This window comes from Mesorhizobium sp. WSM3866 (assembly GCF_002294795.1).
GTDB lineage: Bacteria > Pseudomonadota > Alphaproteobacteria > Rhizobiales > Rhizobiaceae > Mesorhizobium.
This window is the reverse complement of record NZ_NSGC01000002.1, coordinates 720452-769657: the sequence shown is the minus strand read 5'-3', so window position 1 is coordinate 769657 and position 49206 is coordinate 720452. Positions and strand designations below refer to the sequence as shown.

Here is a 49206-nt window from a genome sequence, read left to right as displayed (position 1 = left end):
CGCTTCGGGGCCCTTCGAGTGTCGCTCACGCGGCTCTCTTGAATTTCACAGAGGGCAGATTCAGAAGCGAACTTCTCAGCCGCCAGCGGCGCGCCGCCCTCGTTGGTGAGGCGTATATAGTCGGGGGTTACTCGAACCGTCAACACCGATTTCGAACTTTTTTGAATTTTTTGCGACAAATTTTTCGACGGCTATGTTTCGCCAGCCAACCGCCCCTGCGGCACGTCCGCAGCCGACCGCACCAAGCCCTATTGCCGCCGCATTGCGGTCGGACACCGGACATACAAGCAAGGCGCCCGCGTACGCGTGAGAGCCTCGACCGCAGACGACAAGAGCCGCGCTTCTAAGAGACGTGTGATTGGGGATATCGGCCCCGGCTTGCCGCTTCGTTTGACTTCACTGGCTGCGACAGGCAAATGTCATGGCCGCAACGAACAACGACAAGCCGTTTCGCCCGGGGAAGAAGCAGCCTTTCTGGATGCCAGACACGGAAGATGTCATAGCCGAACTCGGCAACGAGCCGCCGCTGATCGCCGACGGCCGCAGCGGTCCGCCTGACCGCCGCGAGGTTTCGGCACGTTGGCTTTCGGGCACGTTCCTGACCGGGGTGACCTCGAGCGTGCTGATGGGCGTGGCCTTGTTCGCGGCCCTTGATGGTCGCCAGCAGTTGGCGACACCGCCTGAAATCGCCGAGCTCATCAACCTCGCCAGCGGCGGCGACGATTCCGGCGAGCAGGCCAAGACGACCAGGCTGGTCGCGCTGCGCCAGATCGCCAGGGCCAAGGACCGCCGGCGCATGGAAGTGTCGATGGTCACCAAGGTCGGTGACCGCGACGTCATCCACACCATGCCGTTCGTGCAGATCAAGATGGCGCTCGCGGCCGGCCACACCACCAGCCGTCCTTACCCGCCATTCGACCCGATGCAGGTCTTCGGCGACGACGGCGACGACAACGCTCAGCCGGCTTCCGCCACGGCGGTCGCCGGCCAGATCTATGGCGCCAAGGTCGAAAGCGAGATGAGCCTGAAGACGGTCGACTTCCCGATCGAGACGGCATCTTTTGACGAAAAGAGCGACCTCTCCGCCGACGAGGTGGAAAAGGTAGTGCGCGCAGCCGGCAACGGCCTGAGCGACGGCGCCGTCCAGGTTGCGGCGCTTCATTATGTCGACCCGCAGCGCTTCGGCGACGCCTTCGCCGAGAGCATGGCGGGTTCCTACGACGTCAAGATCACGCCGGAGAACGTCTCGGTGGCGCCGCGCGCCACGCCGGACGACCAGACGCCGGCCTTCGCCGAGGAAATCATCCCTTTCACCGAGGACACCGATATCACCGAGGCCTTCGCTGATTCGGGCTACACCGGCGATGACGCCACCGGCATGTCGGAAGCGATCGGCAAGCTCTTGAACGCGACGGCGCTCAAGGCCGGAACGGTGCTGCGCGTCGGCCTGGAGGTGCGCGGCGACGTCGCCAAGGTAGTCCGCACCAGCGTTTACGACCGCACCACGCATATCGTGACCATCGCGCTCGACGATCGCGGACAGTTCGTGCCGGCGCAGGAGCCGGAGCCCAATCCCGAATTGCTGACGGCGTTCGATGATTCGCAGCCGGTGGTGGTGCGCGGCAACCTGCCCAACGTCTATGACGGCATCTATCGAGCCGCCTTTTCCTATGGCATGTCGAAATCGATGACCCAGAAGCTGATCAAGCTTCTTGCCTCGGACGTCGACTTCCAGTCGCGGCTTTCGCCGTCGGACCGTCTCGAGGTCCTGTTTTCGCAGCCCGACGGCGACGACCAGACCTCCGACAGTTCTGAGCTTCTCTACGTCTCAGCCACCTTCGGCGGCCAGACGCGCAATTTCTACCGCTTCCAGATGCAGGACGGCGGCACCGACTATTTCGACGAGAACGGGTCGAGCGCCGAGCAATTCCTGCTGCGCAATCCGCTGCCCGCCGGCAAGTTCCGCTCCGGTTTCGGCGCGCGCCGGCACCCGATTCTGGGATATGTGCGCATGCACACCGGCGTCGATTGGGCCGCGCCCATCGGCACGCCTATCATCGCCGCCGGCAACGGTGTTGTCGAAAAGGTCGGCTGGGCCGGCGGCTACGGCAAGCAGATCATCATCCGCCACGCCAATGGCTACGAAACTTCCTACAATCACCAGAGCGCTTTCGCCAAAGGGATCGAGCCGGGCGTGCGCGTGCGTCAGGGCCAGGTCATCGGCTATCTCGGCCAGACCGGCCTCGCCACCGGCCCGCACCTCCACTACGAGTTGATCGTCAACGGCACCAAGGTCGACCCGATGCGCGTCCGCCTGCCGGTCGGCAAGGTGCTGAAGGGCGACGATCTCGTTGCCTTCAAGCGCGAGCGCGAGCGTATCGACGACCTGCTCAAGCAGGAAGACGGAAATTCGCTGAAGGTCGCCAGCGCCAAGACCGATTCGCAGCTTCCCAACTAATCCGGCGAATCGCCCGTCTGCCGTGGCCAGGGCAGCGCCTGTCCGGGCACGGTGAGCCAGGCGAGGATCGACGATAGCAGGCAAAGCAGCGTCGTGACGGCGGCGACCGCGGCAAAGGCCGAATCGCTTGCCGCAATCCTCAACGCGTCGAGATTGGCCGCGAGCCCGGACGCCGGCAGTTCGCCGAAACCGGGCATGCCGGCAGGGCTGCCGGTCGATCGCGCATAGACGAAAGCCGCGAGCGAGCCCATCGCCGCCACCGCGATCAGGCCGCCGATGCGCGAGACGGCATTGTTGATGCCGGATGCCGCGCCCGTGTCCTTGTCCTCGACGGAGGTCATGATCGCCGTCGACAGCGGCGACACGACGAGCGCCATGCCGAGCCCCATCACCGCCATCAGCGGAAAGGTCCCGGTCCAGAAATTGTGGATCCCGGCATGGGCGAGCAGGGCCATGCCGGCAAAGGCGATGGCGACGACCAAGCTGCCGGCGGCGATCGGCAGGCGCGGGCCGATCTTGTCGGACCACTGGCCGACCGGCCCCGACAGCAGCGCGATCAATGCCGACAGCGGCAGGAAGATGAAGCCGACCTCGGCCGAACTCAGGCCCCAGCCCGCGATCAGAACCATGGGCAGGTAGAACAGGTTCGCCGACAGCGCGAAATAGAGGAAGAAGGTCGCGAGATTGGCGCCGGCGAAGGCCACGATGCGAAACAGGCCGAGATCGATCATCGGCTCGCGGTGCCAGCGCTCATAGAGAATGAAAATGAAAAGCAGGACGACGCCGGCGACGACCGCCGGCCCGGCCATTATCCCGCCGCCCTCGGCGTTCATCGCCGTCAGCCCATAGGCCAGCGCCCCGAAGGCGAGCGTGGCGAGCGCGGCGCCCCCGAGGTCGAGGCTGCGCTTTTCGGTCGGCTGGTCCGCCGGTATCTTGGCGAGCAGCAGATAGATCGAAACCAGCCCGAGCGGCAGGTTGACGGCAAAGATCGCGCGCCAGACGCCGTTGCCGAAAGTCGACAGCACGAACCCGCCGAGCACCGGCCCGAGCGCCGTCGTCAGCGCCGAGGCCGCGGCCCAGATGCCGATCGCCCGGCCACGCTCCTTTTTCGGATAGGCCTTGGCGATGATGGCGAGGCTGCCCGGCACCATGACGGCGGCGCCGACGCCTTGGATGGCGCGGAACGCGATCAGCATTGCCGGATTGGGCGCCAGCGCGCAGGCGAGCGACCCTGCGATGAAGAGCGCGATGCCGGTCACGAATGCGCGCCTGAGGCCGAATCGGTCGCCGGCGGCGCCACCGGCCAGAATCAGCGCCGAAAGCGTCAGCGCATAGGCGTTGGAGATCCATTGCGCTTGCGCCAGGCTGGCGCCGAGATCGACGCGCAAGGCCGGCATGGCGATCGCCAGGATCGAACCGTCGATGAAGCCGAGCGCCGAGGCCAGGATTGCCGCGACCAGCACGAACTTGCGCTGCGTCTGCGGGCAAAAGGTGCCGTTCGCGCGCGTCGCGGTCGAAAGCGAATCGGCTGTGGCTTCACTCGAGGAAGGCATGAAAACCTGCTTAGCTCTCCGGCCTATCGGTAACAACGAGCCAGAAGATTGCAGTTCTGAAACCAGTTTGGTCTGACGGCATGGCCAGGAAGGTAGCCATCGTAAATGCAAACGAGCCGTCGCGTGGTAGGTTCCGGCCCGTCATTCCAGAAGGGGAAGAGCCAGCCTATGCCTCATCACCCGCTGCTCAGCGCGGGTTCATCCTGGCGATGCAGCGGATCTATGCAACCGCCCTGCGCGGCTCATTGCTGCGCAAAATCATCGACTGAAGACCCGCCGACGAACTCGACCGTCACGCCCGGCGACACCAGCTTGGCGAGCTCTCGCGCATCCCAGTTGGTCAGGCGCACGCAACCGTGGCTTTCGGTCTTGCCGATCTTGGAAGGATCGGGCGTGCCGTGGATGCCGTAGGTCGGCTTGTCCAGCGCGATCCAGACCGAGCCGACCGGACCGTTCGGCCCCGGCGGGATGGTCAGGATCTTGTCGTTCTGGCCCTGCTTGAAATTGATGCTGGGATTATAGGTGTAATTGGGATCGAGCGCGATGCGCGACACGGTGTGGATGCCGGTGGGCGACGGTGTGTCGGCCGAACCGATGGTGGCCGGATAGGCCGCGACCAGCTTGCCGCCCGCGTCATAAGCGAAAACTTCCTTCTTGTCCTTGTCGGCGACGATGCGGGCAACCGGCGTCGACACCAACTGGCCGAAATTGGCGACCTTGATGATGGTCCCGGGACGGTTGAAGTCGAGGCCTTTGTTGATCGACTTCAGATAGCCTTCGTCCATGTGGAAGCGCTCGGCGAGCGCCTCGGTGACCGAGGTGTAACCCATGCGGTCGAGCTTGGCCTTCTGGCTGTAGTCTTCCGGGATCGAGGCGACATAGGGTCCGGCCACGTCCTCGGGCGTGATCGTGTAGGAGGCGAAGGCGTCGCCCCCCGACTGGGCGAGCGCCGCCTTGATGGCGGCCGAGTCGGTCGATTTCAGATTGCTGCCGGTGATCTGGTTGTAGGCGGCCAGGGCCTTGTCGACATTCGAGCCGAAGCGGCCGTCGATAACTCCCGGCGAGGCGCCGGCGCGATCGAGCAGCACTTGGAGTTCGGCCACGTCCTGGCGCACGCCGAGCGAAAGCGACGGATCGACGGTCGCCTTGCCGCTCGTGTCCGGCGGCAGCGCGGCCTGGGTCTCGGGATTGACTTGCAGCACGTCCCCCTGCCCAGGGTGCGGTTCGATCGATGCTTCGTTCAGCGGCTCGCGCTTGATGGTGTCCGACCTTGGCGCCTCCGGATAGGTTGTGGCATACCCTTCGTCGCTCGGCGCCGGCGGATAGGCCTCGACGGAATTGCCGCTGTTGGAATCGTAGTCGTCGACCGGCGGCGGGATATACCGGCCGTTCTCGTCCAGTTGCCTGCGGCGGAAGCGGGCCATGTCGTCGGGATCGTCGAGATAATAACGGTCGTCGTCCTCGACGGGCGCACGCCCGAGCTCCTGCATCCGCAGCTGACGGCGCAGCGCCCGGCGATCGAGCCTGGTCTGCGGCGGCTGGATGGCGATAACCTTTCCGGTATCGGCATCGACAAGCACCCGGTTGCCCCTGGCATCGTAGTAGATGTCGATATTGCCGTCCTGGGCGAGCAGGAGCGCGCCGTGCTGAGCGTGCCGAACCGTCTTCTGCGCGCCTTCCAGACTGGGCGCTGCGAGCGCGCCGGAAGCCGCCAGCCCGGCCGCGAGTGCCGAAAGGGAAAAGATCGTGCGCAGCATGGGGGGTCAGGCTCTCCGGTCGGCTCGGTCTTGCTGGGCGAACCCTTCGCCAGCAAACCAGTTACCAAAACTAAGGTTCCAATATGAACCGGGCATGAAGATGGCGGATTTCCGGCGTTTCACCATGGTCCCCAACCTAATGTCAGTGCAGCCCCAATTCGCTGCGCGCCAGTTTCGTCAGCTTCAGCACGACCAGGCGGTGGCTTTCGCGCAGGTAGTCCTTCAGCGCGGCATCATCCACGCTTTGGCTTGTCTGGCGCTGGATCCATTTCATGCCGCGCGACGCGAGATAGGGCGCGGGCCGGCAGCCCGGCTGTTCCTTCAGCACGTCAAACGCCATGTCGGAGCATTTGAAGGTAACGAAGACCTCGCCTTCCCGGTCATGGCCGCCGATCGCGAACACCTTGCCGCCGACCTTCCAGACGTGAGCCCCGCCCCACTGCACGACGTGGGTCGTGGCGGGCAATGTGGCGCAGAAGCCGTTATAGTCCTCGAGCTTCATTGGAATCGGCCCTCCGGGACCCGCGATCAAGCTCGGTTTTGCCGCAGGGCCCTGTCGAAAAGCAAGAGCGCGCCGCCCTGCCGGATGCGACGCGCTCCTCGTATCCTTGTTTGCGCAATTCGGACGGAAAACCGCCAAGCGCTTTTCCTGGAATGGCTCCGGTCACATGCCCCGGCTCGACTCAGGCGGCGGCTTCAGCCGCCATCACCGTCGGCTTCGAACGGAAGTTCAGGCGATCGGAACCGGCGGTGACCTTGACGGTCGAGCCGTCGAGGATTTCGCCGAGCAGGATCTTCTCCGCCAGCGGATCCTGCAGTTCCTTCTGCATCACCCGCTTCAGCGGCCTGGCGCCATAGGCCGGATCGTAGCCCTTGCCGGCCAGCCACTCGATCGCATCGTGATCGAGCGACAGCGTGATCTTGCGATCGACAAGCAGGTTCTCCAGCCGCTTGAGCTGAATCTCGACGATGCGATCCATATCCTCGCGTCGCAGCCGGTGGAACAGGATCACCTCGTCGACGCGGTTGAGGAATTCCGGACGGAACGAGGCTCTCACCACGCCCATCACCTCGTCGCGCACGGCATCGACGTCCTGGTCGTCGCGGAGATTGACCAGATATTCGGCGCCGAGATTCGACGTCATGACGATCAGCGTGTTGCGGAAGTCGACCGTGCGGCCCTGACCATCGGTCAACCGGCCGTCGTCGAGCACCTGGAGCAGCACGTTGAACACGTCCGGATGCGCCTTCTCGATCTCGTCGAACAGCACGACCTGGTAGGGCCGGCGCCGCACCGCTTCGGTGAGCGCGCCGCCCTCCTCATAGCCGACATAGCCGGGAGGCGCGCCGATCAGCCGGGCCACCGAGTGCTTCTCCATGAACTCCGACATGTCGATGCGCACCATGGCGCTCTCGTCGTCAAACAGGAAGGCGGCGAGCGCCTTGGTGAGCTCCGTCTTGCCGACGCCGGTCGGACCCAGGAACATGAACGAGCCGATCGGCCGGTTCGGATCCTGCAGACCCGCACGGGCGCGCCGCACGGCCTTGGAGACCGCCTGCACTGCCTCGCCCTGGCCGACGACGCGCTTGCCGATCTCGTCCTCCATACGCAACAGCTTCTCGCGCTGTCCCTCAAGCATCTTGTCGACCGGAATGCCGGTCCAGCGTGACACGACATGGGCGACGTGGTCAGGCGTGACCACCTCTTCCACCATGCCGGCCTTACCGTCCTGGGCTTCGGCTTCCTTGAGCTTCTTCTCCAGCTCCGGGATCTTGCCGTAGGCAAGCTCGCCGGCGCGCTGGAACTCGCCCTTGCGCTGGGCAATCGCCAGCTCGTTGCGCATCTCGTCGAGCTGCTTCTTCAGGTCGGCGGCAAGGCCGAGCTTGTGCTTTTCGGCCTGCCACTTGGCGGTCAGCTCGGTCGACTGCTCCTCGAGGTCGGCCAGATCCTTCTCCAGCTTGGTCAGCCGGTCCTTAGAGGCGTCATCCTTCTCGACCTTCAGCGCCTCGCGTTCGATCTTGAGCTGCATGATGCGGCGGTCGATCTCATCCAGCGCCTCGGGCTTGGAATCGACCTGCATCCTCAACCGCGATGCGGCTTCGTCCACCAGGTCGATCGCCTTGTCCGGCAGGAAACGGTCGGCGATGTAGCGGTTGGAAAGCGTCGCGGCCGAAACCAGCGCCGAATCGGAGATGCGCACCTTGTGGTGCTGCTCGTATTTCTCCTTCAGGCCGCGCAGGATCGAGACAGTGTCCTCGACCGTCGGCTCGTCGACGAAGACCGGCTGGAAGCGGCGGGCGAGCGCCGCGTCCTTCTCGACGTGCTTGCGATATTCGTCGAGCGTGGTCGCGCCGACGCAGTGCAGCTCGCCGCGCGCCAGCGCAGGCTTCAAAAGGTTCGAGGCGTCCATCGCGCCATCGGCCTTGCCGGCACCGACCAGTGTGTGCATCTCGTCGATGAACAGAATGATGCCGCCTGCGGCGGAAGTGACTTCCGACAGCACGGCCTTCAGCCGCTCCTCGAACTCGCCGCGATACTTGGCGCCGGCAATCAGCGCGCCCATGTCGAGCGCCATCAGCCGCTTGTCCTTCAGCGATTCCGGCACGTCGCCATTGACGATGCGCAGCGCCAGGCCTTCGGCGATCGCCGTCTTGCCGACGCCGGGCTCGCCGATCAGCACGGGATTGTTCTTGGTGCGGCGCGACAGCACCTGGATGGTGCGGCGGATCTCGTCGTCGCGGCCGATGACCGGGTCGAGCTTGCCCGCCCGCGCATCCGCGGTCAGGTCGCGGGCGTATTTCTTCAGCGCGTCGTAGCCCTGCTCGGCACTGGCCGAATCGGCGGTGCGGCCCTTGCGGACATCGTTGATAACCTGGTTCAGCGCCTGCGCGGTGACACCGGCCTTGGCCAGGATGTCGGCGGTCTTCGCCGACTTCTCCATGGCGAGCGCCTGCAGCAGCCGCTCCACGGTAACGAAGCTGTCGCCGGCCTTCTTGGCCAGTTCCTCTGCGGTCGAAAACACCTTGGCAAGCGGCTGGGCGAGATAGAGCTGGCCGTTGCCGCCTTCGACCTTGGGCATAGCCTTCAACGCCGCCTCGACGCCGAGCTTCACGTCGCGAATGCTGCCGCCGGCGCGCTCGATCAGAGACGCGGCAAGGCCCTCGTCATCATCGACGAGCACCTTGAGCATATGTTCGGGAGTGAATTGCTGGTGGTTGCGCGAGAGCGCCATGGTCTGCGCGGACTGGATGAAACCGCGCACGCGCTCGGAATATTTCTCCGTATTCATGTATGTCTCCTTCCATCACCGGCCCGCTTTGCGGCACCGGATCAGATTGCGGTGACGGACCCGCTCATTCGAGCCGAGTCCTGTTCAGCCGAGATATGGTGTATCAGCTCAGGTCTCTCAAGACGCCCTGATCTCGGTCAGCGCAGAATATTCTAGGGCCTGGTCGCCCGAAGCGCGCAGCGGTTTTGGGCGAATATTAGTCATTAAAACAAGGGCTTAAATGCTGCGGCTGCGTGACGCGCGACATCGACGGCTTCATGATCGTCCACCGCTCGCGCCCAGGGTGACGAGAAGCTCGTCCAGTTGCCCGAACGTCTCGCCCATCGCCTCCGCCGCACCGGTGCCGGCAGCGTCGAGAGCCTCCTTCGAGGGATAGAGCTCGTGCAGGACCAGCAGCGTCTTGCCACCTTTTTCCTCGAAGGTCACCGTCGTGACGGGTCCACCCTCACCGCCTTCCTCATTGGTCCAGACGAGGCGCGACTGCGGTGTCACTTCGATGTACCTGCCGAAGAACTCGTCAAGGTTTGAGCCATCGTGGCCGAACGCCAAACGGTACCTGCCCCCGACACGGACATCCATCTCGCAGGAACGCAGCACCATTCCCATCGACTTCGGCGCCCACCACTGCTTGAACAGCTCAGGCTTGGTCCACGCCTCGAACACGATGCGCGCCGGAGCGTTGAAGGTTCGCGTGACGACGAGCTCGCGGTCCGACGTCCGTTCCACAGTCGTGCGGTTCTGCATCGGTGTGGCCTCACTCGCTTTGCTTGCGTCCATCGACCTTCTCCTTTCGTTTCAGTTCCTCGACCACCTTGTCCAACCCGTCGAAGCGTGCGTCCCAGAGCTGGCTGTACCTCTCGATCCATGCCGCCTCTTGCTCCAGCCCGCGCAGGCCGAGCTTGCAGGTCCGCACACGCCCGACCTTTTCCGTGCTGACGAGCCCCGCTTGCTCCAAGACACCGACGTGCTTCTTCATGCCCGTAAGGGTCATGTGGAACTGCTCGGCCAGTTCCGTGATCGAAGCGTCCGCACGGCCGAGCTGCTCCAGCACGCCGCGTCGGGTCGCATCCGAGAGCGCGGCGAATGAAGCATCGAGGCGGGTCTTGATATACTGAACCATATGGTTCAGTATTAGCGCACAAATTACCGCCATGCAAGGAAACGAAAGCGCGTCGCGCTGAAACGGATTCAGGCGACGTGCTTTAGGCACGCACAACGAGAAACGGCGGAGAAACCTCTCCGCCGTTCGAATTGCCTGGAAATAGACCTGCGATCAGCTATCTGCGTCGGCGACTGCCGGCTCGCCGGCGCCGCCTGCCGGCTCACCGGCGCCGTTCTCGCTCGGCGCTGCATTTGCCTCTTTGGCGGCAGTCGCGCTGCCGCTGTCCGCGACGTTGCCGCCATCGGCGGCGCTGTCCGCCCGGCCGGCATTGCTTTCATCGCCATTGCCCTGCTCGGCGCTATGGCCCTGCTCGGCATTGCCGCGACCGCGACGTGGACGTCTCTGCCGACGCCCACCGCCATTGTCCGTGCCGGCTTCGTTGCGCTCGGCCTGGGCAGCAAGGCCCGCAGGCGAGAAGCTGTCGAACAGCGGAGCCTGCTCGGCCGCAACGCCGTCTTCGGCGGAGCCCTCCGGCTTGGCCTGCGCCTCATTGCGGCGGCTCTGATCGATCTGCTGGCCGCCATGTTCGCTGCGCTCTCGCTGACCATTGTCGCCGCGCTGACCATTCTGACCGTACTGGCCATAGCCGCCATTGCGGCGGTCGCGGTGCCTGTCACGACCATTATTGTCGCGCCGGTTGTTGTCGCGGCCGTTTTCCTGGTTGTAGGCGAGTTCCGCCGGCGTGCCTTCGATCACCGGCTGCGGCCCGGAACCGTTCGCGGCGGCCTGCGACTCGCCGGCATTTGCGTTGCCGACCGTGTCGAACTCGTCGCGATCCTCATCGACGTCGTCATCGAAGTCGTCGCGGTTCTGCTGGGCGTTCTGGATGGGCATCTGCGCCTGCGCGGCCGCGATGATGCGATTGTAGTGCTCGGCGTGCTGGAGATAGTTCTCCGCCATCACCCGGTCGCCGGAGCTTTGCGCGTCACGGGCGAGTGCGGCATATTTTTCGGCGATCTGCTGAGCCGATCCGCGGATCTTCACGTCCGGACCGTTGCTCTCATAGTTGCGCGTCAGGGGATTGGGCCCCTTGCGGTTGTTGTTGCCACCGCCGCCATTGTTGTTGCGACCGCGCATGCGCCTGTTCTGCTGTTGTGGCCTCATTCGACTCTCTTCATGTGAATTTTCTAAAACTCGTCGCGAACGGTGGCGCTCATGCAGCCGACCGTTTCGTTTTTTCACCGGCGTTCGCCCGCATCGATTGCGTTGGCGCCACGTGCCATCCTGTTCCGGTTACATCACTTGCCGGACGATTCCCGCACGAAGCATGGGCGTCGTTTGCGCAAGGAGGCAGCTATTTCCAAGGAAAACCGAATCGCTAAGAGCACTGCCTGCTTCGTCTCATCCGGTTAAGCCGGAACCTAGCTGCATTCCCTAATATTGCCAAGCGTTTTTTCGCACTGCATCAGAGCTTTCAACGCTCAAACACCAGAACCCTGTCGTTTCCGCCAAGATCGCGTCGCGCCTCCGACAGCCTGTAGCCGGCTGCCGCGAAGATCGCGGTCACCTCGCTTTGCTGCGTATGGCCAATCTCGACCGCTACCTTGCCCTGCGCTTCCAGAAATCCTTCCGCCTCTCCGGCGATGATCCTATAGGGGATCAGCCCGTCCACACCGCCATCGAGGGCCTGGCGTGGATCGAAATCGCGGACCTCGTCCTGCAGATTTCCAATGTCTCGACTGGGTATATAGGGTGGATTCGCGGCAATTAAATGGTATCGGCCCGAAACTTTTTCGAACCAGTTGGAATGCAAGGCCTTGAAGCGCCCGCCGAGCCCCAGATCCGCGGCGTTTCGCGTGGCGGTCGCCAGCGCGCCGGGCGAAATATCAACGCCGGTCGCGGTCGCCGCCGGAATCGCGCTGAGCAGCGCCAGCGCGATTGCGCCGGTTCCGGTGCCGAGATCGAGAAGACGGCACTGGCCAAGCCTTTCGGCCGTCGACTTGGCGAAGGGCAGGATCGCGTCGACCAGCGTCTCGGTATCGGGGCGCGGCTCCAGCGTGTCCGGCGACAGCGACAGCCGCAGCCCATAGAACTCGCGATAGCCGAGAATGCGATGCACCGGCTCACCTGCGACGCGACGCCTCAGGGCCGCCTCGATTGCCACAAGAGCCGCAGAATCCACCGTTCGGCCCGGCTCCGCGATAGCCTGGGTGCGCGTGGTTTCGGAAAAATGCTCGACGATCAGCCTGGAATCGAGCGCCGGATCGGCAATGCCGGCGGCAACGAGCCGCTCCCTCGCCGCGCGCAGCAGCGGTCGAAGTGCCGCGGGCAAAGGATCAGCCATCAATGCCCATGTCGGCGAGCAGCTTCGACTGATGGTCGGCGACCAGCGCGTCGATCACCTCGTCGAGCTCGCCCATCATCACCCGGTCGAGCTTGTAAAGGGTGAGGTTGATGCGGTGGTCGGTGACGCGTCCCTGCGGGAAATTATAAGTGCGGATGCGCTCCGAGCGGTCGCCCGAGCCGACCTGCGATTTTCGCGACGACGAGCGCTCCTCGTCCGCGCGGCTGCGTTCCAGGTCATAGAGCCGCGCCCGTAAAATCTGCATGGCCCGCGCCCGGTTCTGGTGCTGCGACTTTTCCGCCTGCACCACCATGATGCCCGTCGGCAGATGCGTGATGCGCACCGCCGAATCGGTGGTGTTGACGTGCTGCCCGCCGGAGCCGGACGCGCGCATCGTGTCGATGCGGATGTCCTCTGCCCGGATATCTATATCGACCTCCTCGGCCTCGGGCAGTACGGCGACCGTCGCCGCCGAGGTATGGATCCGCCCGCCGGCCTCGGTTTCCGGCACGCGCTGCACGCGATGCACGCCGGATTCGAATTTCAGCTGCGCGAACACGCCCTTGCCCGACACCGAGGCGATGATTTCCTTGTAGCCGCCGACTTCGCCTTCGCTTGCCGAAACGACCTCGAAACGCCAGCCGCGCGAGGCGGCGTAGCGCTCATACATGCGAAACAGATCGCCGGCGAACAGGGCCGCCTCGTCGCCGCCGGTGCCGGCGCGGATTTCGAGGATGGCGTTCCTGTCGTCGGCGGCATCCTTGGGGAGGAGCAGAATCTGGATATCCTTCTGCAGCACCTCGATGCGCGCCTTAACCTCCGGCAGGTCGGCCTCGGCCAGCGCCCGCATCTCGGCGTCGATGTTCTTGTCGGCGAGCATCGCTTCGAGGTCGGCCTGTTCCTGCTCGGCGGCGCGCAGCGCCCGGATCTTGCCCACCATCTCCTGGATATCGGCATATTCGGAAGCCATTTTGACGTAGGCATCGGCCGTCGGCCCTGCCGACATCTGCGCTTCGAGCATGTCGAAACGCTTGACGACTTGGTCCATGCGGTCGCGGGGCAGGTTGATCATGGGCTTGGGACTTCGGTGGACTTCACGTCAGGACGAGTCGAAACTGGCGAATTTCGAGAACCGGAGCGGAATGTACATTTAGGTACATGAGCACCGGAAGCGCAGAAAATCGACATTTGCAGACCGCCCTCACGTGAATCTAGAGCGGAATGGAGCGGTCGTCGGCAAAGGCTTGCAGCAGCGCCCGCATTGGCGTTCCTTGGGCGGGGGCCATCAGATTGTCGCTGAAGAAGGCTTCCAGCTCCTGCAGCGGCAGTTCGGTCAGCATCGCCTTGACCGGGCCGATCGAGGCTGGCGACATCGAGATCGAGCGGAAGCCGACGCCGATCAGCGCCATCGCCGAGATCGGCTTGCCCGCCAACTCGCCGCACAGCGTGACCGGCGTATGGTTGCGCGCGCCGGCGTCGGCGATCTGCTTCAGCACGCGCAGGAACGGCGCCGACAGCGTGTCGAAACGGTCGGCAAGCTGCGTGTTGCCGCGGTCCACCGCCATGACGAACTGGAAGAGGTCGTTGGAACCGACCGAGACGAAATCGACCGCCTTCATCAACTCGTCGAGTTGGAACAGCAGCGACGGCACCTCCAGCATCGCGCCGAGCTTGAGGCTCGTCGGCAAGTGATGCGCAAAACGCGACAGGTGCCGGACTTCGCGGTCGATGATCTCGCGCGCCTGCGCGATTTCCGACAGTTCCGTCACCATTGGCAGCATCAGCTTCAACTCACGCCCGCCGCAAGCCTTGAGCAGCGCGCGGATCTGTGTCCTGAGGAGGCCGGGGCGGTCGAGGGTGAGCCGGATCGCCCGCCAGCCGAGTGCCGGGTTTTCCTCTTGCACCGCGCCCTTGAAATAGGGCAGCACCTTGTCGCCGCCGATGTCGATGGTACGGAAGGTGACCGGCTTGCCACGCGCCGCCTCGAGCACATCGCGATAGAGCCGCTCCTGCGCCTCGGCGCGCGGAAAGGTCGAGGCCACCATGAACTGCAATTCGGTGCGGAACAGGCCGATGCCGGCCGCTCCCGATTCTGAAAGCTGCGGCAGGTCGACCGCAAGGCCGGCATTCATCAGGAGATCGACCGGGACGCCGTCCTTGGTCAGCGACGGCTTCTTGCGCAGCTCGCGATAGATTTCCTGCCGCCGAGCTCGGAAGCGGACCTTTTCGGCATAGGCGGCCTCGAGGTCGGACTGCGGCCGCAGGTGAATGGTGCCTTCCTCGCCGTCGACGATGATGGCATCGCCGTTTTCCGCCATGGAGACGGCGCCCTTGACCTGGCCTGCGACCGGAATGCCCATCGCGCGCGCGACAATGACGACATGGCTGGTGGCGGCGCCGTCCTCCAGCACCAGGCCGCGCAGCTTGTCCCTCGGATAGTCGAGCAGTTCGGCCGCACCCATCGAGCGGGCGACGATGATGGCATCCTTTGGCAGCGAGGCCGCGACATCCTCCGGACCGCGCCCCATCAGCTGGCGCAAGAGCCGGTTGGCGAGATCGTCGAAGTCGCTCATGCGCTCGCGCAGATAGGGGTCCGTCATGTGCAGCATGCGTGCGCGCATGTCGCTCTGCACCTTCTCGACGGCCGCTTCCGCAGTCAGGCCGTTGCGGATCGCCTCTTCCAGCCGGCGCACCCAGCCGCGGTCGTTGGCGAACATGCGATACGCCTCGAGCACCTCTCGATGCTCACCCTCGAAAGCGACGTCCCGGCGCTCGAGCATGTCGTCGATCGACAGCCTCAGCGAGCCGAGCGAGCGGTCGAGGCGACGCACCTCCTCCTCGCTGTCCTCGTTGAACAGATTGGTGACGACGATGCGCGGCTCGTGCAGCACGACATGGCCAAGCCCGACGCCTTCGTTGAAGGCAAGACCGGTGAAGCTTGCCGGACGGCGCAGGTCAAGTTCGAGCCCCGGCCGGGTGAGGCGGGCAAGATCGCCGGTGGCGACCATCTCGGCGATCACCATCGCCGTCGTTTCCAGCGCCTCGACCTCGTCGTCGCGATAGTGGCGCATGGTCTTGTTCTGCACCACCAGGACGCCCAGCGTGCGCCCTGCCCGCAGCACCGGCACGCCGAGGAAGGAATTGTAGATCTCTTCGCCCGTCTCCGGCAGGTAGGCGAAGGCCGGATGCTCGTGCGCGTTGGAGAGATTGAGCGGCCGCGCGCTGGCGGCGATGGTGCCGACCAGGCCTTGCCCGAGCCTCAACTGCGCCAAATGGACGGCGGTGGGGTTCAGACCTTCGGTGGCGTAGAGCTCCAGCACCGAATCGGCGCGCAGCACATAGAGCGAGCATACCTCGGCGACCATGTTGGAGGCGATGTCGCGCACGATACGGTCGAGCCGCTCCTGCGGCTCCAGCGGCTCCTGCATGAGCTCGCGGAGCCGTCTCAGCAGAACGCGCGGGCCACCGGCCATGTCACGCATCGCGGCTTCTTCTCCAATGGGCACGTTGCCCGCCGTAGCTTCCGCCACGGCCGGCGCTCACGCAATAACGGACTCAGTTCTTGCTATTGCTTATCGAGCCCGTAGACGGAATGCAAAGTACGAACTGCAAGTTCCGTATAGGGACCGTCGATGAGTATCGAGATTTTGATCTCGGAGGTGGTGATCGCCCGGATATTGATCGCTTTATCGGCCAGCGCCTTGAAGGCGGTGGCCGCGACGCCGGCATGGCTTCGCATGCCGATACCGATGACCGAGACCTTCGACATGCCGGCTTCCGACTGCACGACGTCGTAGCCAACATCGGCCTTCAGCCGCTCGAGCACTGCCAGCGCCTTGTCGATGTCGCCCGACGGTACCGTGAAGGTCATGTCGGTGAATTTGCCGTCCTCGGAGATGTTCTGGACGATCATATCGACATTGATGTTGGCCTCGGCCAGCGGGCCAAAGATGCCGGCGGCGACGCCTGGGCGGTCGCCGACGCGGCGCAGCGAGATCTGCGCTTCGTCCTTGGCATAGGCAATTCCGGTGACGACCTGCTGTTCCACGATCTCTTCCTCGTCGCAAATAAGCGTTCCGGGCGGATTGAGCAAATCCCCCATTCCGGGCGCGTCGGGATCGTCGAAGGACGACCGCACAAAGGTACGCACCCTGTGCACCATGGCAAGCTCCACCGACCGTACCTGCAGCACCTTGGCGCCGAGCGAGGCCATTTCGAGCATTTCCTCGAACGAAATCTTGGCCAACCGCCGGGCTTTCGGCTCGATGCGCGGATCAGTCGTGTAGACGCCGTCGACATCGGTGTAGATGTCGCAACGGTCGGCCTTGACCGCGGCCGCGATCGCAACGGCGCTGGTGTCGGAGCCGCCGCGGCCGAGGGTCGAGATGCGGTTGTCCGGGCCGATGCCCTGGAAACCGGCGATGACCGCCACCTGGCTCTCGCCGAAGCGCTTGATCAGGAACGCGCCGTCGATGTCGAGGATGCGCGCGGCGCCATGGGCGTTGTCGGTCTTGATCGGGATCTGCCAGCCCTGCCAGGAACGGGCATGGACACCCATGTTCTGCAGGGTTATCGCCAACAGGCCGGCCGTGACCTGCTCACCGGAGGCGACAACGGCGTCATATTCGCGCGCGTCGTGCATGGGCGAGGCCTCGCGCGTCCAGCCGACCAGCTCGTTGGTCTTGCCGGCCATGGCCGAAACCACCACGGCGACCTCATGGCCGGCATCGACCTCGCGTTTGACATGGCGCGCCACATTGCGGATGCGGGCGATGTCGGCGACCGAAGTTCCGCCGAATTTCATCACGATGCGCGCCATGGAAGCGAGATGCCTTTGACTGAAGCCGGCTTGGGGCCGGAAAATGGAAAATGCGCCCGGACCAGCCGAGCCGCGGAAATGCGCGGCCTCCTTAGCTAAAACAGCAAGGCTTCGCAAGCGAGGGCGCAGGAGAAGCGGCCTTGGCCCGATTTTTGAAGCCTCCTGGCGGATTCCTGTCGCGCAATGCGATAAACTTGGAAAATCGGATGGAGGAATTCATGACCGAGACGCTGGAGATCGTGACCTTCCGCCTCAAGCCGGATACTGCGGCTGGTTTTGTTGCCCAAAATGGCTTCGTCACCGACTGGCTGGTGCGCCAGCCCGGTTTTCTCAGCCGCCATCTTGGCGAGCGAGACGACGGGAGCTGGGTCGACGTCGTGCGCTGGCAGAGCCTCGAGCAGGCCCAGGCGGCGGCACAGCGCATCATGGCCGAGATCGGCGATTGCGAGGCCATGCGGGCGATCGAGCCGGCCAGCGTCGCCATGAGTCATGCCGCGGTCGCGCTGTCGGCCTAGGCTCGACTGTCCCTCGTCCCGTTGCGGCTGGTTGGCGGCAACGGAAAAAACCTGCCTTGACTTTCGCTGCCGGGGACCCGACTTCCTAGCGTTCCCCGACTTGCTGGCGTTCGAGGAGACCCGCCCCATGCCTGAGCCCCGCCGATCGACCATAGATGCCGGAGAAGTCGAACGCTTCTCCGCCCTTGCCGCCGAATGGTGGAACCCGAACGGCAAGTTCCGGCCGCTGCACAAGTTCAACCCTGTGCGCCTTGCCTATATCCGCGACCAGGTGGCGGCGCGCTTCGGCCGCGATCCGCGCGCGGCAAGGCCATTCGAGGGACTGCGCTTCCTCGACATCGGCTGCGGCGGCGGGCTCTTATGCGAACCGATGGCGCGGCTTGGCGCGGAAGTGGTCGGTGCCGACGCCTCGGCCACCAACATCGAGGTCGCTAAGCTGCACGCGGCCGAAGCCGGCGTAAATGTCGACTATCGCGCCACCACGGCCGAGGCGCTGGCCGACGCCGGCGAGACATTCGACGTTATCCTCAACATGGAGGTGGTCGAGCATGTCGCCGATGTCGATCTCTTCGTCGCCAAATGCAGTGAGATGGTCCGGCCCGGCGGCATCATGTTCGTCGCCACCATCAACCGCACGCTGAAGGCGCTTGGCCTTGCCATCATCGGCGCCGAGTATGTGCTGCGCTGGCTGCCGCGCGGCACGCATCAGTTCGGCAAGCTAGTGCGGCCGGAGGAGTTGGCAAAGGCGCTTGGCGCGGCGGGGCTGACCATCGTCGACCGGACCGGCGTGATCTATCATCCCTTGGCCGACCGCTGGCAGAAATCCAGGGACATGGACGTCAACTACATGGTGCTGGCCGAAAAAGCCTCGGCCTGAGGGCCAACGAAGCGTTTACGCCGCCTGGCTTTGCAGCTTCGGACTTGGCTGGCTCTGCGCCTTGGTGGTGATGAGCACGCCGGCGGTGATGATGGCCGCGCCCAGCCAGGTCAGAAGCTGATAATGCTCGCCGAGGAAGATCGTGCCGGCAAATAGCCCGACCGCCGCCGCCACATAGCCGATCTGGCTGAGATAGACCGGCCCGCCGACCGCCTGCAGCCGGAAGAAGAAGGCAAACATCGCCGAAGCCGACGCCACCTGTGCGGCGACCACCAGCGGCACGCCGCCGAGCGGAGCAAATGCCTGCCAGCCGAGTAGCGTCAGGATGCCGATGAGAAGCAAGGTTGCCGACGCCAGATGGCTGCCAACGGCAAGCTCGATCGGACCGGTGTCCTCGGGCCAGTCGATGGTGCGGTAGATGTTGCCGGCGGCGAGGCTGACGGGGATGAGAAGGCCGACCGCCACCCAGAAATATTCAGCCGGCTGGCCGGCCTCCCCACGCGTCAGCGCGACCATCACCGCGCCGATAAAACCAACGATAATGCCGATGACGCCGAGCAGGTTCGGTCGCCGCACGCCAAGCAGGATCGAGAACACCAGCGTGATGACCGGCGACAGCGTGAACATGATGCCCGTGTAACCCGCGCCGAGATGCGGGATGGCCGAGAACATCAGCAAGTTGGGAAAGGCGTAGGAAATGGCTGCGGTGATGAAGAAATAGCGCAACTTGTGCGCCGTGAGCTGGATGCGCTGACCGAGCAGCAGAAGCGTTATCAGCAACACGCCGCCGGCGCCGAACGAGATCACGAAAGCCCAGACCATTGCGGGGGCACCGGCCGCCGTTGCCAGCTTGCCGAAGGGCAGCGTCATGCCGAGCAATCCGCCGGTGACGATCAGAAGACCCAGTGCGGAGTCCCAGAGCAATTTCATCTGCGTGATCCTGTGGCTTCACGGCGAAGCTTGGCGGCCGCTCCAACTTAGGATAATATAGCGTAAAGATTCTCAATGTCAAGATACTTTACGGTGAGGCACATGGACCGTGCGGCAAGAGCTATGGAGCAATGGCGCAAGGAACGGCCGGACCTCGACGTCTCGCCGATGGGAGTGATCGGGCGGTTGAACGAAGCGTCCGCGCTGATCGCGCGCGACCGGCTCGCGCCGCTCTTTGCCCGTTTCGGCCTGCAGCAGGGCGAATTCGACGTGTTGGCCACGCTTCGCCGCTCCGGCGCGCCTCACGCGCTGACGCCGACCGAACTCTACGAGGCGACGATGGTGACCTCCGGAGCAATGACCGCCCGGCTCGACCGGCTGGAAAAGGCGGGCCTGATCCAGCGCGCGCCGCATCCCAGCGATCGCCGCGGCGTTGTGGTGCAACTCACCTCGAAAGGCCTCGAACTCATCGATGAGGCCCTTACCGCCCACGTCGCGAATGAGCATGAAATCCTCGCCGGGTTAGCGCCAGAGGACCGGAAAATGCTCGCCACACTGCTGAAAAAGCTGATCGGAATTCTTAGTTCCGGTCCTCCGGAAAGCTCGGGATCGGCATGAATTCGACGCCGTCCTCGGCGAGGCTTTTCGCCTCGTCCGGCGTAGCCTCGCCATAAATGCCGCGCGGATCGGTCTCGCCGAAATGGATCTTGCGCGCTTCCTCGGCGAACTTGTCGCCGACATAGTCGGCATTCTCCCGCACCTTGTCGGCGAGCGCCTTGAGCTGTGCCAGCGCCTGTTTCTGCGCGTCGCCCATGGCCAGCGCCATCTTCTCCTGCTTGCGTGAGGTGGAGACCGCCGGCGCCATCAGCGCCTTCTCGACCTTGTGCGAGCCGCAGATCGGGCAATCGATGAAGCCGCGTTTCTTCTGCGTGCCGAAGTCGTCATTGCTGCGGAACCAGGCTTCGAATTCGTGCTCGTGTTCACAGATGAGCGAAAAGCGGATCAAGAGGCTGCACCCCTGAGACGCGGCGCCTCGCCGGCATTGACGGTGAAATCCCGCGCGTTCTTGAGATTGGGAATCTTGCGACGCGCCGCAGCCGACTGCGCCGGGTCGATCTCGGCGACGATCACTGCGGGCTCATCATGCGCGGCCTCGGCGATGATGCGTCCCCACGGATCGACGATCAGCGAATGGCCGTAAGTCTCGCGGCCGTCCTCGTGCAGGCCGCCCTGCGCGGCCGCGATGAGATAGGCGCCGTTCTCGATCGCGCGTGCCCTGAGCAGCACGTGCCAGTGCGCCTCGCCGGTCTGGCGGGTGAAGGCCGCAGGCACCGAAAGCACCTGAGCCCCCGCCAGCGCTTCGGCACGGAATAGCTGCGGGAAGCGCAGGTCGTAGCAGACGGCGAAGCCCAGCTTCACGCCGTTGATCTCGGTGACGACGCCCTTTGTTCCCGGCTCGTAAGAGGCGGATTCGCGCCAGCTCTCGCCGTTGTCGAGGTCGACATCGAACATGTGGATCTTGTCGTAGTTGGTGATCATGGCGCCGTCGGGCGCGAACAGGAACGCCCGATTGGCGAGCTTGCCGTCGGCGCGCAGGATGGCCGTCGAGCCGACATGCAGGAAAATGCCGAGTTCCTGCGCAAGTTTCCGCGCCGTCGAAACGACGACGTCCTTGTCTTCGCTGGTGAAAGCGGCGGCACCAGCCTGTTTGTCGCGGATGAGCGCGCCGGTCATTTCCGGCGTCTGCACGTAGGTGGCGCCCTGCTGTGCGGCCTCGCGGACCAGCTTTTCCATGTCGGCCGCGTTGCGCTCCGGGCTGGTGCCCGAACGCATCTGCACCGCCGCCGCCTTGAAAACGCTCATGATCAAACCCTCGCCCCGTTGGCAAGCAACACGTCCAGCCGGCCCTCGGACTCCAATTCATGGAGGTCGTCGCAGCCGCCGACATGCGTGTCGCCGATGAAAATCTGCGGAAAAGTGGTGCGCCCATGCGCCCGCGAAATCATTTCCTGGCGCAATTCCGGCGAGAACGACGCGTCATGCTCGGTATAGGCTACACCCTTGCGCTCGAGCAACCGCTTGGCGGCGGTGCAATACCCGCACATCATCCGGGTATAGATCGTCACATCAACCATCGATCAGCAATCCTGCCTGTGCCCATCGCCTAACGGTTATGCGAAAGCGACATGCACCAAAACAACAACTTAAGCCCTATATAGTTGCAGACTCATCGGCCCGGAAGTCCCCCGGCAGGACGCGGGCAAAGGTCAGCACGTCGACCGCTCCGGCGCCGCCTTTCTTCAGCGCCTTGGCCACCGACCGCACGGTGGCGCCGGTGGTGAAGACGTCGTCGATGACGAGCACCCTTCGGCCGGCGATCTCGATTTCCGCCTCGGGCGGGACGCGGAAGGCGGCGCGCACATTCTCCTCGCGTTCGTGCCGCTCCAGCCCGACCTGCTGGCGGGTGAGTTTTACGCGCCTCACCGCAGCCGGCGCGAAAGGCAGGCCGCTCAGCTTCGAAACCGCCCGTGCCAGCTCCGCCGACTGGTTGAACTGCCGCCGGAAGAAGCGTCGCCAATGCAGCGGCACCGGGACCACGACATCGGCTTCAGCGATCAGTTCGGCGCCGGCGCGCATCATCCAGCGCGCCATCCAGGGCGCGAGATCGGTGCGATCCTGGTATTTCAGCCCTTGCACCATCTGGCGCGCGACCCCTGAATAGACGACCGCCGCCCGCGCCCGCTCGAAAGGCGGCGGATCGGCGATCGCTTCGGCGGAAAGAAAACCGTCGCCCATGTCATGCGTAAACGGCGTGCCCATCACTGGACACCAAGGCTTCTCCAGCAGTCGAAGCTTCGGCCAGCAGGCGCCGCACAGCACGCCAGGCTGCGAGACGTGGCGGCGGCAGCCGGCACAGACCGGCGGAAACAGCAGGCGCGCCGGCCAGCCCAGAGCCTGCCGCGTCATGTCCTTCATCGCAATGGTCTTGATCTTGCGCACCGGATCGGCCACGTGAAGCGAAACCCCGCGCCACCATAGCATCGGTCCGGCACGCACCGACAACAGGAATAACCCATTGCAGCCTTTGATCGACACGGAGCTCTGGCTTGCGCACAAACGCCGGGCGCTGATGCACCCCGTCGACGGAGCCGATTTCCTGATGCGGCGGGCAGCGGAGGACCTTGCCGACCGGCTGGGCGCCGTCGAGCGCAAATTCGGCAAGGCGGCGGCGCTGTTTTGCCAGACATCGGCCGCGACCAGGCTGCTCGCCGGCAGCGGCAAGGTGGCCGACACAGTGCGCGTGGAAACAGACGGTGCCTTCCTTGCCGGAGAAGCCGGCATCGTCGCCCCGGCGGAGACCGTGCCGTTCGAGGCAGAGAGCATCGATCTTGTCGTCTCGCTGCTGTCGCTGCAGGCGATGAACGACATCCCCGGCGTGCTGGCGCAGATCCGCCGCGCGCTGAAGCCCGACGGGCTGTTCCTCGGCGCTTTGGCCGGTGCCGGCACGCTTTCCGAGTTGCGCGAGAGCCTGCTTGCCGCCGAGACCGAGCTTTACGGTGGCGCGAGCCCTCGCGTCCTGCCGTTCACCGATGTGCGCGACGCCGGCGCGCTGCTGCAGCGTGCCGGCCTGGCGCTGCCGGTCGCCGACGTGGAGACGGTCACGGTGCGCTACGATTCGCTGTTCGGGCTTGCCGCCGACCTGCGCGCCATGGGCGAGACCAGCCCGCTTTTGGACCGCAGCCGGCGTCCCGCCACCCGGCGGCTGTTCGCCCGCGCCGCCGAGATTTATGCTGATCGGTTTTCCGACCCGGACGGCCGCATCCGGGCAAGCTTTTCGATCGTGTGGATGTCCGGCTGGGCGCCCGACGCCTCACAGCAGAAACCGCTGAAGCCTGGCTCGGCCAAGGTCTCGCTGAAGACGATCCTCGAGAAGCCGACGGGGCACTGACCGATGCGCGCCGCGGTTTGACCGATGCGGTCAGTGCTGGGCAAAGGCGTTGGCAAGCCTGCTGTTGTTGTCGGAGAACAGCCACTGGATCGCGTCGGCGGCCTTGCCGACGCCGCCGACGATTACAAGCGACAGCACGGCAACGATCAGGCCATATTCGATGGCCGTGGCGCCTGATTCATCTTCTATGAATTGCTGCAGCAGGTTTTTCATGGTCATCGATCCCTCTTGGCGGGAACCATAGCGCCTACCCGTTAAGAAAGGTTAACGGCAAAAGCTTAACGGGCGGTGAAATAGCGGTTTCTTGCTGAATTTATTAACCAATTAGCACTCGCCGTAGCGGCTGCCATCGTTGCGGATTACGCAAACGGAATTTGGCAGCGGCTGCAGCACGCTTCGCCGCAGGGTGTAGGTATCGCGGTGACCGATCGAACCGGTGCTGCTTAGGTCGAGTCCGCCGCTCAAGCTCTCGCGCGCGCCCTGCGGACGCAGCTGGCTGTCCAGGAAAGGCGTCGCGATCAGAGCCAGCGCCACCGCGGCCGACCCGAAAAGCAGGGTGATCCGCAAGATACCCATGCCGGCATCGGCGGCGCGGAAAGTGCGGTCGGGCCGGATCGAGTCCCATTCTCTGTCGAGGCTCATGGATTGGCTCCAATCAAAATCGGCATGCCGCCACGCGGACGATTCGCGTCAATTTTCCATGTCGAGATAAATCTTCCATTAACGCTGCCTAAAGCAGACGGAGCAAACGGCAGCTTGGAGCAATTCCGGCCGGAGGTCGCCAAATCAGCATTTTGGTGGAAACGCTGAAGCGGCTGTGACGATCACAAGAGATCGATGAGGAACTGGATCAGCGGCGCGTCCGCCGGCGGCATCGGGTAGTCGCGCATCTGGCGCGGCCTGACCCATTTCAGCCCCTGCCCTTCCCTCGGCTGCGCGATGCCGCGGAAGCGCCGGCAGATGTAGAGCGGCATCAGCAGGTGGAAATGGTCATAGCTGTGGCTGGCGAAGGTGAGCGGCGCCAGGCAGGGGATCTCGGTCTCGATACCGAGCTCCTCATGCAGCTCGCGCACCAGGCATTCCTCGGGCGTCTCGCCTGGCTCGACCTTGCCGCCCGGAAACTCCCAAAGGCCGGCGAGCTGCTTGCCCTCGGGACGCTGCGCCAGAAGCACGCGCTGGTCGGCGTCCACCAGCGCGCAGGCCGCGACAAGAAGCAGGCGCTTTCCGGCTGGCGTGATCTCGCTCATGCGTCCGGCCGCCGGCGATAATGGTAGCGATAGACTTCTTCGAAGCCGAGCGACCGGTAGAGCGACAGCGCCGCAACATTGCCGGCTTCCACCTGCAGCCAGGCTTCGCGTGCGCCGCGCAGCCTGGCCCATTTCAGCGCCGACAGGATGAGGTTGCGGCCATGGCCCTTTTTACGCGCCGATTTTTCGGTGGCGACCTCGAACAGGCCGGCGAGATCGCCGTCATGGACGCAGATCAGCGTTGCCAGCGGCTCATTGCCGTCCTCGAGCGCAAACAGCCCCGCCTCAGGCTGGATTGCGCCGATGACTTCCGAGAGGCCGGCTCGCAGCGAGGCGTCCGAGCCGTTCGTCCTGATCGCCGCGCCGATGAAGCGGCTGATGTCTTTCAGCGGAATCTGGTCCATCGCGGCGTCGAGTTGCGCCTCCTTGAGCGGCAGACGCATCACCACCGATTCGTCGAACCGGCTCCAGCCTGCATCGTCGAGATGCGTCGACAGCACCTGCCCCGAAAGCGGCGACATACGAAAGGTCAGCGGCCGGCCGTAAGCCTCGAAGCGACGGCTGGCGCGCACGATGCGTTCGGCAATGGCATGCGTGTCGCCGGGATCGAGCGGATTGACCGAATTCAGGCGCTTCGCCGGATGGCCCGCCGTCAGCCGCACCAACCATGTCCCGTCATAGTGAACGGCCGCCGCCGGCCAGGCGCGAAAGCCCGCCGCCTCGTAGCGGCGCACGATCGCGAGCACGCTTGCCGGATGCGTCGACACCGGTGCCATCAGCTCCGGTAGTCGCCATTGATGGCGACATATTCCTTGGTGAGGTCGCAGGTCCACACCGTCGCCTTGCCGCGGCCGATGCCAAGGTCGGCGCGGATGCGGATGTCGTCGCGCTTCATATAAGCCGAGGTCGCTTCTTCCGAGTAAGCCGGATCGCGCTCGCCCTCATGCGCCAGGCGGTTGTCGCCGAACCAGATCGACAGCCGGTCGCGGTCGGCCGGCTCGCCGGCCTTGCCGACGGCCATGACGACGCGGCCCCAATTGGCGTCCTCGCCGGCGACCGCCGTCTTGACCAGCGGCGAGTTGGCGATCGAAAGCGCGACGCGCTTGGCCGAACGCGCGGATTTGGCGCCGGTGACGGTGACCTCGACTTGCTTGCGCGCGCCTTCGCCGTCGCGCACCACCTGCAGCGCCAGCGACTTCAGCACCTTGCCGAGTGCGCGGCGGAAGGCGCCGAGCCGCGCATCTTTCGGGTCGCTGATCTGGGGCGCGCCGCGCGAACCAGCCTTGCCGGTGGCGAAGAAGAGCAGCGTGTCGCTAGTCGAGGTGTCGCTGTCGACGGTGACCGCGTTGAAGGTCTTTGCCGTGCCGCGCGACAACAGATCCTGCAGCACCGGGGCTGCGATCGGCGCGTCGGTGGCGATGAAGGAGAGCATCGTGGCCATATCGGGCGCGATCATGCCGGCGCCCTTTGCGATGCCGTTTATGGTGACATCGGCGTCGCCGAGCTTCACCGTCTGGGACGCCACCTTCGGATAGGTGTCCGTGGTCATGATGGCCTTTGCCGCCTCGGTCCACAGGTCCGGTTTGCCGTTCTTCACCAGGCCGGCGAGCAGATGGCTGAATTTGTTGGTGTCGAGCGGCTCGCCGATAACGCCGGTCGAGGCCAGGAACACTTCGCTCTCGGAGCATCCGGCGGCCTTCGCCGCCGCCTCGCCGGTCAAAGCCGTCGAAGCGCGGCCCTTCTTGCCGGTGAAGGCGTTGGCATTGCCGGAGTTCACCACCAGCACACGCGCCTTGCCGGCGGACAGGTTCTGGCGGCAGTAGTCGACCGGCGCCGAGGGGCATTTCGACTTGGTGAAGACACCGGCGACGGCCGTGCCGGGATCGAAGACCATGGCAAGCAGATCGGTGCGATTGCGATATTTGATCCCGGCCTCGGCGGTAGCGATGCGCACGCCCTCGATGACCGGCATCTTGGGATATTTCTTCGGTGCGAGCGGCGAAATCGTTGCGGACATGGGACCCCGGAGCGGCAGAACGCAAATAGGAGGCCGGTTTGCCCGATAGCGCGCGCTGGCGCAAGAGCGTTCTGGCCGCGCTTCATGCGCTCTCTCGGGGTGCGCGGCATAGCGCGCGCCTGAAATGCGAAAGGGCGCCCGAAGGCGCCCTGAGCAGCATCTTTCAGGCTGGCCGGCTTACTTGCCGCTCTCCAGCGTGTCGACCGCCGACTTCAGCTTCGCGTCCGGGATCTCGATCTTGGCGGCGCCGCGCAATTCCTTGACCATGGCGAAATACTTGTCGCGGATGACGGCCTGCTTGGCCTGGTCCTTGACGTCGTCGAAGGCCGGCGGCTGCTTGGCGCGCTTGTCCTCGACCTTGATGACATGCCAGCCGAACTGCGACTGCACCGGCTCCTTGCTGTACTTGCCGACATCAAGCGCAAACGCGGCCTTGTCGAACTCCGGCACCATCTGCCCGGGACCGAACCAGCCGAGGTCGCCGCCATTCGACTTGCCGCTCGGGTCGCTGGTGTGCTCGTTGGCGAGCTTCTGGAAATCGGCGCCGCCGTCGAGCTGCTTGATGATCGCCTCGGCTTCTTCCTTCGTCTTCACGAGGATGTGACGGGCGTGAATCTCATTGACCGGCGGCGTGTTGGCAATTTCCTGGTCGTAGCGGGCGCGGACATCTGCATCCGTCACCTTGTCGACGACTTCCTTCTCGACGACCTCGCCGTGCAGGGCGCGCTGCTGCAGGAAGGCCATCCGACGCAGGAAATCGGCGTCTTTGTCGAGGCCGCTGTCGACCGCTTTCTTCGCCATGACGCGGATTTCAATGGCCGCCGAAAGAGCAGCGGCGCGGCGCTGTTCCGGCGGCAGCTGCGCGAACTGCTGCGACAGCTCGCCTTCGGCCAGCGCGAGGTCGGCCTCGGTCAGCTTCTCGCCGTTGATGGTGGCGACCACGGCGTTGGGATCCACGGGAGCGGCTGCGGGAGCCGCCGCGCCCGGCTGGGCGGGCTTGGTTTCCTGCGCCATCAGCGGCGACAGCGAAAGAGCCGAGAGCCCGAAGGCCAAGCCTAGGCTGGCGAGCGACGCGCGGCGGAACGACAGGGACATCAAGATAACTCCAATGGGGATTGCCGATAAGGATCGCTTGAACGGGAAGGTTCCAGATCAGTCCGATTGTGGCGGAATTTGGCGCTGCCCATAGGGCTAACGCGGCGTTGACATCAGTTGAGCCCCCTCTTATCTGTCCAACGACTTGGCGTCCAGAACCGTTTTCCGGGCGCTTTTTGCGTTTGTCCGCATTCACGCGGATTTCATGGGCCCGCCAGGCGCCTGTCGCAAACGGCTAAAATTGCTATCGAAAGGACCATTGGATGGTCAGTCTCGGCGCTCTCGCGCGTAAGGTTTTCGGCTCTTCCAACAACCGCCGAGTCAAGGCGACCAGGCCCCGGGTCGAGGCCATCAATGGGTTGGAAAACGAGATGCGGGCGCTCTCCGATGCCGAGCTTGCCGGCCGCACCGAGAAATTCCGCCAGGACTTCGCCAATGGCGCCTCGCTCGACGACCTGCTGATCCCGGCCTTTGCCACGGTGCGAGAGGCGGCCCGCCGCGTTCTCGGCATGCGTCCCTTCGATGTCCAATTGATCGGCGGCATGGTGCTGCACAATGGCGGCATCGCCGAGATGCGCACCGGTGAGGGCAAGACGCTGGTCGCCACCTTGCCGGTCTATCTCAACGCGCTCGCCGGCAAGGGCGTCCATGTCGTCACGGTCAACGACTATCTTGCCAAGCGCGACGCCGAATGGATGGGCCGCGTCTACAAGTTCCTCGGCCTCACCGTCGGCATCATCGTACACGGCCTCTCCGACGACGAGCGCCGCGAGGCCTACGCCGCCGACGTTACCTACGCCACCAACAACGAGCTCGGCTTCGACTATCTGCGCGACAACATGAAGTATGAGCGCTCGCAGATGGTCCAGCGCGGCCATGCCTACGCCATCGTCGACGAAGTCGACTCGATCCTTGTCGACGAGGCGCGCACGCCGCTGATCATTTCCGGTCCGCTCGAGGACCGCTCGGAAATGTACAACACCATCGACGCCTTCATGCTGAAGCTCGGCCCGGCCGACTACGAGGTCGATGAAAAACAGAAAACCACGATCTTCACCGAGGACGGCACCGAGAAGCTGGAAAACATGCTGCGCGATGCCGGCCTGTTGAAGGGCGAGTCGCTCTACGACGTCGAGAACGTCGCCATCGTCCACCACGTCAACAATGCGCTGAAGGCGCACCTGCTGTTCCAGAAGGACAGGGACTACATCGTGCGCAACGGCGAGATCGTCATCATCGACGAGTTCACCGGCCGCATGATGCCCGGCCGCCGCTATTCGGAAGGCCTGCACCAGGCCCTCGAGGCCAAGGAGCATGTGCAGATCCAGCCGGAGAACCAGACGCTGGCCTCCGTCACCTTCCAGAACTATTTCCGCCTTTACAAGAAGCTCGCCGGCATGACCGGCACGGCGCTGACCGAGGCGGAGGAATTCGCCAACATCTACAATCTCGAAGTCACCGAGATCCCGACCAACCTGCCGGTCGCCCGCAGGGACGAGGACGACGAGGTCTACCGGACGGTGGAAGAGAAGTACAAGGCCATCGTCAAGGAGATCCGCGACGCGCGAGAGCGCGGCCAGCCGATCCTGGTCGGCACCACCTCGATCGAGAAATCCGAGCAGCTGGCCGAGCGCCTGCGCAAGGAAGGCGTCAAGAATTTCGAGGTGCTCAACGCCCGCCACCACGAGCGCGAGGCGGCTATCGTCGCCCAGGCCGGCAAGCCCGGCGCCATCACCATCGCCACGAACATGGCTGGACGCGGTACCGACATCCAGCTCGGCGGCAATGCCGACATGCGCATCGCCGAAGAACTGGCGGATATGCCCGCCGGCCCGGAGCGCGAAGCGCGCGAACAGCAGATCCGCGACGACGTCGCGCAGCTGAAGGAAAAGGCGCTGGCCGCCGGCGGACTCTACGTCTTGGCCACCGAGCGCCATGAATCGCGCCGCATCGACAACCAGCTGCGCGGACGTTCCGGCCGCCAGGGTGATCCTGGCCGTTCGAAATTCTTCCTGTCGCTGCAGGACGATCTGATGCGCATCTTCGGCTCCGAGCGCATGGACGGCATGCTGCAGAAGCTCGGCCTCAAGGAAGACGAGGCCATCATCCACCCGTGGATCAACAAGGCGCTGGAGAAGGCGCAGAAGAAGGTCGAGGCGCGCAACTTCGACATCCGCAAGAACCTGCTGAAATACGATGACGTCTCCAACGACCAGCGCAAGGTGGTTTTCGAGCAGCGCATCGAGCTGATGGATGGCGAAGGCCTGTCGGAGACGGTGGCCGAGATGCGCGAGGGCGTCATCGAGGAAATCGTCGCCAAGAACATCCCGGAAAACGCCTATGCCGAGCAGTGGAACGTCGCCGGCCTGAAGGAGGAAGTGGCGCAGTACCTCAATCTCGACCTGCCGATTGACGACTGGGTCAAGGAGGAGGGCATCGCCGAGGACGACATCCGCGAGCGCATCTCCGCCGCCGCCGAGGCAGCCGCCAAGGAACGCGCCGAGCGCTTCGGCCCCGACGTCATGAGCTATGTCGAGCGTTCGGTCGTGCTGCAGACGCTCGACCATCTGTGGCGCGAGCACATCGTCAACCTCGACCATCTGCGTTCGGTCGTGGGCTTCCGCGGCTATGCCCAGCGCGATCCGCTGCAGGAATACAAGGGCGAGGCCTTCGAGCTATTCCAGGGCATGCTCGGCAATCTGCGCCAGGCCGTGACCGCGCAGTTGATGCGCGTCGAGCTGGTCCGCCAGGCGGCTGAAGCGCCGCCACCCTCGGCGCCGGATATGTTCGGCAGCCATATCGACGGCACAACAGGCGAGGACGACTTCCAGGGCGGCGAGACGGCGTTGTTGGTCCGCCAGGAATCCCATGCCATGGTGGCACCCGAAAATCGCGATCCGAAGAATCCCGCGACTTGGGGCAAGGTCGGCCGCAACGAGGCCTGCCCGTGCGGCTCCGGCAAGAAATACAAGCACTGCCACGGCGCCTTCGCCTGATCCCCTTCACTTCTTCTTCCCGGATATGACGGGGAGAAGGAAGCCCTCCACCCAACCGTTTCTTAATGTGTTTCGCATACACCGAAACCTTGGAAACAGGCGGAAAACGGAGAGTATTCGGGGTGCGCTTTTCCGCGGCGACGACTGCCGGGCGGTTCTTGCCGCAGCGCTGGGCGCTGCGCATGCGGCCGCTGCTTGGCCGCATCGACGCCGTGCTGTTCAGCGCCGACGAACGCGGCGAAGCCGGCCGCATGTCGCTGATCGCATTCACCATCCGCATCGTCAGCGCGGTCATCGCCTTCGTCAGCCAGGTGCTGATGGCACGCTGGATGGGCTCGTTCGAATACGGCATCTTCGTGCTGGTCTGGGTGACGATGGTCATCGTCGGCAACCTCGCCTGCCTCGGCTTCCACACCTCGGTCATCCGTTTCATTCCCGAATATCGCGAGCGCGGCATGCTCGCCGAGCTGCGCGGCATCGTGCTGGCGAGCCGGCTGTTCGTGCTTGTCGCCTCGACGGTCATCGCGGGGCTGGGCGCGCTCGGCGTCTGGCTCGCCTCGCCCTGGATCGAGAACTACTACGTCGTCCCCTTCATCCTCGGCGTCATCTGCCTGCCGATGATCGCGATGGGCGACCTCCTTCAGGGACTGGCGCGGGCGAACTCATGGGCGCTGTTCGCGCTGTCGCCGACCTATCTGGTGCGGCCGGTGCTGATCCTGGTGTTCATGGCGCTTATGCTCGCTATGCACTACGTGCCGGATGCCAAGACCGCGATCTTCGCCTCGATCGCCGCCACCTATACCACGACGCTCGGCCAACTGATGGGCGTGACCTCGCGCATGGACAAGCAGATCCCGGCCGGGTCGATGACCGTGCATTTCGGCCAGTGGTTCCTGGTCTCGCTCCCGATCTTCCTGGTCGAGAGTTTTTTCTTCCTGCTCACCAATGCCGACGTGCTGATGGTCGGCGCCTATCTCGAGCCCAATGACGTCGCCGTCTATTTCGCCACCGTGAAAACGCTGGCTCTGGTGCATTTCGTCTATTTCGCCGTCAAGGCGGGCGTTGCCCAGCGCTATGCGCAATTCACCCATGGCGAGCCGGAAAGGCTCGCCGCCTTCGCCCGCGAGACCGTCTCCTGGACCTTCTGGCCCTCGCTCGCGATGGCGCTGCTGGTGCTGGCGCTCGGCGAGCCGATGCTGGTGCTGTTCGGCCCTGAATTCACCGCCGGCTATCCGCTGCTTTTCCTGCTGGTCTTCGGCGTCGTCGCGCGCGGCGCCGTCGGCCCCTGCGAAAGCCTGCTCACCATGAGCGGCAACCAGAACATCTGCGCCGCCGTCTATGCCATGACGCTCGCGCTGAATATCGCTCTCAATGTGGTTCTGATCCCGCTCTTCGGCCTCTGGGGCGCGGCGATCGCCACCAGCCTCGCGATGGTCTTCGAGGCCGGCGCGCTGTCCTTCACCGTCTGGCGCAAGCTCGGCATCGTCATGGCGATCTTCGTGCCCGCAAATAAGGAAGTCGCCTGATGGCCGCCATTCCGCTGCTTGAAGAGACCAGCGGCGGGCCCGCCGGCGCCATGGTGTCGGGCCTTGCCGGCCTCGTCAGGGAGGCCGATCCCGCCCATATCGAGCTGTTCGCCAACAACCGGCCGGAGCGCAAGCTCGCGATCTATCCCGCCTCGGCCGGCTTCGACCTGGTCGAGGAGCTCGACTATCTTAGCGCCCGCGCGATCGAGCCCAACGTCTTCTTCAACCCGCGCTTCCTGGCGCCGGCCATGCCGAGGCTCGAGGACCGCGAAGTGCGGCTGGCGGTGATCCGCGACGGCGACGAGTTCCGCAACCGGCTGCGGCTCCTTGTGCCGTTCTCGGTCGAGCGCCCCGCAATTCCGCTCGGCGTCCCGGTCATGCGCACATGGTCGAGCCCGTTCGGCCCGCTCGGCACGCCGCTGGTCGATCGTGACGATCCGGTCGGCGTCATCGAGGATTTCTTCTCGATGCTGTCCAGGCCGCATCTCAAATTGCCGAAGGTCTTCGTGCTGCCCGACATCAAGCTGGACGGCCCGGTGGCGAGCCTGCTCACCTCCTTTGCCGACAGCCGCGGCCTGACCCTGGTCGTCACCGGCAAGGCCGAGCGCCCGGTGCTGGAAAGCGATGCCGACGGCGACGACTACCTCAAGGCCTCGCTGCGCGCGCATCACTATCGCGAATTCCGCCGGCTCAAGCGGCGCCTCGCCGGCCTTGGCAAGCTGGACCATGTGGTGGCGCGCGGACCGGACGAGATCCGCCACGCCATTGAAAGCTTCCTGACACTGGAGGCGGCCGGCTGGAAGGGCCGCGAGCGCACGGCCATGGCGATCGACCGCTACCGCGCCGCCTTCGCCCGCGAGGCGGTGCACAGGCTCGCCGAGCACGACATGTGCCGCATCCACACACTGACGCTCGACGGCCGCACGATCGCTTCTCTCGTCGTCTTCGTCGAAGCGGGCGTCGCCTACACCTGGAAGACGGCGTATGACGAGACGCTCTCGGCCTATTCGCCGGGCACACTGCTGATGATCGAGGTGACCAAGCAGCATCTCGATGATCCTAATGTCGCCATGACCGATTCCTGCGCGGTGCCCGACCATCCGGTGATGAGTCGCCTGTGGACGGAGCGCAAGCCGATGGGCACGCTGGTGGTCGGCCTGACGCCCGACGCCGACCGGCCGGCCCGCCAGGCGGCCTCGCAGCTCCATCTCTACCGCGAGACCCGCAACATGGCGCGGCTCCTGCGCAATCGCATGCGGAGCCTCTTGAAAAGGCGCTAGATGAAAGGCCGCACACCGGCTATGGCATCCGGCGGCCGGATCCGGCCTGCCTCTTCACACAGCATCCAGATGTTCGAAACCTTCCTGCGCTTCGCCCGCCTCTGTGCGCCGCTTGTCCTGCTCGCCATGCTCCCGGCGCGAGCCTTCGCCGAGTCCTGCCCCGAGGATTGCTCCGAGCCTGCGCCCGTCGACATCTACAGCCACACCACCGCCGGCCATATGGCTCCAGCCGCGGCAGCTGCGTTGCCGCGCGTCTATGTGCCCAACCGTTCCTCGAACAGCGTTTCCGTCATCGACCCGGCGACGCTGAAGGAGGTCGACAGGTTTGCGGTCGGCAGCAAGCCGCAGCACGTCGTTCCTTCCTGGGACCTGAAGACGCTTTGGGTGGCCAATAACGGCACCGGCAAGAACGGCAGCCTGACGCCGATCGACCCGGCGACCGGAAAGCCCGGCAAGCAGGTGCCGGTCGACGATCCTTACAACATGTATTTCATGCCGGACGGCAGCGCCGCCATCATCGTTGACGAGGCCCTGAGGCGGCTCGATCTGCGCGATCCGCGGACCATGGCGCTGCAAGCCGTCATCCCGACGCCGGCCTGCCCCGGCATCAACCATGCCGATTTCGCGGCCGACAATTCCTATGCGATCTTCACTTGCGAGTATGGCGACGGCGGACTGGCCAAGATCGACCTGAAGAACCGCAAGGTGCTCGGCCATCTCGACCTGTCGAAGATGGGCATGCCGCAGGACATAAGGCTCTCGCCCGACGGCAAGGTCTTCTACGTCGCCGACATGATGAATGACGGCGTCTTCCTGATCGACGGCGACAGCTTCAAGGAGATTGGCTTCATTCCAACGGGCATTGGCGCGCACGGCTTCGTCGTCAGCCGCGACGGCAAGCGGCTCTATGTCTCGAACCGCGGCTCGCACAAAATGGAACAGGGCCGTGCCGACGGGCCGGGCAGCGTGACGGTGATCGACTTCGCGACCCGCTCGGTCGTCGCCCAATGGCCGATCCCCGGCGGCGGCAGCCCCGACATGGGCAATGTCGGCGCCGACGGCAAGCAGCTCTGGCTCTCCGGCCGGTTCGACAGCGAGGTCTATATGATCGACACGACGTCGGGCGCCGTGACGAAGATCCGCGTCGGCGTCGAGCCGCACGGCCTGACGGTGTGGCCGCAGCCGGGGCGCTACTCGCAGGGGCATACGGGGAATATGCGGTAGGGTGTCGGTGACCTGCACATGCTGACGACCTCAATCCCATGGAGCCTTGGCACCATGTTCGCTGCCCTTTCCGCGACGACTCCCTGCCGATGCACTTGGAATTCGTCTGACCATATTTCGATCATTGTCGAAATAGAGTTGACCGGCAGCGGCGGAGGGTGCAGTCTATTTCCATGAAACTCGAACAAGCCGCAAAACAGCTCGAAGCCATCGGCAACCCGACACGGCTCAAGCTCTATCGCACACTGGTCAGAGCCGGCGAAGCTGGCCGGCCGGTGGGGTACTTGCAGGACACCCTTGGTATCGCGGCCTCGACGCTGTCCCATCACCTGCATCGCCTCATTCTGACCGGCCTCGTGACGCAGGAGCGTCAGGCGACGACCCTCATCTGCCGGGCCAACTATCCTATCATGCGCGACTTGATCGGCTTCCTGGCTGACGAGTGCTGTGCTGACGCAGCTTGCGGCGCGACGGAGAGCGACGCGGCGGCATAGCCTCTTTTTTTGCATCGTATTTCGATGATCCCGGAAGGATGGAAAAAATGTCGATGAATGACCCTGACGCCCTCCCTGTCGCCGTCATCGGAGCCGGCCCGGTCGGCTTGGCGGCTGCCGTCCAGCTCATCCAAAGGGGGCTCCCGGTGAAGGTCTATGAGGCCGGCGCTGGCATCGCCACAAATCTCAAGGACTGGGGCCATGTCCGGGTGTTCACGCCTTGGCGCTACTGTGTTGATCAGGCGGCCCGAAAGCGTCTTGAGGAGAGCGGCTGGACGATGCCCAAGCCCGAGGCGTTCCCCACCGCTGATGAACTGATTGCCCGCTACCTTGAGCCGCTAGCAAGGCTCCCAGAACTCTCCTCGTCCATCGAAACCAGTGCGCGCGTGACTGCTGTCTCCCGCTGGGGCGCAGACAAGGTCTTGAGCAAAGATCGAAAGGCGCGACCATTCATGCTGGTGGTCGAAACCGGGGAAGGCATCAGGCGCGACAGTGCACGGGCCGTCATTGACGTCTCAGGCACGTGGCAGACGCCAAATCCACTTGGGGCCGGTGGTGTCCCGGCGGAGGGCGAAGCGGAGTTCGCAGACAAGATCGCCTATGGCCTTCCCGACATTCTCGGCCGCGACCGCACCCTTTATGCTGGCCGCGCCACGCTTGTTGTCGGTTCGGGCCATTCGGCCGCCAATGCCCTGCTCGATCTCGATAGGCTGGCTGCGGTTGAGCCGGGAACCACTTTTGTCTGGGCGACACGCGGGACCGATCTGGTTCGCATTTACAGCGGCGGAGACTTGGATCAACTGCCTGCCCGTGGCGAGCTTGGTTCTGACGTTCGCGAACTGGCGGAGAGCGGGCGCACAAAGCTCGTCACTGGGTTCGCAACGCTGGCCATCCGCAGCGCAAACGGCCGCCTGACAGTCGAAGGTCAAACAAAGGACGGCCTACAAACTCTCGGGCCTTTCGACCGCATCATCGCGGCGACCGGCCAGCGGCCCGATCTGTCCCTTACGCGCGAGCTTAGGCTTGATCTTGACCCATGGCTTGAGGGCGTAAAGGCGCTGGGGCCTCTGATCGACCCCAACGAGCACTCCTGCGGCGATGTTCCCCCGCACGGTCATCGCGAACTGAGCCACCCCGAGCCCGACTTCTACACTGTCGGCATCAAGAGCTACGGCCGCGCCCCGACCTTCTTGCTGCTGACCGGGTATGAACAGGTGCGGTCGGTCGCGGCAGCCATTGCTGGCGACATGGCGGCCGCGGATGCGGTGCAACTGGTGCTACCCGAAACCGGCGTCTGCACGGTTCCCCAGTCGACCATACGCGCGACCGCTGGCGGATGCTGTGGTGGTCCCGCTTCTTCCGAGGCTGACGCCTGTTGTCTCGCCGATGCTGAAGCGAAGGCCGCTGGCAAGGGTGGCTGCGGGTGCGGGGTGGCAGCCTAATCGCATCACGCCCGATGGAACGCAGTCGCCGAACGATCATCACCGTCCTCGGCCTGACCCAAATCATGGCCTGGGGGTCCACCTATTACCTGCCGGCGGTGATTGCGCCGACGGTCGCCGCCGACACCGGCTGGCCGCTGCCTTGGGTCGTGGGTGGATTGTCGCTTGGCCTGCTCGTCGCCGGACTGATCTCACCTCGCGTCGGCTCGTCCATTGAGCGCCACGGCGGCCGGAACGTTCTTGCGTTCAGCGCCGGCTGCATCGGCATCGGCCAGATCGGGCTCGCTGCCTCGCCGAACCTTGCCGCCTACATCGCAGCGTGGCTCGTTGTTGGGCTTGGAATGGGGGCGGGCTTGTACGATGCCGCTTTCGCGACCCTCGGCCGGCTCTACGGGCACAGCGCGCGCTCGGCCATCACAACCCTTTCGCTGTTCGGCGGCTTCGCCAGCACGTTCTGTTGGCCGATCTCGGCCTTCCTGATGGGCGAGACGGGCTGGCGCGGCACATGCCTCGTCTATGCTTCGGTCCAGTTGTTCTTCGCCCTGCCTCTGTATCTCGGAATGTTGCCGCGTGGGATACCGCTGCCGAGCGTCACAGATCGGCCGGGAAAGGAGCAGGTTGGCACCCCAGTTCAGCCGGCCTCAGTTCCGATCATGGTCGTCCTGGCTGCCACGCTGACCTTGGCGGCGGTCATTTCGTCGACTGTGTCGGTTCATCTCCTCACCATCTTGCAGGCCAGCGGCATGGCGCTCGCCGCTGCCGTTGGGCTCGGGGCACTGGTCGGCCCCGCTCAGGTGTCGGCGCGTGCCGTCGAGATGATCATCGCCCGCTACCATCATCCCATCTGGACCAAGTTCGCGTCGGTGAGCTTCGTCGCCATCGGCATTGGTGCGCTCTGGGCCGGGGTTAAGGTGGTGCCTGTGGCGCTGGCGTTCTACGGTGCAGGCATCGGCCTCGAAACGATAGCGCGAGGCACGCTGCCGCTCGCTCTGTTCGGTCCGTCGGGATACGCGAGACTGATGGGGCGACTTGCCATGCCCAGCTTGATCGCTCAAGCAGCAGCGCCGTCTGTCGGAGCGCTATTGTTGGAGCATGTGGGCGCTCACGGCACTCTAGCAGCTCTCGCTGGCTTGGCGCTGCTGAACGTCGGACTGGCGTGTAGCCTTGGCTGGCTGATCTTCCGTCGTCGAACCTTAGAGGTACAGGCGCAGGATGCTTTGTAACCGGCCGGTAGCCCTGTGAAGTGGTTGGCCAGCCCATGAACCTCCGTCACTTCGGCAACTGCCTGGTTGATGTCAAAGAGACCAATTGGTGCCCCTAGCCGGGATCGAACCAGCACTCCTTGCGGAACTCGATTTTGAGTCGAGCGCGTCTACCAATTCCGCCATAGGGGCTCAGGCCGGGCGGCCTGGATGGGCGCGGACTATACGGGCGGACGGGCTTTCGTCAACTGGCCTGTTGCCGATTTGCAGGCGCTGCCTGCACCCGGCCATGCCTTTCAGTCTCGTGCAGGTGCCGCCATTGTGCGGCGCGGAAAATCTTTCTAGACAGGGGATGCGTTGAGGCGCCTCGGATCCCAAAGGGTGGATGCGGCGCTTTGAAACCTTGTCTTCCTGCCACCCGGTGTCCAAAACCACTGCGCGCTTTTCAGGAGAGCCGATGCTTCGCGGACTTTACGACTGGACCATGTCCCTGGCGGCAAGGAAATCGGCCGAATGGTGGCTGGCCTTCATCGCCTTCGTCGAAAGCTCGGTCTTTCTGGTTCCGGCCGACGTGCTCTATCTGCCGATGGCGCTGTCCAAGCCGGAGCGCGCCTATCGCTACGCGCTGGTAGCAACGGTGGCCTCGGTGCTCGGCGGCGTCGCCGGCTGGTTCATCGGCCACTACGCCTACGAGGCGGTCGCCAAGCCGATTCTGGAATTCTACGGCAAGTATGACGAGTTCGAGCAGCTGCGCACCTCATCCGGCGTCGGCTTCATCGTCCTGATGCTGATCACCTCGGGCGCGGCGCATTTGCCGCCGATCAAGGTCGTGACGATTCTGTCGGGCGTCATCGGCGTCAACCTCCTGCTGTTCATCGGGCTGGCGATCGTTGCGCGCGGCGCCCGTTTTCTGCTGCTTGCCTGGCTGCTGCGCCGCTACGGCGAGTCGATCAGGGAGTTCATCGAGAAACGGCTGGGCATGATCGTCAGCGCCGGCGCCGCTGCCCTTATTTTGCTCTATATCGCGGTCAGATACGCCCACGGATAATGCATGTCGCCCAAAAGTGCGCAGCGGTTTTGGGAGAACGACATGCATCGAAACAAGACTCAAGCGGGCGCCTGAATTCATTTCTGCGCGGCGCGCTTTAGGTGCCAAGCGAACGGATCACGACCGATGACAGCGACCATGACCGCCGACACTGGACGCCAGCGGACGCGTGCCGCGCTGTTCCTGGCCGTCGCCATGGCAGCGACCGTCGGCTCGGCGCTCGCCTTCCAGTATATCGGCGGCTACATCCCCTGCCATCTCTGCCTGGAGCAGCGCACGCCCTATTACATCGGCGCGCCGCTGATGCTGGTCGCGGCCGTTGCCTCGATGCTGCGCGCACCGGCCTGGCTGACGCGCGGCCTGCTGGGGATCGGCGGCCTGTTGATGCTCTATGGCCTCTATCTCGGCGTCTACCATTCCGGCGTCGAATGGGCCTGGTGGCCTGGGCCCGCCGACTGCACGGCCGGCGCCGGTCCGGTCGACACCGGCGGCAAGGGCGTGCTCGACGCGCTGGACAAGTTCGTGCCGCCCTCCTGCGACAAGGCCGCGCTTCGCATTCTCGGCCTGTCGCTCGCCGGCTGGAACGCCATCGCCAGCCTCATCCTGGCCGCCGTCGCCTTACGCTGCGCGCTCGCGCGCGACTGAGCTGCCACGAAAGCGCCAACGCGAGATCGTTCAAAGAATTCGGCGCGCCGAGTCGAATGAAGTGAGCGTCGAGAACCGGAGCGGAGCGGACTCCCGCATGTGCCGGAAAAGTGGTTTCGGTTTTCCGAAAAGGACATGCGGCAGCTACAAAAAGCACGTGAGCACCGGAAGCGCAGACGCTTGCTTCAGGCAGCCAGCCTCCCGAATTATCGAACGATCTCAAGGCTCCAATTCGACATCCCAGTAGAGATAATCCATCCAGCTTTCATGCAGATGGTTGGGCGGGAACAGGCGGCCGTTGTTGTGCAGATCGTGCACGGTCGGCTGATAGGGTTTTTGCAGCGGCCACATCTTGGCCTGCGCCGGCATCATGCCGCCTTTCCTGAGATTGCAGGGCGAGCAGGCGGCCACGACGTTCTCCCAGGTCGTCGCCCCGCCGCGATGGCGCGGGATGACATGGTCGAAGGTGAGATCGTCGGTCGTGCCGCAATACTGGCACTGAAAGCGGTCGCGCAGAAAGACGTTGAAGCGGGTGAAAGCAGGATGCCGCGACGGCTTCACATAGGCCTTCAGACTGACCACGCTCGGCAGCTTCATCGAGAAGGTCGGCGAGGAGACGGCGTGTTCGTATTCGGCGACGATATTGACCCGGTCGAGGAACACAGCCTTGATCGCGTCCTGCCACGACCAGAGCGACAGGGGGTAATAGCTGAGCGGACGGTAATCCGCATTCAGCACCAGCGCGGGAAGCCCATCCGGAGATACGGCAACCGTCACGTAGTTGGCCTCCTTCGTTCCAAACCGAACGCCACGGATACTGTAAGCCCGACATGACAGGGATGTGAAGCGGATTGTCGTTCGGCGAAACGTTCAAAAACGCATGATTTTCATGCTTTTTCGGCCATCTCGACAGGTGGCGCCGCGTCCCTGCCCTTCAATTCCCGATAGTAGGCCCAGAAAAGCCGCGACGCGACCCCTCGCCACGGGCTCCATGATTCGGCCAGTCGAATCAGAGTTTTCTCCGGCGGACGAGGGTCGATGCCCAGGGCATGGCCGACCGCCGTCTGCAGCGCGACGTCGCGCGCGGGAAACACATCGGGGTGGCCGGCGGCGAACAGCAGGTAGCACTCCGCCGTCCACGGTCCGATGCCCGGCACCGCCGTCATCGCCGCGATCGCCTCGTCGGCGTCAAGCGAGCAGAGATGGTGGAGGTCAAGCCCGCCGGCCACGGCTTGCGCGATGGCGATCAGCCCGCGCTGCTTCGGCCGCGACAGGCCGGCCTCGCGGAAAATATCCTCGCCAGCGCAAAGGATGCCTTCCGGCGTCAGCGGATCGACCAGCCTGATCAGCCGGCCGAAGATGGCATCGGCGCTAGCGCGGGACACCTGCTGCGAGACGATGATCGACGCGAGGCTGCCGAATCCGGGCTCGGAGAGCCTCAGCGGCACCTCGCCGGCCATGCCGCGTACCTTCTCCAGCCGTGGATCGAGCAGGCAGAGCGCGTCGAGTCCTGCCGCAATGTCGTCGAGCGAGGCGATGCGTTGCACGTTTGCTTGTTCCCAGGGCGCTCATGAAGTGGCAATTGATGCTAACTATCAACCGGCGGAAGCGCCTTTCAACCCGAATGCCGTCCGAGACATGACGCTCCTGACATTCCGCTTCGCGCCGAGCCCCAATGGCGAGCTGCATCTCGGCCACGCCTATTCGGCCCTGCTGAACCGGCAAATGGCGGCGCGGGCGGGAGGACGGCTGTTGCTGCGCATCGAGGACATCGATGTCATCCGCTGCACGCCGGAATTCGAGGCCGGCATATTGCGCGACCTGGAATGGCTGGGGTTCGAATGGGAAGAGCCCGTGCGGCGCCAGTCCGAACATTTTTCCGAATACAGGGCCGTGCTCGACCGGCTGATCGCCGAGGAACTCGTCTATCCCGCCTTCATGAGCCGCGGCGAGATCCGCGCCTTCATTGCCGAGACCGAGAAACGCGGCCGCGATTGGCCGCGCGACCCCGACGGCGTGCCGCTTTATCCGCCGCTCGACAAGGCACTTCCGTCTAAGGAGCGCAGGCGGCGCATTGCCGAGAACACGCCTTTTGCCTGGCGGCTCGACATCGAGGCAGCCATGGCGCGCATGCCGGGCGCCTTGTCATGGGTCGAGTTCACCGACGAGGCCATGGCCGCGACGCAAACGGTCGACGCATCGCCGCAGGCCTGGGGCGACGTCGTCGTGGCGCGCCGCGATATCCCGACCAGCTACCATCTCGCGGTCGTCGTCGACGACGCGCTGCAGGGCGTCAGCCATGTCGTGCGTGGTCAGGACCTTTACGCGGCGACCAGCGTGCAGCGCTTGTTGCAGGACCTGCTTGGCCTCCCCGCGCCGCGCTACTTCCACCATCGGCTGATCCTCGGCTCGGACGGGCGGAAGCTGTCCAAGAGTTTCAAGGACACCGGTCTTGCCGCACTCAGGCAGGCAGGCGTGTCGCCGCAGGATGTCATGCGGCTCGTTGGGCTTTGACTACAAGCGAGCCAGTCCGGCCTTGATCAGCGCCATCACGCTGATGAAGACGAAGGCGCCGCTCAATCCCCATGCCACAGCTAGCTTGATATCCCGGAAGGTGATGCCGTGCTCATTGGCGATCATCACCGCGACGAAGAAGCCCAGCGTGAAGAGCAGCGTGTTGCCGGTCGAGCCGAAGCCGTCGTCCTTCATGATGGCATCGAGCGCGGTGCCGAAGAAGAATCCGAAGACCGCGACGGTGGCGACCGCGAACAGCAGCCATGTCGTCCCGAGATGCAAAAGCATGCCTGCTCATGGCGTGCCTTAACGCCATGCCCCTCTTGGCACCGTTTGTTGAATTCGGATGAGCTTATGGATCAACCGTTTCGTTTTGCTTGCCGAATTGATCGGCATTAGAGCAATTGCCGACGTCAACTTTTCACGCGCAGCCAGAGCCCTCCTTCCAATGCACAGCATCAAGCGGTTCATCCCCGCCTCTTTCGTCGTTCTGTGGGCGACCGGCTTCATCGGCGCGCGCTATGCAATGCCATGGGCGGAGCCGTTCACCTTCCTTGCCATCCGCTTCGTGCTGGCGGCGATCCTGTTTGCGGGACTGACCGTCCTTATCGGCTCGCGACGGGCCACCCGCGAGGAGGCGCTTCATGCGACGGTGGCCGGCTTCCTAATGCACGGCGTCTATCTGGGCGGCGTCTTCTGGGCGATCCACAGAGGCATGCCGGCCGGGCTTTCGGCGCTGATCGTCGGCCTGCAGCCGCTGATCACGGCGGTGCTCGCCGGCAAATTTCTCGGCGAGGCGATCCTGCCGCGCCATTGGGCGGGCCTTGCCGTCGGGCTTCTGGGCGTCGTCATCGTGCTCTGGCCAAAGCTCGGCATGATTGGCGGCGGTGTTACCGCGGCAACGCTGACGGCCTCGCTGGTCTCGGTGCTCGGCATGGCCGCTGGTACGATCTGGCAAAAGCGCTTCGCCTCCGGCGGCGACCTCGTCTCGGCGACCATGTGGCAGTATGTCGGAGGCTCGGTCGTCACGATCCTGGGGGCGCTCGCCTTCGAGACGCGCACCATCACCGTCAACGGCGAGCTCATCTTTGCCATGGCATGGCTGGTCCTGGTGCTGTCTCTCGGCGCCATCTTCCTGTTGATGGTGATGATCAGGGACGGCGAGATGTCGAAGGTCGCATCGCTGTTCTATCTTGTGCCCGCCGTAACCGCCGTCATCGCGTGGGCTCTGTTCGGCGAAGAGCTCACTCTGCTGCAGATCGCCGGCATGGCGATCGCCACTTTGGGCGTCGGGCTCGCGACCGCCCGTCAGGACAGAGCTCAACCCACGCGGGCGCGCGCCTCGAGATAGCGGCTGATCGCGGCATTGAGCTCGCCGCCAAGGATGAAAATGGCCGAGATGATGTAGAGGAACACCACCGCGATCATGATCGAGGCCAACCCCGCATAGGTCGTCACATAGGACGAGAAATGGTCGAGATAGGTGGCGAAGATGGTCGAGCCGGCCAGCCACGCGACCAGCGTGAAGACGATGCCCGGAACGATGGAAACGAAGCGGCGCTTGCCGGCCGGCAGCCAGATATGCACCGCGAACAGGCCGATGATGATGACCGTCGAGGCGATCACGTAACGCCATATGGTGATCGTGCCCATATAGGGCTTGATCCATTCCAGATGCGCCTCGGCCAGCCGCGCGAGCAGGGGCGCGAGCACCAGAAGCACGCTGACGGCGAGAAAGCAGGCCGTCGCGATCAGCACGAAGACGATGCTCTGCACCCGGCGGTGGATGATGCCGCGCGTCTCGGTAACGCGATAGGCGCGGTTGAGCGAGGTCCTTAGCGCCTCGATGCCGTTCGAGGCGAAGTAGGCGGCTAAGAGCACGCCGTAGGTCAGGAGGTCGCTGCGCCGCACGGTGAGCACATTCTGCACCTCGCGCGCGATCGGCTTGGCAATCTGCTCCGGCCAGGTGTCGAAGACCAGATGCACGGCCGTGTCGGCGAAGGCGCGCGCGCCGAGAAAGCTGGCCAGCGTCGTTGCGAAGATCAGGAACGGAAACAGCGCCATCAGCGAGGTGATCGCCAGATGGCTGGCCATTGCCCAGCCATCGTCGGTGGTGAAATGGCCGATCGCATCGTAGAGCACGCGCTTGACCGCGACGATATTCCTGAGCAAGGACCCGCGCTCCGCTCGATTGTGTCGACGCCGCGAATATGGGAAGGGATTGCGGCAAATGGCAACCCCAGGTCCCACAACGTTGCCCACCGCTGAACAGTTGCGCAGCATCATCGTCACCGGCACCTCCTCCGGCATAGGCGCCTATTGCGCGCGGGCATTGAAGGCGGAAGGCTGGCGCGTGTTCGCCACGGCCCGCACACCGGCCGACATCGCCGCGCTCGAGACGGAGGGCATCGAAGCCTTCTATCTCGACTATCGCGAGCCTGAGTCCATCGCCGCCCTGGCCGAGGCCGTGCTGGAGCGCACGGGCGGCACGCTCGACGCGCTGTTCAACAATGGCGCCTACGCGCAGCCCGGTGCCGTCGAGGACCTGCCGGTCGAAGCGCTGCGCGAGCAGTTCGAAGCCAATTTCTTCGGCTGGCACGACCTAACCCGCCGCGTCGTGCCGGTCATGCGTCGCCAGGGCCATGGCCGCCTCGTCCACTGCTCCTCGATCCTGGGGCTCGCCCCGGTCCGTTTTCGCGGCGCCTATTCGGCGTCGAAACATGCCGTCGAAGGCCTGATGCTTTGCCTGCGCCAGGAGCTCGAAGGCAGCGGCATTCATGTCTCGTTGATCGAGCCGGGGCCGGTGACCTCGAAGATCGCCAGCAACGGCCTGGCATGGTTCTTGAAGAACATCGACGTCGAGAACTCCGTTCACCGCGCCGACTACCAGGCGCAGCTCGCGCGGCTCAAGGCCGGCGGCAGCGTCTCGCGTCTGAAGCCCGGACCTGAGGTGGTCCATGCTGCCTTGCGCCACGCGCTTCTGTCACAGCGCCCGCACCCGCATTATGTGGTAACGGTGCCGGCCAGAATCGGCGTGGCGCTCAAGCGCATCCTGCCGGCCTCGATGCTCTACCGCGTGCTCGCCAGGCGGGCCTGACCGAAACCCAACTGGAGCCAGCACCATGGCAACCGTCTTCAACATCCTCGCCATTGTCGTCATGGCTGCCGTCGTGGTCGTGCTGATCCGCGGCCTCGTCAACATGATGCGCGGCGGCTCAGGCTTCACCTCCAACAAGCTGATGCAGGCCCGCGTACTGCTGCAGTTCATAGCTCTGGTGCTGATCATGCTGACCGTCTACTTCACCCGCAAGTAACGGGCCGGGGAGGAGAAGATGGTCAAGCTCAACAAGATCTATACCCGTACCGGCGACGACGGCACTACCGGTCTGGGCAGCGGCGAGCGGCGCCTGAAGTCAGATCTGCGCGTCGAAGCCTACGGCACGGTCGACGAAGCAAATGCCTGCGTCGGCATGGCGCGCGTCCACACCGCAACCGATCATCCGGCGCTCGACGCCATGCTCTCCCGCATCCAGAACGATCTTTTCGACCTCGGCGCCGACCTTGCGGTGCCGGACGACGGCAAACCGCTCGGCTACGAGCCGCTGCGCATCGTCGCCGCGCAGACCGGGCGCGTCGAAAAGGACATCGATGCTCTCAACAAGGACCTGCAGCCGCTGAAGTCCTTCGTGCTGAACGGCGGCACGCCTGCCGCGGCAGCCCTGCATCTTGCGCGCACCGTAACACGGCGCGCCGAGCGCCTCATGGTGGCGCTGGCGCAGGACCCGGCCGAGCACGTCAACCGCGAAGCGCTGAAATACATCAACCGCGTCTCCGACTTCCTGTTCGTCGCCGCCCGGGCGGTCAATGACAACGGAAATGCCGACGTGCTATGGGTTCCCGGCAAGAACCGCTGACAACCGGGTATGGCGGGAGGGTCCGATGTTCATCCCGCTCTACGACACCAACAGGCTCCGCCACATCCGCCTGCAATATGTGACGATCGGCCTGATCGCCGCGAATGCCTTGGTCTATCTCGCTACCACGCTTGGCGGCGAGAGCTTCACCAATGCCGCAGTGCTTGGCCTCGGCTTCATCCCCTCTGTCGTCCATGACAAGGTGGAGCTGTCGCCCGAATTCGTCGTCATTCCCGAAAGCCTCAGCTATCTCACCTATTCCTTCCTGCATGCCGACATCTTCCATCTCGGCGGCAACATGCTGTTCCTGTGGGTGTTCGGCGACAATGTCGAGGACGCGCTCGGCCATATCCGCTACCTGATCTTCTACCTCGCCTGCGCGGCGGCGGGCGCTTTCTTTCAAGGCTTGGTCGGCTGGGATTCCCAGGTGCCGCTGATCGGCGCTTCCGGCGCCATCGCCGGCGTGGTTGCGGCCTATCTGATCCTCTATCCGAGGGTTAAGGTGTGGGTATTGGTCTTTGCGCGCATTCCTCTGCGCATCCCCGCCTTCATCCCGCTCGTCCTTTGGATCCTGTTCCAGATCGTGATGTTTGCCGCCGGCGGAGAGGATCAGATTTCCTGGGCCTGCCACATCGGCGGCATCATTGCCGGCGCTGTTCTCGTCCTGGTGTTGCGCAGCCGCGGCGTGCCGCTGCTTGCCGGCGCAGACGGCGAGCCGGACCTGACGCCGAAGGTCCAGGAGGTCCCTCTGCCGATCGAGCCCGGACCAACACCCGAGGCGCCGGCACAGACGGCGTCTCGATGGGGCCGCGGCGCGGCGTCGCCGCCAGACTGAACCGATTTGAGTGCGACGTGCATATTGACGCGCCGGACTGCCGCCACTACGGAACGCCACCGCAGAGCATGATCCCGAAAAGTGGGAACCGCTTTTCGGAATGATCATGCTCAACCGAAACATCGGGGTGGAACTGCTTCTTGGCCGTTGGAGACCAGAATTCCGCCCGGAATGTCGGCTTTCGACAACTCTGACAAGGCGCACACTGCTATAGCGCGCCCGACTATCTCAGGAGAGGTGACAGGAAAATGAAGATCCTTGTGCCCGTGAAGCGGGTTGTGGACGCGAACGTCAAGGTCCGCGTTAAGGCCGACGGACTGGGCGTCGAGCTTGCCAACGTCAAGATGGCGATGAACCCGTTCGACGAGATCGCGGTCGAGGAAGCGATCCGGATCAAGGAAGCCGGCAAGGCCGAGGAGATCATCGTCGTCTCGATCGGCCCGCAGCAGGCGCAGGAGACGCTGCGCACCGCGCTCGCCATGGGCGCCGATCGCGCCATCCTGGTCAAGACCGACGAGCAGACCGAGCCGCTGGGTGTCGCCAAGGTGTTGAAGGGCGTCGTCGAGGCCGAGAAGCCCGGCCTCGTCATCCTCGGCAAGCAGGCGATCGACGACGACAGCAACCAGACCGGCCAGATGCTGGCGGCGCTGCTTGGCTGGGCGCAAGGCACCTTCGCCTCCAGGATCGAGCTCGCCGGCGATCATGCCAAGGTAACGCGTGAGGTCGACGGCGGCCTGCAGACGGTTGAGCTGAAAATGCCGGCGATCGTGACCGCCGACCTTCGCTTGAACCAGCCGCGCTATGCATCGCTCCCCAACATCATGAAGGCCAAGAAGAAGCCGCTCGACCAGAAGAGCCCGGCCGACTACGGCGCCGACGTCAAGCCGCGCCTGAAGGTGATCAAGACCGAGGAGCCCGGCGGCCGCAAGGCGGGCGTCAAGGTCAACAGCGTCGCCGAGCTGGTCGAGAAGCTCAAGAACGAAGCCGGCGTGCTCTAAAGCGGTCAGGAAGGGAACAGGAAAATGGCAATTCTCCTCATCGCCGAACACGACAACGCAAGCCTTTCCGACCAGACCGCCAAGGCGCTCGCGGCGGCCCTGCAGATCGGCTCGGATGTCGATGTGCTGGTCGCCGGCAAAGGCGCCAAGGCGGCAAGCGACGCGGCCGCCAAGCTGAAGGGTGTTCGCAAAGTCCTGCTGGCCGAGGCCGACGAGCTCTCCGAACGCCTGGCGGAGCCGCTGGCCGCACTCGTCGTCTCGCTCGCCGGCTCCTATGACGCGATCGTCGCCCCCGCGACCTCAGCGGGCAAGAACGTCGCGCCGCGCGTGGCGGCCCTGCTCGACGTCGCGCAGGTCTCCGAGATCATCGAGGTGGTCACGCCCGACACCTTCAAGCGGCCGATCTATGCCGGCAACGCCATCCAGACCGTGCAGTCGACCGACGCCAAGAAGGTGATCACGGTGCGCACCGCCTCCTTCCAAGGGGCGCCCGAGGGCGGCTCGGCCCCGGTCGAGACGGTGAACGCCGCCGCCAATCCCGGCCTCTCCTCCTTCGTCGAGAACAAGCTCTCCGAAAACGACCGTCCCGAGTTGACCTCGGCCAAAATCATCATTTCGGGTGGCCGTGCTCTCGGCTCGTCGGAGAAGTTCCAGGAAGTCATCCTGCCGGTCGCCGACAAGCTCGGCGCCGCTGTCGGTGCCTCTCGCGCAGCGGTCGATGCGGGCTATGCCCCCAATGACTGGCAGGTCGGCCAGACCGGCAAGGTGGTCGCCCCCGATCTCTACATTGCCGTCGGCATCTCGGGCGCCATCCAGCATCTTGCCGGCATGAAGGATTCCAAGGTCATCGTCGCCATCAACAAGGACGAGGAAGCGCCGATCTTCCAGGTTGCCGACTACGGTCTCGTCGGCGATCTCTTCGTCATCCTGCCGGAGCTGCAAAAGGCGCTTTGACGCTTTCTGCTCTGGCATATTAAAATCGGAAGGGTGGGGTAGACGAAGTCGCCCCGCCCTTTTAGTTTGCACTGCACAAAAAGCAGGCCGGTAAAGGCTTGCGCAATTCCAGGAAAAGTCCGTACGGTTTTCCCTCCGGAATTGCGATAAACAAAAAAGGCAATTCCAGGAAAGTGCCGAG

48 protein-coding genes and 1 tRNA gene are annotated in these 49206 nt (G+C 64.4%); 22 read left to right on the top strand and 27 right to left on the bottom strand.

Annotated elements, in window-relative coordinates:
• Positions 1-478 precede the first annotated feature (478 nt).
• Positions 479-2458 carry a M23 family metallopeptidase gene (locus CK222_RS08005; RefSeq protein WP_095799988.1) on the top strand — a complete coding sequence of 660 codons (1980 nt, stop codon included), beginning with the start codon at positions 479-481 and terminating at the stop codon, positions 2456-2458.
• Here the strand turns inward: CK222_RS08005 and CK222_RS08000 are convergent.
• The 11 genes from CK222_RS08000 to CK222_RS07950 form a co-directional block, all read right to left on the bottom strand.
• Positions 2455-4011, bottom strand: coding sequence for an MFS transporter (locus CK222_RS08000; RefSeq protein WP_095799938.1), 1557 nt, complete (start codon positions 4009-4011; stop codon positions 2455-2457). The genes CK222_RS08005 and CK222_RS08000 overlap by 4 nt on opposite strands.
• Positions 4012-4253: 242 nt before the next feature.
• Positions 4254-5768, bottom strand: a complete 1515-nt coding sequence (locus tag CK222_RS07995) for a L,D-transpeptidase family protein (protein WP_095799937.1) — start codon at positions 5766-5768, stop codon at positions 4254-4256.
• Positions 5769-5910: 142 nt separating this feature from the next.
• Positions 5911-6270, bottom strand: coding sequence for an MmcQ/YjbR family DNA-binding protein (locus tag CK222_RS07990; RefSeq protein WP_066990072.1), 360 nt, complete (start codon positions 6268-6270; stop codon positions 5911-5913).
• Between the two features lie 181 nt (positions 6271-6451).
• Positions 6452-9058, bottom strand: a complete 2607-nt coding sequence (clpB, locus tag CK222_RS07985; RefSeq protein ID WP_095799936.1) for an ATP-dependent chaperone ClpB — start codon at positions 9056-9058, stop codon at positions 6452-6454.
• Positions 9059-9313: 255 nt separating this feature from the next.
• A complete protein-coding gene (locus CK222_RS07980) occupies positions 9314-9835 on the bottom strand; it encodes an SRPBCC family protein (protein ID WP_245307350.1) in 522 nt (173 codons plus the stop codon).
• Positions 9813-10178: a metalloregulator ArsR/SmtB family transcription factor gene (locus CK222_RS07975; protein ID WP_067319638.1), complete on the bottom strand. Its 366-nt coding sequence runs from the start codon at positions 10176-10178 to the stop codon at positions 9813-9815. Before CK222_RS07975 ends, CK222_RS07980 begins: the two co-directional genes overlap by 23 nt.
• 153 nt (positions 10179-10331) lie before the next feature.
• Complete coding sequence (locus tag CK222_RS07970) at positions 10332-11297, bottom strand: DUF4167 domain-containing protein (protein WP_082953662.1); 966 nt, start codon at positions 11295-11297, stop codon at positions 10332-10334.
• Between the two features lie 337 nt (positions 11298-11634).
• A complete protein-coding gene (gene prmC, locus CK222_RS07965; RefSeq protein ID WP_095799935.1) occupies positions 11635-12504 on the bottom strand; it encodes a peptide chain release factor N(5)-glutamine methyltransferase in 870 nt (289 codons plus the stop codon).
• Positions 12497-13576, bottom strand: a complete 1080-nt coding sequence (prfA, locus tag CK222_RS07960; RefSeq protein ID WP_095799934.1) for a peptide chain release factor 1 — start codon at positions 13574-13576, stop codon at positions 12497-12499. Before prfA ends, prmC begins: the two co-directional genes overlap by 8 nt.
• 139 nt (positions 13577-13715) lie before the next feature.
• On the bottom strand, positions 13716-15986 hold the full coding sequence (gene ptsP, locus CK222_RS07955) for a phosphoenolpyruvate--protein phosphotransferase (protein ID WP_095799933.1): 2271 nt from the start codon (positions 15984-15986) through the stop codon (positions 13716-13718).
• Positions 15987-16069: 83 nt separating this feature from the next.
• Positions 16070-17323: an aspartate kinase gene (locus CK222_RS07950; RefSeq protein WP_066990093.1), complete on the bottom strand. Its 1254-nt coding sequence runs from the start codon at positions 17321-17323 to the stop codon at positions 16070-16072.
• A gap of 218 nt (positions 17324-17541) precedes the next feature.
• Between CK222_RS07950 and CK222_RS07945 the strand changes: the two genes are divergently transcribed.
• On the top strand, positions 17542-17838 hold the full coding sequence (locus CK222_RS07945; protein ID WP_127325526.1) for a hypothetical protein: 297 nt from the start codon (positions 17542-17544) through the stop codon (positions 17836-17838).
• A 127-nt stretch (positions 17839-17965) separates the two neighbouring features.
• The gene (gene ubiG / locus CK222_RS07940; RefSeq protein ID WP_095799987.1) at positions 17966-18715 is read left to right on the top strand and encodes a bifunctional 2-polyprenyl-6-hydroxyphenol methylase/3-demethylubiquinol 3-O-methyltransferase UbiG; all 750 of its coding nucleotides are present in this window, start codon (positions 17966-17968) and stop codon (positions 18713-18715) included.
• A 15-nt stretch (positions 18716-18730) separates the two neighbouring features.
• On the opposite strand, the gene CK222_RS07935 is transcribed toward ubiG, so the two are convergent.
• A complete protein-coding gene (locus CK222_RS07935; RefSeq protein WP_095799931.1) occupies positions 18731-19645 on the bottom strand; it encodes a DMT family transporter in 915 nt (304 codons plus the stop codon).
• 102 nt (positions 19646-19747) lie between these two features.
• Here CK222_RS07935 and CK222_RS07930 point away from each other — a divergent pair, with 102 nt between their 5' ends.
• On the top strand, positions 19748-20263 hold the full coding sequence (locus tag CK222_RS07930; RefSeq protein WP_095799930.1) for a MarR family transcriptional regulator: 516 nt from the start codon (positions 19748-19750) through the stop codon (positions 20261-20263).
• On the opposite strand, the gene CK222_RS07925 is transcribed toward CK222_RS07930, so the two are convergent.
• From CK222_RS07925 to CK222_RS07910, 4 genes are all read right to left on the bottom strand, one after another.
• Positions 20226-20651 carry a DUF1178 family protein gene (locus CK222_RS07925; RefSeq protein WP_067319064.1) on the bottom strand — a complete coding sequence of 142 codons (426 nt, stop codon included), beginning with the start codon at positions 20649-20651 and terminating at the stop codon, positions 20226-20228. The genes CK222_RS07930 and CK222_RS07925 overlap by 38 nt on opposite strands.
• Positions 20648-21508: a carbon-nitrogen hydrolase family protein gene (locus tag CK222_RS07920; RefSeq protein ID WP_095799929.1), complete on the bottom strand. Its 861-nt coding sequence runs from the start codon at positions 21506-21508 to the stop codon at positions 20648-20650. Before CK222_RS07920 ends, CK222_RS07925 begins: the two co-directional genes overlap by 4 nt.
• A gap of 2 nt (positions 21509-21510) precedes the next feature.
• A complete protein-coding gene (gene grxC / locus CK222_RS07915) occupies positions 21511-21780 on the bottom strand; it encodes a glutaredoxin 3 (RefSeq protein ID WP_066990112.1) in 270 nt (89 codons plus the stop codon).
• A gap of 76 nt (positions 21781-21856) precedes the next feature.
• Positions 21857-22657, bottom strand: coding sequence for a ComF family protein (locus CK222_RS07910; protein WP_095799986.1), 801 nt, complete (start codon positions 22655-22657; stop codon positions 21857-21859).
• Positions 22658-22721: 64 nt separating this feature from the next.
• Between CK222_RS07910 and CK222_RS07905 the strand changes: the two genes are divergently transcribed.
• The gene (locus CK222_RS07905; RefSeq protein WP_095799928.1) at positions 22722-23594 is read left to right on the top strand and encodes a methyltransferase domain-containing protein; all 873 of its coding nucleotides are present in this window, start codon (positions 22722-22724) and stop codon (positions 23592-23594) included.
• A 30-nt stretch (positions 23595-23624) separates the two neighbouring features.
• Here CK222_RS07905 and CK222_RS07900 read toward each other — a convergent pair whose 3' ends face one another.
• The 6 genes from CK222_RS07900 to CK222_RS07875 all read right to left on the bottom strand — a co-directional run bounded on the left by CK222_RS07900 (position 23625) and on the right by CK222_RS07875 (position 27953).
• The gene (locus tag CK222_RS07900) at positions 23625-23813 is read right to left on the bottom strand and encodes a Flp family type IVb pilin (protein ID WP_082953632.1); all 189 of its coding nucleotides are present in this window, start codon (positions 23811-23813) and stop codon (positions 23625-23627) included.
• Between the two features lie 105 nt (positions 23814-23918).
• On the bottom strand, positions 23919-24236 hold the full coding sequence (locus CK222_RS07895) for a hypothetical protein (protein ID WP_095799927.1): 318 nt from the start codon (positions 24234-24236) through the stop codon (positions 23919-23921).
• 182 nt (positions 24237-24418) lie between these two features.
• A complete protein-coding gene (locus tag CK222_RS07890; protein ID WP_095799926.1) occupies positions 24419-24841 on the bottom strand; it encodes a (deoxy)nucleoside triphosphate pyrophosphohydrolase in 423 nt (140 codons plus the stop codon).
• A complete protein-coding gene (locus tag CK222_RS07885; RefSeq protein WP_176477585.1) occupies positions 24838-25617 on the bottom strand; it encodes a GNAT family N-acetyltransferase in 780 nt (259 codons plus the stop codon). Before CK222_RS07885 ends, CK222_RS07890 begins: the two co-directional genes overlap by 4 nt.
• Positions 25617-26858, bottom strand: a complete 1242-nt coding sequence (gene argJ / locus CK222_RS07880; RefSeq protein ID WP_095799925.1) for a bifunctional glutamate N-acetyltransferase/amino-acid acetyltransferase ArgJ — start codon at positions 26856-26858, stop codon at positions 25617-25619. Before argJ ends, CK222_RS07885 begins: the two co-directional genes overlap by 1 nt.
• A gap of 177 nt (positions 26859-27035) precedes the next feature.
• Positions 27036-27953, bottom strand: a complete 918-nt coding sequence (locus CK222_RS07875) for a peptidylprolyl isomerase (RefSeq protein WP_066990127.1) — start codon at positions 27951-27953, stop codon at positions 27036-27038.
• A 263-nt stretch (positions 27954-28216) separates the two neighbouring features.
• Between CK222_RS07875 and secA the strand changes: the two genes are divergently transcribed.
• The 7 genes from secA (at position 28217) to CK222_RS07840 (ending at position 38138) form a co-directional block, all read left to right on the top strand.
• Complete coding sequence (gene secA, locus CK222_RS07870) at positions 28217-30949, top strand: preprotein translocase subunit SecA (protein WP_095799924.1); 2733 nt, start codon at positions 28217-28219, stop codon at positions 30947-30949.
• Positions 30950-31071: 122 nt separating this feature from the next.
• On the top strand, positions 31072-32475 hold the full coding sequence (locus CK222_RS07865; protein ID WP_095799923.1) for a lipopolysaccharide biosynthesis protein: 1404 nt from the start codon (positions 31072-31074) through the stop codon (positions 32473-32475).
• Positions 32475-33755 carry a GNAT family N-acetyltransferase gene (locus tag CK222_RS07860; protein WP_095799922.1) on the top strand — a complete coding sequence of 427 codons (1281 nt, stop codon included), beginning with the start codon at positions 32475-32477 and terminating at the stop codon, positions 33753-33755. Before CK222_RS07865 ends, CK222_RS07860 begins: the two co-directional genes overlap by 1 nt.
• Positions 33756-33824: 69 nt before the next feature.
• Complete coding sequence (locus CK222_RS07855; RefSeq protein WP_095799985.1) at positions 33825-34979, top strand: YncE family protein; 1155 nt, start codon at positions 33825-33827, stop codon at positions 34977-34979.
• 173 nt (positions 34980-35152) lie between these two features.
• Positions 35153-35473: a metalloregulator ArsR/SmtB family transcription factor gene (locus tag CK222_RS07850; protein ID WP_066990141.1), complete on the top strand. Its 321-nt coding sequence runs from the start codon at positions 35153-35155 to the stop codon at positions 35471-35473.
• Between the two features lie 53 nt (positions 35474-35526).
• Positions 35527-36915, top strand: coding sequence for an NAD(P)-binding protein (locus tag CK222_RS07845; RefSeq protein WP_095799984.1), 1389 nt, complete (start codon positions 35527-35529; stop codon positions 36913-36915).
• A 14-nt stretch (positions 36916-36929) separates the two neighbouring features.
• The gene (locus CK222_RS07840; RefSeq protein ID WP_095799921.1) at positions 36930-38138 is read left to right on the top strand and encodes an MFS transporter; all 1209 of its coding nucleotides are present in this window, start codon (positions 36930-36932) and stop codon (positions 38136-38138) included.
• Between the two features lie 86 nt (positions 38139-38224).
• Here the strand turns inward: CK222_RS07840 and CK222_RS07835 are convergent.
• Positions 38225-38309 (bottom strand) — tRNA-Leu (locus tag CK222_RS07835).
• Positions 38310-38574: 265 nt separating this feature from the next.
• Here CK222_RS07835 and CK222_RS07830 point away from each other — a divergent pair.
• Together CK222_RS07830 and CK222_RS07825 are read left to right on the top strand one after the other, a co-directional pair.
• Entirely contained in the window at positions 38575-39165 is a 591-nt protein-coding gene (locus CK222_RS07830) for a YqaA family protein (RefSeq protein WP_066990147.1), read from the top strand.
• Positions 39166-39291: 126 nt separating this feature from the next.
• Positions 39292-39810 carry a disulfide bond formation protein B gene (locus CK222_RS07825; RefSeq protein WP_095799920.1) on the top strand — a complete coding sequence of 173 codons (519 nt, stop codon included), beginning with the start codon at positions 39292-39294 and terminating at the stop codon, positions 39808-39810.
• 219 nt (positions 39811-40029) lie between these two features.
• On the opposite strand, the gene CK222_RS07820 is transcribed toward CK222_RS07825, so the two are convergent.
• A complete protein-coding gene (locus tag CK222_RS07820; RefSeq protein ID WP_040970486.1) occupies positions 40030-40587 on the bottom strand; it encodes an HNH endonuclease in 558 nt (185 codons plus the stop codon).
• Positions 40588-40697: 110 nt separating this feature from the next.
• Positions 40698-41357, bottom strand: a complete 660-nt coding sequence (locus tag CK222_RS07815; RefSeq protein WP_095799919.1) for a DNA-3-methyladenine glycosylase — start codon at positions 41355-41357, stop codon at positions 40698-40700.
• 91 nt (positions 41358-41448) lie between these two features.
• On the opposite strand from CK222_RS07815, the gene gluQRS reads away from it, so the two are divergent.
• Positions 41449-42324 (top strand): tRNA glutamyl-Q(34) synthetase GluQRS, encoded by an 876-nt coding sequence (gene gluQRS / locus CK222_RS07810; RefSeq protein WP_095799918.1) that lies wholly within the window; start codon positions 41449-41451, stop codon positions 42322-42324.
• Here gluQRS and CK222_RS07805 read toward each other — a convergent pair whose 3' ends face one another.
• A complete protein-coding gene (locus tag CK222_RS07805) occupies positions 42325-42612 on the bottom strand; it encodes a hypothetical protein (RefSeq protein WP_066990158.1) in 288 nt (95 codons plus the stop codon).
• A gap of 160 nt (positions 42613-42772) precedes the next feature.
• Between CK222_RS07805 and CK222_RS07800 the strand changes: the two genes are divergently transcribed.
• Positions 42773-43675 carry a DMT family transporter gene (locus tag CK222_RS07800; protein ID WP_095799917.1) on the top strand — a complete coding sequence of 301 codons (903 nt, stop codon included), beginning with the start codon at positions 42773-42775 and terminating at the stop codon, positions 43673-43675.
• On the opposite strand, the gene CK222_RS07795 is transcribed toward CK222_RS07800, so the two are convergent.
• On the bottom strand, positions 43645-44496 hold the full coding sequence (locus CK222_RS07795; protein WP_095799916.1) for a YihY/virulence factor BrkB family protein: 852 nt from the start codon (positions 44494-44496) through the stop codon (positions 43645-43647). The genes CK222_RS07800 and CK222_RS07795 overlap by 31 nt on opposite strands.
• Positions 44497-44554: 58 nt before the next feature.
• Between CK222_RS07795 and CK222_RS07790 the strand changes: the two genes are divergently transcribed.
• From CK222_RS07790 to CK222_RS07770, 6 genes are all read left to right on the top strand, one after another.
• On the top strand, positions 44555-45421 hold the full coding sequence (locus CK222_RS07790; RefSeq protein WP_082953634.1) for an SDR family oxidoreductase: 867 nt from the start codon (positions 44555-44557) through the stop codon (positions 45419-45421).
• Between the two features lie 25 nt (positions 45422-45446).
• Complete coding sequence (locus CK222_RS32195; protein WP_066990167.1) at positions 45447-45638, top strand: twin transmembrane helix small protein; 192 nt, start codon at positions 45447-45449, stop codon at positions 45636-45638.
• A gap of 18 nt (positions 45639-45656) precedes the next feature.
• Positions 45657-46238, top strand: coding sequence for a cob(I)yrinic acid a,c-diamide adenosyltransferase (locus CK222_RS07785; RefSeq protein ID WP_095782417.1), 582 nt, complete (start codon positions 45657-45659; stop codon positions 46236-46238).
• Positions 46239-46263: 25 nt separating this feature from the next.
• Positions 46264-47073 carry a rhomboid family intramembrane serine protease gene (locus tag CK222_RS07780; protein ID WP_095799915.1) on the top strand — a complete coding sequence of 270 codons (810 nt, stop codon included), beginning with the start codon at positions 46264-46266 and terminating at the stop codon, positions 47071-47073.
• Positions 47074-47321: 248 nt separating this feature from the next.
• Complete coding sequence (locus CK222_RS07775; RefSeq protein WP_095799914.1) at positions 47322-48071, top strand: electron transfer flavoprotein subunit beta/FixA family protein; 750 nt, start codon at positions 47322-47324, stop codon at positions 48069-48071.
• 24 nt (positions 48072-48095) lie between these two features.
• Positions 48096-49025, top strand: a complete 930-nt coding sequence (locus CK222_RS07770) for an electron transfer flavoprotein subunit alpha/FixB family protein (protein ID WP_095799913.1) — start codon at positions 48096-48098, stop codon at positions 49023-49025.
• Positions 49026-49206 lie beyond the last annotated feature (181 nt).

What these genes read in the sequence shown, in the direction of transcription:
- CK222_RS07990 (WP_066990072.1), bottom strand. Translation starts at nt 6,270, where the DNA reads ATGAAGCTCGAGGACTATAACGGCTTCTGCGCCACATTGCCCGCCACG.
- CK222_RS07930 (WP_095799930.1), top strand. Translation starts at nt 19,748, where the DNA reads ATGGACCGTGCGGCAAGAGCTATGGAGCAATGGCGCAAGGAACGGCCG.
- CK222_RS07790 (WP_082953634.1), top strand. Translation starts at nt 44,555, where the DNA reads ATGGCAACCCCAGGTCCCACAACGTTGCCCACCGCTGAACAGTTGCGC.
- ubiG (WP_095799987.1), top strand. Translation starts at nt 17,966, where the DNA reads ATGCCTGAGCCCCGCCGATCGACCATAGATGCCGGAGAAGTCGAACGC.
- CK222_RS07770 (WP_095799913.1), top strand. Translation starts at nt 48,096, where the DNA reads ATGGCAATTCTCCTCATCGCCGAACACGACAACGCAAGCCTTTCCGAC.
- CK222_RS07825 (WP_095799920.1), top strand. Translation starts at nt 39,292, where the DNA reads ATGACAGCGACCATGACCGCCGACACTGGACGCCAGCGGACGCGTGCC.
- CK222_RS08005 (WP_095799988.1), top strand. Translation starts at nt 479, where the DNA reads ATGCCAGACACGGAAGATGTCATAGCCGAACTCGGCAACGAGCCGCCG.
- CK222_RS07980 (WP_245307350.1), bottom strand. Translation starts at nt 9,835, where the DNA reads ATGGACGCAAGCAAAGCGAGTGAGGCCACACCGATGCAGAACCGCACG.
- CK222_RS07785 (WP_095782417.1), top strand. Translation starts at nt 45,657, where the DNA reads ATGGTCAAGCTCAACAAGATCTATACCCGTACCGGCGACGACGGCACT.
- prfA (WP_095799934.1), bottom strand. Translation starts at nt 13,576, where the DNA reads ATGATCAACCTGCCCCGCGACCGCATGGACCAAGTCGTCAAGCGTTTC.
- CK222_RS07920 (WP_095799929.1), bottom strand. Translation starts at nt 21,508, where the DNA reads ATGAGCGTTTTCAAGGCGGCGGCGGTGCAGATGCGTTCGGGCACCAGC.
- CK222_RS07860 (WP_095799922.1), top strand. Translation starts at nt 32,475, where the DNA reads ATGGCCGCCATTCCGCTGCTTGAAGAGACCAGCGGCGGGCCCGCCGGC.
- CK222_RS07970 (WP_082953662.1), bottom strand. Translation starts at nt 11,297, where the DNA reads ATGCGCGGTCGCAACAACAATGGCGGCGGTGGCAACAACAACCGCAAG.
- CK222_RS07775 (WP_095799914.1), top strand. Translation starts at nt 47,322, where the DNA reads ATGAAGATCCTTGTGCCCGTGAAGCGGGTTGTGGACGCGAACGTCAAG.
- gluQRS (WP_095799918.1), top strand. Translation starts at nt 41,449, where the DNA reads ATGACGCTCCTGACATTCCGCTTCGCGCCGAGCCCCAATGGCGAGCTG.
- CK222_RS07950 (WP_066990093.1), bottom strand. Translation starts at nt 17,323, where the DNA reads ATGGCGCGCATCGTGATGAAATTCGGCGGAACTTCGGTCGCCGACATC.
- CK222_RS07805 (WP_066990158.1), bottom strand. Translation starts at nt 42,612, where the DNA reads ATGCTTTTGCATCTCGGGACGACATGGCTGCTGTTCGCGGTCGCCACC.
- argJ (WP_095799925.1), bottom strand. Translation starts at nt 26,858, where the DNA reads ATGTCCGCAACGATTTCGCCGCTCGCACCGAAGAAATATCCCAAGATG.
- CK222_RS08000 (WP_095799938.1), bottom strand. Translation starts at nt 4,011, where the DNA reads ATGCCTTCCTCGAGTGAAGCCACAGCCGATTCGCTTTCGACCGCGACG.
- CK222_RS07850 (WP_066990141.1), top strand. Translation starts at nt 35,153, where the DNA reads ATGAAACTCGAACAAGCCGCAAAACAGCTCGAAGCCATCGGCAACCCG.
- CK222_RS07840 (WP_095799921.1), top strand. Translation starts at nt 36,930, where the DNA reads ATGGAACGCAGTCGCCGAACGATCATCACCGTCCTCGGCCTGACCCAA.
- CK222_RS07995 (WP_095799937.1), bottom strand. Translation starts at nt 5,768, where the DNA reads ATGCTGCGCACGATCTTTTCCCTTTCGGCACTCGCGGCCGGGCTGGCG.
- CK222_RS07935 (WP_095799931.1), bottom strand. Translation starts at nt 19,645, where the DNA reads ATGAAATTGCTCTGGGACTCCGCACTGGGTCTTCTGATCGTCACCGGC.
- CK222_RS07900 (WP_082953632.1), bottom strand. Translation starts at nt 23,813, where the DNA reads ATGACCATGAAAAACCTGCTGCAGCAATTCATAGAAGATGAATCAGGC.
- CK222_RS07885 (WP_176477585.1), bottom strand. Translation starts at nt 25,617, where the DNA reads ATGGCACCGGTGTCGACGCATCCGGCAAGCGTGCTCGCGATCGTGCGC.
- CK222_RS07895 (WP_095799927.1), bottom strand. Translation starts at nt 24,236, where the DNA reads ATGAGCCTCGACAGAGAATGGGACTCGATCCGGCCCGACCGCACTTTC.
- CK222_RS07855 (WP_095799985.1), top strand. Translation starts at nt 33,825, where the DNA reads ATGTTCGAAACCTTCCTGCGCTTCGCCCGCCTCTGTGCGCCGCTTGTC.
- CK222_RS07830 (WP_066990147.1), top strand. Translation starts at nt 38,575, where the DNA reads ATGCTTCGCGGACTTTACGACTGGACCATGTCCCTGGCGGCAAGGAAA.
- clpB (WP_095799936.1), bottom strand. Translation starts at nt 9,058, where the DNA reads ATGAATACGGAGAAATATTCCGAGCGCGTGCGCGGTTTCATCCAGTCC.
- CK222_RS07800 (WP_095799917.1), top strand. Translation starts at nt 42,773, where the DNA reads ATGCACAGCATCAAGCGGTTCATCCCCGCCTCTTTCGTCGTTCTGTGG.
- ptsP (WP_095799933.1), bottom strand. Translation starts at nt 15,986, where the DNA reads ATGCGTGACATGGCCGGTGGCCCGCGCGTTCTGCTGAGACGGCTCCGC.
- CK222_RS07945 (WP_127325526.1), top strand. Translation starts at nt 17,542, where the DNA reads ATGACCGAGACGCTGGAGATCGTGACCTTCCGCCTCAAGCCGGATACT.
- CK222_RS07890 (WP_095799926.1), bottom strand. Translation starts at nt 24,841, where the DNA reads ATGAGCGAGATCACGCCAGCCGGAAAGCGCCTGCTTCTTGTCGCGGCC.
- CK222_RS32195 (WP_066990167.1), top strand. Translation starts at nt 45,447, where the DNA reads ATGGCAACCGTCTTCAACATCCTCGCCATTGTCGTCATGGCTGCCGTC.
- CK222_RS07975 (WP_067319638.1), bottom strand. Translation starts at nt 10,178, where the DNA reads ATGGTTCAGTATATCAAGACCCGCCTCGATGCTTCATTCGCCGCGCTC.
- CK222_RS07780 (WP_095799915.1), top strand. Translation starts at nt 46,264, where the DNA reads ATGTTCATCCCGCTCTACGACACCAACAGGCTCCGCCACATCCGCCTG.
- CK222_RS07845 (WP_095799984.1), top strand. Translation starts at nt 35,527, where the DNA reads ATGAATGACCCTGACGCCCTCCCTGTCGCCGTCATCGGAGCCGGCCCG.
- secA (WP_095799924.1), top strand. Translation starts at nt 28,217, where the DNA reads ATGGTCAGTCTCGGCGCTCTCGCGCGTAAGGTTTTCGGCTCTTCCAAC.
- CK222_RS07875 (WP_066990127.1), bottom strand. Translation starts at nt 27,953, where the DNA reads ATGTCCCTGTCGTTCCGCCGCGCGTCGCTCGCCAGCCTAGGCTTGGCC.
- prmC (WP_095799935.1), bottom strand. Translation starts at nt 12,504, where the DNA reads ATGGCTGATCCTTTGCCCGCGGCACTTCGACCGCTGCTGCGCGCGGCG.
- grxC (WP_066990112.1), bottom strand. Translation starts at nt 21,780, where the DNA reads ATGGTTGATGTGACGATCTATACCCGGATGATGTGCGGGTATTGCACC.